Raw genomic sequence first — 57671 nt, forward strand, 5'->3', positions numbered from 1 at the left:
CACGGAACAGTCCCGAGTAGTCTGACTGCATCAGCGTGGTGTCGTAAATATAGATATCATCCTGATTGCGGTATGGAACATAGAGATACTGCATCCGTGGTTCGAGTGTCTGGGTGAAGCCTTCACTCCAATCCATTGGCCGATCAAATACCACTTTGCCATCAATTTTAAATTGCGGCATCACCCGGTTAATCGAGTCTTTTAAATCCGGAGCTGTCGCACCATTATTTTGGTTTGCATAATTACTGGCAAAACCATTTGGGATATCCTGCTGATAATGGGTTGCCAGTAATTTGGCTTCGGTATTCAGGCTACCCCAACCGTTGGACAGTGGTAGGTTAATCGCCGGTTCAATGTGGAAGCGGCTGGCTTCTGGGTTTTCTGGATTGACGCTGGTGAATTTGGCGGCTTGACCGTAAATATGCAGATCAAACGGGCCAATATCATTTTTATAGTAGTTCATATCCAACTGAGGTTGGGCACGGTAAGCATTATTATTACCGGCGTCAGTAAAGACTTGGAACTGTTTAGAGGCCAAGGTGGCATCCCAGTTTTGATCAGCATAGCCAACGCTGAATATTTGGGTTGCATAGCCGTCAGTGGTCGATCCGTATTGCGACGTTAAATCAGTAAAGTAATCTGGGTCACTAACACGGGTATAGTTGACGTTGAAACGCCAGACTTTATCCATCACACCGGAATGGCCCCAGTAGTACAACCAGCGGGTGGCATCTTTATCGGTACCATCGGTGCCGTGGTATAAGCGATCACTCGGTAGCCAGTCTAATGCCATGGTGCCGCTGCCCGGAGCCAGCAAGTAGCGGAACTCGTTTTGCCACTGTAACCCACGCCGTTCCATGTAGTGAGGCGTAATTGTAGCATCGAAGTTGGGCGCAATATTCCAGTAGTATGGCAGCATAAATTCGATGCCGTTATTACTGGTATATTTAGCATTAGGGATCAGGAAGCCTGAGCGGCGTTTATCACCAACCGGTAATTGCATATAAGGACTGTAGAACACCGGTACTTTGCCAATCTTAAAGCGGGCATTCCAGATTTCTGCTACTTCTTCTTCGCGGTCATGAATAACCTCAGAGCCCACGACACTCCAGCTATTATCACCTGGTAGACAGGAGGTAAACGTCCCATTTTCTAAAATGGTGTAACGGTTCTGACCTCGTAACTTCATTAAATCCGCATCACCACGCCCTTGACGGCCGACCATCTGATATTTGCCTTTATCCATATCAGTGTCTTTGGTATTCAAGTTTGACCAGCCTTTCGGGCCTTTCAGCTTGATTTGCGGATCGTCATAATTAACGTCGCCAGTGGCCGTGACAGTACGAACTGGGATAGCTTCACCGGGTTTTTGTACCTGCGTCAGTTCAACCTGATTCGCGGTCAGGGTGCTATTGCCTTGCTGGACAATGACATTGCCGGTGAACAAGGCATTATCGGGATAATTGGCTTCGGTTTTATCCGCATTAATACGGACCGGTAGCTGATTCGGATCACCGCTGACCAATGGCTGATCATAGGTGGGTACACCAAGCATACATTGCTCAGCGAGGCCGGCCAGCGATTGCTGGCTATATAGTGCCGTCCATATCAATGTGGCCAGCAGTGTTGGGAATCTTTTTTTCATACGCGGTTTTGGTGTTCCGTCATCGGGGGGCATCATGCCGGCAAACGGTCTGAGACTATATTACTCATCACAGTTGCGCTAGCGTTAAATCCGGCCGTTTGCACGTCTCGTTGTTAGGCGCTGAGCTGAATGCCGAGTATGATAATGCAAATTTTGACTGACGGCATGATGAATTGAGGAGTATATGCGGTATTGGGGAAAACTGCTCGGTCTGGTATTGGGCTTAATGTCTGGTGCTGGTTTCTGGGGTGTGGTACTGGGGTTGCTTGTCGGCCATATGGTAGACAGGGTGCGAAGCACGAAGCGCCGCGGCTATTTTGCCGATCAACAAACACGACAATTAATTTTTTTCCGCGCCACTTTTCAGGTCATGGGGCATTTAACCAAGGCCAAAGGGCGGGTTACGGAAGTTGATATTCAACTCGCCAGCCAGTTGATGGATCGAATGCAATTGCACGGTGAAGCTCGAACTGCCGCACAGCAAGCGTTTCGCGAAGGGAAAGAAAGTGATTTCCCGTTGCGTGAAAGATTGCAGGAATTACGTGGTGTCTGTTTTGGGCGTTTCGATTTAATTCGGATGTTTCTGGAAATTCAATTACAGGCCGCATTTGCTGATGGATCTTTGCATCCTAACGAGCGGCAAGTGTTATATGTCATTGCTGAAGAGTTAGGGATTTCGCGCGGTCAGTTCGATCAGTTCCTGAGCATGATTGAAGGCGGCCGTCAATTTGGTGGTCATGGCGGTTGGCAGGGCCAACAGGACGGATACTCTCATGGGGGCTATCAGCAAGCGTCGAATGGCCCGACATTGGAGGATGCCTGCAAAGTGCTCGGCGTTAATAGTACCGACGACAGCGTGACCATCAAGCGTGCTTATCGCAAGTTAATGGGTGAGCATCATCCAGATAAGTTGGTGGCAAAAGGTCTGCCACCTGAAATGATGGAGATGGCGAAGCAAAAAGCCCAAGAGATTCAAGCTGCGTATGATTTGATTAAGCGCGAGAAGGGATTCAAGTAGGTTTTTTTTTAAGAGTGGCCACCTCAGATCGGCGTTAATGCGCCGTTCTGAGGTAATTTCGGGCCAATATTCTTACGACAAAAATTAAAACTCTGCCTCACATGTAAAATGCATCGCCGTTCCAAACTCAGGGTGAGTAATACACAGCTCCTGAGCATGTAACTGCAAGCGGGATGCCATCGCTTTGGCCTCTGGATGGGCGTAGAAGCCATCACCAAGGATTGGGTGACCCATCGCCAGCATATGGACCCGTAATTGGTGTGAGCGCCCTGTGATGGGCGATAACTTCACTCGCGTGCTGCCATCAGTATCGCGTGACAGCACCAGATACTCAGTTTGTGCAGATTTACCGGTTTCATAACAGACTTTCTGCTTTGGCCGGTTTGGCCAGTCACAGATTAACGGCAGATCTATCAGCCCTTCATCTTCGGCCAGATGCCCCCAGACGCGGGCAATATAAGACTTTTTCGGTTCACGTTCGCGAAATTGGCGCTTCAGCTCGCGCTCAGCCGCTTTGGTCAGTGCCACGATAATTACGCCACTGGTGGCCATATCTAGCCGATGAACGGACTCTGCCGCCGGAAATTCAGCCTGAATACGAGTCATCACACTGTCTTTATTCTCCGGTGCGCGACCGGGCACAGAAAGTAGCCCACTAGGTTTATTGACCACCATGATGTGCTCATCCTGAAACAGGATGTGCAGCCAAGGGTCGCGTGGGGGATTATAGGGTTCCATTGGTGCTCCATTTATACCCTGCATCTTTCAAGTCGTAGGTGTGTTGGCAGCTCTCATTAACCCGAATAACTTGACTGTATAAGCTCATCAGGATTAATGCGCCTCATCCTTGAGGCTAGCATAATGCTATTCAAATCGGTTCCCAACCGATTTGTCGCTCCTTGGTCACCTGCCTGCATCTTGAGATCTATGGGGTATATTGCAGAAACAGATGATTACTCAGGGTTACTGATGTGTGACCACCACCAGGCGAATAGCATCTAAACGCCAGCCCGCTTGATTGAGGTTTTCCAGCACCATTTTACGGTTATGCTCCAGTGCTTCTATTTCGTCATCACGAATATTCGGGTTAACCGCTTTCAGGGCTTCCAAACGCGCCAGTTCGGTACTCAGCTTATCATCTGCTTCGTGCTTGGCCGATTCAATCAACAGTTGTGCCTGCTCTTCAACCAGTGCTTCTGCTTGTTGCAACATGGCGTGGACTTCTTGTTGCACTGCGTTGACCAGCTTACTGGAGGTATGACGGTTTACCGCATTCAACTGACGGTTAAAGGTTTCAAATTCAACCTGTGCCGCCAGATTGGTGCCATTTCTGTCCATCAGCATCCGCACTGGGGTGGGTGGCAAGAAGCGGGTTAATTGCAGGTGTTTTGGCGCTTGAGCTTCTACCACATAAACCAATTCAGCCAGCAGTGTTCCTACTGGTAATGCTTTGTTTTTCAATAAAGAAACCGCACAGCTTCCGGTATCGCCTGACAAGATCAAATCCAAACCATTACGGATGATCGGGTGCTCCCAACTCACAAACTGGGCATCTTCCCGCGATAACGCCTGTTCACGATCGAATGTCACGGTACAGCCGTCTTGCGGCAGCCCAGGGAAGTCCGGTACTAGCATATGATCAGAGGGGGTCAGTACGATCAGGTTGTCACTGCGGTCTTCTTGGTTAATCCCGACAATATCGAACAGGTTAAGCGCGAAACTGACCAAATTAACGTCATTATCTTGATCTGCAATGATCTGCGCCAGTTGTTGACCATGCTCGCCGCCGTTGGAATGCATCTCCAGTAGCCGATCACGACCTTGTTCCAGTTGCAGTTTCAGCTCTTCGTGCTGTAGACGGCAGGCGTGAATAAATTCATCTAACCCTTCTTGTTCACTTGGCGTTGCCAGATAGCCGATCAGTTCTTGATAGCCGCTGTCATAAATGGTGCGCCCGGTCGGACAGGTGTGCTCAAAAGCATCCAAACCTTCATGATACCAACGCACCAATATCGCCTGTGCGGTATGTTCAAGATAAGGCACCATAATCTGGATTTCGCGGTTTTGACCGATACGGTCCAGACGACCAATACGCTGTTCCAGCAGGTCCGGGTTAAACGGCAGGTCGAACATCACCAACTGGCAGGCAAACTGGAAATTACGGCCTTCTGAACCTATCTCAGAACACAGTAATACCTGAGCGCCATCTTCTTCAGAGGCAAAATAGGCCGCAGCACGGTCACGCTCTATCAGTGATAAACCTTCATGGAACACGGCGGCGCGAATAGCTTCACGTTCACGTAGCACTTGTTCAAGCTGTAAGGCAGTGGCTGCCTGGGCACAGATAACCAACACTTTCTCATTACGGTTAGCAATCAGATAGTTAAGTAACCACTCTACCCGTGGGTCAAAGTTCCACCAGGTGGCATTTTCGCCTTCAAACTCCTGATAGATTTGTTCCGGGTAAAGCATATCTTTGGCGCGCGCTTCCAACGTTTTTTTTGCACCCATGATGCCTGATACTTTAATCGCCGTCTGATATTGGGTTGGCAATGGCAGTTTGATTTGATGCAGGACGCGGTGCGGGAAGCCTTTCACCCCATTGCGGGTATTACGGAACAAGATCCGGCTGGTACCATGTCTGTCCATCAGCATTGTTACCAACTCTTGGCGAGCGGCTTCGCTATCTTCACTTTGGCTATTGGCCGCTTTCAGCAAGGGCTCAATATCCTGCTCATCAATGAGTTCGCCCAACAGATTCAGTTTATCGTCAGTTAAGCGCTCACCACCCAGCAGCAGCGTCACAGCATCTGCAATCGGACGATACTTCTGCTGTTCATTGACGAATTCTTCGTAATCGTGGAAGCGATCGGGATCCAGCAAACGCAGACGAGCAAAATGGCTCTGCTGGCCCAATTGCTCTGGTGTTGCGGTCAACAGCAGCACACCTGGGATATTCTCAGCCAATTGTTCAATGACTTGATATTCACGACTTGGGGCTTCTTCGCTCCAGGCCAGATGGTGCGCCTCATCCACCACCAACAGATCCCAAGACGCATCTGCCAGTTGTTCCAGCCGTTGTTTATTGCGGCGCACAAAATCCAGTGAACAGATAACCATCTGCTCGGTTTCAAACGGATTGGTGCTGTCAAGCAGGGCTTCGGAGTAGCGGCTGTCATCAAACAGTGAGAAGCGCAAATTGAAGCGGCGCAACATTTCCACCAACCACTGATGTTGCAGGCTTTCCGGCACTACAATCAGGATACGTTCAGCACGGCCTGACAACAGTTGTTGGTGAATGATCATCCCGGCTTCGATGGTTTTACCTAAACCCACTTCATCGGCCAGTAATACCCTTGGTGCATGGCGCTGACCCACTTCATAGGCGATATGTAATTGGTGTGGGATCAGGCTGGCACGGATACCGCGTAACCCACTCCATGGCAGACGGAACTGCTCACTTTGATATTTACGAGCGCGAAAACGCAGGGCAAAGCGATCCATACGATCGATCTGACCGGCAAATAGCCGATCCTGCGGTTTGCTAAACGTCAGTTTGCTATCGAGCAACACTTCACGCATTGAGACGCCGGTTTCCTCAGTGTCCAAACGGGTGCCGATATAAGTAATCAGCCCATTTTCATGAGTCACTTCTTCCACTTTTAGCTGCCAGCCTTCGTGGTTGGTGATGGTATCGCCCGGATTGAACATGACGCGGGTGATTGGCGAATCATTTCTAGCGTAAAGGCGGTTTTCACCGGTTGCGGGAAACAGTAAGGTAATCATGCGTACGTCGATGGCAACGACAGTACCCAATCCAAGTTCGCTTTCTGTGTCGCTGATCCAGCGTTGACCAAGTGTAAAAGGCATAAATTATCGGCTCGATTTTTTGTTGGACAGTTAAGGAAATGCTTTTTAAATTATCTGGTTATAAATAATTAGTGGCAGCCAAATATCATAAAACCACTGGCAATAGTCTACCCGCCGCACAGGCGATGCGGCCTGAGAGTCTGTCTGAAAATGTGGCATCTACAGGCAGCACCCAATAAGAAGGAGTATTACGGCTAGCGGTTATGTAAATGTGATTAATGCGAATTTTGGCAAGGGCGCTATGGTAATGGAAGCGGAGCGTTTCGTCACCTGTAAAATACCCGTCATACTTCAAGCTGCATGTGCGTTGGCGGCCGCAGTTTACCCCAGTCACTTACTGCTCTTGATCTTAAAATTAATAAGCTCTTGGGGACTCGCTCACTTGCTGCCTTCCTGCAACTCGAATTATCTAGGCTATAAGGTATCAGAATAGCCCCATCTGACCTGTTATTAACGTTGTGAAGTCATCGTGCATAAAAGGAAGTATAGCGTCTGCTACCGGTTGCAACTGTCGTGTCAGGTAGTGATCGTAGTCGATAGGGGATTGCCGAATCTCAAGGGGTTCGGGGCCAGCGGTGGTCATGACATAGCTTATCCAGCCCCCATTTTGATATTGCAGCGGGCGACCGAGTTTGCGGTTAAACTCATCCGCCAAGCGTGCCGCTCTAGCGTGTGGTGGCACATTACGCTGATAGTCATCCAGCCGTCGGCGTAGACGTTTGCGGTAAACTAGCTGTTCATCTAATTCGCCATTCAGGGTTCGCGCTACGTAATCCCGCAGATAATCCTGGTAGGGTTGCCGCTGAAAAATGCGTAGATACAATTCTCGCTGAAATTGCTGGGCCAGTGGTGTCCAATCAGTGCGCACGGTTTCCAGCCCTTTGTACACCATCTGATCACCCTCAGAGGTAGAAATCAACCCGGCATAGCGTTTTTTACTGCCTTGCTCGGCACCCCGGATGGTAGGCATCAGAAAACGCCGATAGTGAGTTTCAAATTCCAGTTCCAGGGCGCAGGGTAGATTAAAGGTTTGTTGTATATGATCTTTCCACCATAGATTGACCTGACGTACTAACTCTTTACCTATCTGTGATGCCTGCTCTTCACTGTGAGCCTTTTTCAGCCAGACGAAGGTTGAATCGGTATCACCATAAATCACCTGATAGCCCTGTGCTTCAATGAGTTCGCGGGTCTGGCGCATGATGTCATGGCCGCGCAAGGTGATCGATGAGGCCAGTCTGGGATCGAAAAAGCGGCAGCCGCTGGAACCCAATACGCCATAAAAGGCGTTCATAATGATCTTCAGTGCTTGTGATAACGGTTTGTTTTTCTGACGTTTAGCCGCTTCCCGGCCCTGCCAGATTTGGTTAACGATGACGGGCAAACAGTGTTTCTCGCGCGAGAACCAGGCACCGCGAAACCCCGGCACCGAGTGCTGTTCATCAGGCAGAGCCATACCTGCCACTAAACCGACCGGATCGATTAAAAAGGTGCGAATAATCGACGGATACAGGCTTTTATAGTCAAGTACCAATACCGAGTCATATAAGCCGGGTTGGGAGTCCATCACAAAACCACCGGGGCTGTGCTCTTCTGGTAACTCACCTAAATTGGGGGCGACGTAACCGATGCGGTGCATACGCGGCAGGTAAAGATGGGTAAACGCCGCCACGGAGCCACCGCTACGATCCGCTGCTAACCCCGTCACTGTGGCGCGTTCCAGCAGGAAGCTGAGCAGCTCGGTTTTGGCAAAAATCCGCGTCACTAGCTCGCAATCTTTCAGGTTATAGCGCGCCAGCGCCGGTTTGTCATGGGCGAAACGTTGATTGATTTCATCCATTCGCTGATAAGGGCTGTCACTGGCTTTGCCTTCGCCCAGCAGGGTTTGCGAAACAGATTCCAAACTAAATGACGGGAAATTCCAGGTGGCGGATTTTAGCGCCTCGATGCCGTCGATAATCAGCCGACCGGCTGCCGAGGCAAAAAAGTGCCCCTGTTTAAAGCCGTGTTCACGCCATTCCAGCAGGTTGCCACCACGGCCAAAGCGCAGTGGGATCTGATAGCGGTCAGCGTGTTTTTGTAGAACACGTAAGTCAAACTGCACCAGATTCCAGCCAATAATGGCATCGGGATCATGCACTGCCAGCCACTGGTTTAGTTTTTCCAACAACTGCGGGCGGCTGGCGACGTATTCCAGATTGAAATCCAGCGCCGCACTTTCAACCGTATCACCGTTAGGTGGCCCCAACATGTAAACCTGGCGCTGGCCGCAACCCTCCAGCCCAATACAGTACAGCTCGCCATGTTCGCTGGTTTCGATATCCAGCGACAGCAGTTTTAGTGTTGGACGATAATCCTCGGCCGGTTTCATTTGGGTGTTAAGCAGCGGGCCATGGTTATTGTCATCACCGCTGAACCACACCGGCGCGGTAATAAATCGTTCCATCAGAAACCGTTCTGGTGGGCGAATATCGCCTTCATAGACATTCACACCACTTTCGCGCAGCAGTTTTTCCAAACGAATTAATTGACGATGTTGACTGCAATACAGGCCCAGCACTGGGCGTTGGTGGAAGTCAGTCAGTTCAAGTGGGCGCAACTGCCAGCGGCGTTCATCACGCAGCACGGTTTCAGCCCGTTGCCGTTGTTCGGCCGGGATAAATGCCACTGAGGGTTGCGGCGGCAGCCTGACCTGCTGTGGCCCTTCATCGGTGGCTAACCAGAATTCAACTTCGGTGCCTGCCTGCGTGTCGCGCCAGTGGCGAGTGAGCAGGAAGCCCTGACGGTGTTGCGCCACGGTGCTAACCTTTATAGGTAATGTACAGGCTATTTTATTTGTCATTTTGAACTTGGGCAGTGCTCGATATCCTCACGTACTACGTGTACGCTCCGGTTTCTCCGCGCTGTCTGCATCCAAACTGACTGCAACAATAACGCCTGAGAGTTTATGCTATCTTAGTATGGTTATTTATACAGTGCTTGTCTATTTTAATGATGATTTCCATTCGCTCCATGTATACCCAAAGTCATTGGAGTTGCAGGTAGGCAGCAAGAGGTCTAATCCCGATGAGTCTATTCATTTTAAGGTCAACGGCCAGTAAGTGATTTGGGTGAGTAAGCGCAGCTAACAACCCTGCGGCTTCAAGGACGAAGGGGAAATTTGTTGATTGACTCATTTCACGACACACCGGACAATCCTCCGCCCTGAACCTTGGGTGTTACCAACGGACAACTTTATGGAAGCCTATTTATTACATTTATTGACGCAATCTCTGGCTTTCACGCTATTTATCGTCATGTTCGTCACTTTTCTCGAATCATTAGCGCTGGTGGGGATGTTACTTCCCGGCACGGTGATGATGACCAGTGTGGGGGCGTTGATTGGCAGCGGCGAAGTCGGTTTTTACTCGGCCTGGGCCGCTGCAACTGTCGGCTGCCTATTGGGGGATTGGATCTCGTATTTTATCGGTCGGCGCTTCAAAGAACCACTGCACCGTTGGTCCTTCCTGAAAAAGCATAAGTCGATGCTGGATAAAACCGAACACGCATTGCATAACCACAGTATGGCAACCGTCCTACTTGGGCGCTTTATCGGCCCGGCACGGCCGATTGTCCCGATGGTGGCTGGTATGTTAAACCTGCCACCGGCAAAATTTGCCTTGCCCAACGTGATTGGTTGCCTGACCTGGCCACCGCTCTACTTCTTCCCAGGCATACTGGCAGGTGTTGCTATTGATATCCCACCGAGCGCCAATAGCTATATGTTTAAGTGGTTGCTATTTGTGGTGGTGATGCTGATTTGGCTGGCACTGTGGCTATCATGGCGCTGGTGGCGGTTTGGCAAGCGTAGCCCGGACCGCCTGAGCCAATGGTTGCCACTGGCTCGCCTGCGCTGGGTAACGGTGCTGGCTATGGTGGCGGCGATTGCCAGCTTTGCCTGGCTGCATATGCAGCCCATTATGCCGATTTATCGTCATTTGTTGTGGAAGGTCCTCGCTGGGTAATCCCCTTGGGTATACAAGTTATTATGGTCGGGTAGTAATGCCCAACACACTGGCTTCGGGGGCGGTGCCGTTAACCAGCGCTTGTGTCGGGCCGTCGTAGTAAATACGGCCATCGACAATGAGCAATGTCCGATCGGCGATGCGGGCAGCATCATCCAAATTGTGTGACACCATCAGTAATGTCAGTTGCCGGTGGGTACAGACATGATCGACCAATTGCAGCATCTCATTGCGCAACGCAGGATCGAGCGCGGAAAATGGCTCATCCAGTAGCAGGATTGGCTGACTGCGCACTAAACAGCGTGCCAATGCTACCCGCTGACGTTGGCCGCCGGAAAGTTGTGCGGGTAACCTCTCAAGGCAATCTTCCAGTCCAACCTGCTGGGCAATCTGGCGTAACAGTAACTTTTGCTCATGGCTGAGTTTCAACCCCGGATGTAAACCCAACCCGATATTCTGTGTGACGGTCAAATGTGAGAACAGGTTGTTCTCCTGAAACAGCATCGATACTGGCCGCTCGGCGGGGGCTGTTGCCGTGTGATCCTGATTATTCAGTAGCATACGGCCACTGGCGGGGGCGAGAAAACCAGCAATCAGGCTTAACAGGGTACTTTTGCCAGCACCACTTGGGCCAAGAATCGCCACCCGCTCACCGGGCTGAATATGCAAATCGAAACGCATCGGTAAGTGGTCATACAAATAGGTGATTTTCTCAAGCTTTAACATGGCGGCTCGGCAGTCGTTCAATAAGAGTAAACAGCAAGAAACAGAGTAACAACAGCAGTAGGGCGGTAACTGCGCCGTCGTTGCTGCGATAAGAACCTATCTGCTGGTAAAGGTAAAACGGCAGCGTGCGGAAATGTTCATTGCCAAACAGTGCCACCACACCAAAATCACCAATCGATAGCACACAGGCAAAGGCAAGTGCTTGAGCCAGCGGGCGTTTTAGTGCCCTTAACTCAATCAGGCGCACACGGTGCCAGCCACGAATATCCAGTGATAAACACAGCGGCGTGTAGCGTTCAGCCAGATCCCGCATTGGGTTATCCAACACTTTTAGTGCGTAGGGCACAGCCATCAGTGCGTTGGTGAGGATCACCAGCCCGTAAGGGGATTGTGGCAAGCCAAAGGTATCGTTGAGCAATAAAAAGAAGCCGGTCGCCAGGACAATGCCCGGCATCGCCAGAATCACCATACCACTGACTTCCAGTGCCTGCCCACAGGCCATCCGTTGGCGCAGTTTCAGTTCACGGCTGCTCCACAACAACATCATCGTGAGTGTCACGCACAGCAACCCCGCCCCGATAGCGATAGTCAATGAGGTAAAGAAGGCTTGCCATAGCGCAGTTTGTTGTAGCACCGCCAGCATAGTTTGATTACTGCCATCAATCACTACCGCTAGCAATGGCGGCACCATCAATAGCAAAGCAGTACCAATTAACAGGGTGTCGCTGATGCGAGACCAATAGCTATCCTGCTGACTACGCCAGATTTGACCGTGAGTATTACCTACCGCCAATACTGTGTTTAACCGTAGGCTTAGCACCACTAAACCCAGACAGCAACCCAGTTGGATTAGCGCTAATAAGGCCGCACGCCCCAGATCGTAGTCATAACTGAGTGCCTGATAGATGGCCAACTCGATAGTGGTGGCTTGCGGCCCGCCACCCAGTGACAGCACGGTGGCAAAACTGGCAAAACAGAGCATAAAAATCAGCGCCGCGGTTGGCAGAATTTGGCGGCGCAGATAGGGCCATTCAACCCAGCGCAAGTGCTGCCAGCCATTCATCCCCAGTTGTGCGGCTAACTGGCGTTGTTCAACGGCGATGCTTTCCAGTGACTGCAATAGCAAGCGAGTCGCCAGTGGCATATTGAAGAAGATATGCGCCAGCAAAATGCCCTGTAAACCATAAGGTGAGAAGCGGTAATCAACCCCCAGCCAGCTAAACAGGGTCGCCAGCCAACCCTGACGGCCATAAACTGTCAGAATACCAAACAGCGCCACTAACACCGGTAGCACCAGTGTCATAGCGCATAAACGCAACATCAGTTGTCGGCCGGGAAAGCGGCGGCGATACAGGGCTCGCGCTAAGAAAATGGCAGGGATGACTGACAGCAGGGCGGATAAGAATGCCTGCCAAAAGGTAAAGCGGATCACATGCCACAAATAGCGGTCATGCCAGATACTGTGCCAGTCTGCCGCAGGCGCGTGACGCCAGATAGCGGTGAACGCCAGTAAGGCGACACCGACTATCAGTAAGGCAGCCAGTAGCCCTGGCCACAACCATGGAGGGATCAGTGGCTGACGGCGGATTGCCATGCCTGAATCCATTTGCCGCGATTATCTGCCACATCTTTAGCATCAAATTGCAACGCTTTTTGCGGCACGGTAAGGGTTTCAAACCCAGCCGGTAAATCCATTTTAATCACCGGATACATCCAATTACCGGTGGGAATATGGTTCTGGAATGCTGGCGTCACAATAAATTGCATAAAGCGCTGTGCCAGTTGCGGCTGTTTGCTCGAGGCAACCAAGCCTGCGACTTCGACTTGCAGATAGTGGCCTTCGCTAAAATTAGCCGCTGCATAGTTGCTTTTCTTCTCTTCAATCAGATGATAAGCCGGAGAAGTGGTATAGCTCAGCACCAAATCCCCTTCACCTTTCAGGAACAAGCCATAAGCTTCGCTCCAACCCTTGGTAACGGTGACGGTTTTTTTCGCCAGTTGCTGCCACGCCTGCGGCGCTTTATCACCATACACTTTCTGCATCCACAGCATCAGACCAAGACCCGGGGTACTGGTGCGCGGGTCTTGATAAATCACTTTCCACGGCTCTTTGCTATCAACTAATTCTTGCAAGCTCTTCGGCGGATTTTTCAGTTTATCTTTGTTATACACAAAGGCGAAATAGCCATAATCGTACGGGACGAAAGTCTTATTCTGCCACTTCTCCGGGAGAGTAAGGTTCGCGGTATCCACCTGACTTGGTGCGAATAATCCAGTTTGTTCTGCCGCCTGCACCAGATTATTATCCAATCCTAAAATCACGTCAGCCTGACTGTTTTTACCTTCCATCCGCAGGCGATTAAGTAATGAAACACCGTCTTCCAGCGCCACAAATTTAAGCTGGCAATCACACTCGGCTTCAAAGGCTTTTTTAATCGCAGGCCCTGGACCCCAGTCGGCGGCAAAGGAGTCATAGGTGTAAACCGTCAGTGTCGGTTTATCGGCGGCCACCGCAGCGGCAGATAGCAAAAACAAGCAGGGAATAATGCGTTTAAACACTTTGCACTCCTTAACAATAAAGGTGGCAAAGGTATCTGAGGCGGTAAATAACAGCGATATCATGATAATGCAGCGTTATTTTTCTCAAATCCCTCCGCCGGGGTTAGCCGGATCAGGTTCGACGGGTTTGCTCTCAGCGAAAAACTTGCTGCGGTTAGGTTGATCCGGTGTTGGGCAGTACTCGAAATCCTCACGTACTACTTGTACGCTCCGGTTTCTGCGTGCTGTCCGCCTCCGACTGAACCTACCTCGCGACGTTTTTGTTTCATTGTTAATGGAACGAACCAGCATGAATTCTGGACACGACCACAACAGTTTTTCCGCACCCCGTTGAGACGGTGCCATTGTAGAGACTAATCTGGGCGGATGAAAGCAGGTTAGCCCTCTGGTGGGGTAAACCAGGCCGATTTGAAATCAAACCAGCCGAGCGTGTTCATGCGCACCCCGCGCATACTGTGCTGCCCATATAATTCTAACCAATGATGGAACAGCGGGTGGAATTGATTCTGGCTAACCAACCGTTGGCTCCAATCCGCCATCGGCAGGGTATTATTTCGCCATAATTCAACATCCTGATGCAGTTTTTCATCCAAACAATGTTGTAGTAGCGGCAGTTCGTACAGGGTGGCAAACAGGGAGAACTCCAGTGGCAGATAGAAATTCGCGCTGCCAAGCCAGATATCACTGTGCGCATCGCCCTGATACCAACTGACATAATCCAGCACTTGTATCACCAGTGTGACGCCGTGTGCGGCCAACAATGTGGTTAATGTTTGGCTGATGGCGTCAAATTCGGAATGCTCGCTGTAAAATGTCAGCGTCAATTCGGTCAGCCCTGCGGGCTTTGGCTCAAGGGTGGTTAGCCGGTTGTGATGCCAGCGGGGCAGCATGCCGTAGGCCGGTGACCAGTAGCGTTGATAGAAAGGATCTGCATGGCTGAGCAGGGTGACCGGTGTTATCAACTCACACAACCAGCGGCGGATCTCTGGGTTACTGGTCTGAGGCGATCGCTGATCAAACAGTAAAAAATAGCAGCCTTCCTCCAGCCGACTTTCCAGCTCGTTTTTACTGGTATCGTCAGCCTGCAATTGCACACCGGAATAAACCAGCTCCTCAGACAACTCAGGTAGCACCCAGATATTGACCTCATCAATCAGTGCGCGGAAACCAAAATAGTTATCAAAAGCCTGTATCTTCAACTGATTATGGTGATTTCTAATCACCGAGTAGGGGCCGGTACCAATAGGATGGCGGCGGAAGTCGGGTTGATTCTCCCATTCTTGCGGCAAAATCATGGCGTGAACACTACCCAACAACCATGGCAACCAGTGATCCGGGCAACTTAGATGGATATCAATCACATAGGGCGTTGGTGAGCGCACGGCGGTGATATGAGAGAACAGGGGCTGCGGAATCAGCCGGGTCAGGCTGCTGATGACATCATCCATTTCCAGTTCACGCCCATGGTGAAAATGGATGGCAGGGCGCAAATAAAAACGCCAATGCAACGGGCTAATAGCTTGCCAGTGATGAGATAAATCCGGTTCCAGTTCCCCATTTTCCTCATTTATGCGTGTCAGGCCATTAAAAATCTGCCGCACCATATGCGTTTCGGAGCGGCGCAACGCGGTACCGGGCAGCAGGTTTTGTAGCGGGCGATAATAGAGCACCCGCAGGATGTGTTTTCCTTGGCGGAAACTGCGTCCCAACTGGGATAGCAGCATTTGGCGCACTGCTTTTTTATCCCCTACCAACTGCACTAACTGATCGATATGGTCCTGTTCCAGCAGCTCTTCGGCCCGCTGTTGTTGCAGTGCCAACCCGGAGTAGAGGAAGGCCAGTTGTGAGCGTTTACCGCGACCCGCTTCAGCCTGCCAGCTTAGCCAACCCTCTTGTTGCATGCTACCCAGCAAGGATCGTACATGGCGGCGTGAACAACTGAGCACGTCTGCCAGCTCCTGCAAGGTGGTTTCCGTCGGCTGGCCATTAAAACGTTGCCAGAGGCGAATAAACTGCTGTTGTAGACGTGAGGCAGACATAAAAGAGGAACTCCGCGGCAAATTTCATCAATTTTTCTTTCCCTATATTACGCAGATACTGATTGCCAATGAAAGCGGGTTATCGTGGCAATGCCGCCAACGGGAGGAATAAATGATTTTTAATTTACAGCGTTATTCCACCCATGACGGCCCCGGTATTCGCAGTGTGGTATTCATGAAAGGCTGTTCGCTGAGTTGCCGTTGGTGCCAAAACCCGGAAAGTCGATCACGTAAAGCGGAGGTGCTATTTGACTCGCGCCTGTGCTTATCAGGTTGTGAGTTGTGCCAACAGACCTGCCCACAGGCAATAGAGCGCATTGACGATTGCATTGTTATCACGCGCCAACGGCTGGAAGAGGATGACCTTCAGGCACTCACCGTGCGTTGCCCGAGTGGTGCACTGACGGTGTGTGGTAGCCCGATTGATATTGATACCACTATGGCAACACTGTTGCGCGATATGCCGTTTTATCGGCGCAGTGGCGGTGGTGTGACGCTATCCGGTGGTGAGCCATTTATGCAACCCGATGTAGCGGCTGAGTTATTGCAACGCTGTCATCTGCTTGGTATCCACACGGCGGTTGAGTCTTGTCTGCATACGCCGTGGCATTACATCGCGCCCTCTTTGCCGTGGCTGGATCTGATGCTGGCGGATTTAAAGCACACGGATGAAAACCGTTTTCGCCAGTGGACTGGAGGTTCGGCTAAACGGGTGATGGACAACTTTCGTCAGTTAGCGGCAGCGGGCACCAACATCACAGTACGGGTGCCGTTGATCCCAGATTTCAATGCAGATCGCCACTCTATACAAGGGATCGTCGATTTTGCGGCTGATGAGATAGGCGTTAAAGAGATTCACTTTTTGCCTTACCACACGTTGGGTATCAACAAATATTCGCTGCTGGGTGAAGAGTATCGGGCAGCAAGCACACCTTTGGACGCTCCTGAACTGCTTCACTTCGCGGAAAGCTATGCCCGTGATAAAGGCTTGACCGCAATTTTACGAGGATAATGCTATGACCACCCTTGATTTGGTAACGCTAAGCGAACGGACGAAACAGCATAAAAACGCACTGATCCACATTGTGAAGCCGCCGGTTTGTACCGAGCGAGCTCAGCATTATACCGAGGCTTATCAGCAGCATCAGGACAAACCTCTCCCCGTCAGGCGCGCGCTGGCGCTGGCGCATCACTTACAGCTTCGCACCGTCTGGATCAAAAATGATGAGCTGATTATCGGTAATCAGGCCAGCCAACTGCGCGCCGCGCCAATTTTCCCTGAATACACCGTGAGTTGGATTGAAAACGAAATTGATGAGCTGGCCGATCGCCCCGGTGCGGGTTTCTCGGTCAGTGCAGCAGATAAAGCGGTATTGCACCGTATCTGCCCGTGGTGGCGCGGCCAAACAGTGCAGGACCGCTGCTACGGCATGTTTACCGATGAGCAAAAAGCGTTATTGGCTACCGGCATTATAAAAGCCGAAGGTAATATGACCTCCGGCGATGCGCATTTGGCGGTTAACTTCCCGTTATTGCTGGAAAAAGGACTGGATGGTCTGCGCAGCAAAGTGGCAAGTCGCCGCGAACGGTTACAACTGACGGACTGGAGTGACCTGCATAAAGAGCAATTCCTTAAAGCCATTGATATTTCATTGGCGGCGCTGAGCGAACATATCGAACGTTATGCGGCGGTTGCGCGGCAAATGGCAGAAGAAGAGAGCCGTGATTGGCGGCGCATTGAGTTACAAACTATCGCCACAAACTGCGAACTGATTGCTCACCAACCGCCACAGACCTTCTGGCAAGCCTTGCAGTTGTGCTATTTCATCCAATTGATGCTGCAAATTGAATCTAACGGCCACTCGGTTTCCTTTGGCCGCCTCGACCAATACCTCTATCCGTGGTATCGCCGTGACGTGGAGCTGGAAAATACCCTCAGCCGCGAAAAAGCCATTGAGATGTTGCATAGCTGCTGGCTCAAGTTGCTGGAAGTGAACAAGATCCGTTCCGGTTCGCACTCCAAAGCCTCGGCGGGCAGCCCGTTGTATCAGAATGTCACTATTGGTGGGCAGAAGCTGGTGCAGGGTAAAGCGATTGATGCGGTTAACCCGCTCTCTTATGCGGTGTTGGAGTCTTGCGGCCGTTTACGTTCAACTCAGCCGAATCTCAGCGTGCGCTACCATGCCGGTATCAGTGATGATTTCCTCGATGCCTGTGTGCAAGTCATTCGCTGCGGCTTTGGTATGCCTGCGTTTAATAATGACGAAATTGTTATTCCTGAATTTATCAAATTGGGTGTAGAGCCACAGGATGCTTACGATTACGCTGCCATCGGTTGCATTGAAACTGCGGTGGGGGGGAAATGGGGCTATCGCTGTACTGGCATGAGTTTTATTAATTTTGCTCGCGTGATGCTAGCGGCGCTGGAGCAAGGTAAAGATGCGACCTCTGGGCAAGTATTCTTGCCGCAAGAGCAGGGGTTATCGAAGGGTAACTTCACTGATTTCTCACAAGTGATGGCGCAATGGGATCAGCAGATTCGTTACTACACGCGAAAATCCATCGAAATTGAGTGTGTGGTAGATACGGTGTTGGAAGAGAATGCCCACGATATTGTCTGTTCTGCACTGGTGGATGACTGTATTGAGCGCGGTAAAAGTATTAAGCAGGGCGGCGCGCGTTATGACTGGGTTTCCGGCTTGCAGGTGGGCATTGCCAATTTGGGTAATAGTCTGGCAGCGGTACGAAAACTGGTGTTTGAACAACAGCTTATCGGACAGCAGCAACTGGCAACGGCGTTAACAAATGACTTTGCTGGCCTGAACGGTGAGCAATTACGCCAACATCTGATTAATTCAGCACCGAAATACGGTAATGATGTTGATGATGTAGACCAACTGCTGGTGCGCGCTTATCAGACGTATATTGATGAGTTGAAGCAATATCACAATACCCGCTTTGGTCGCGGCCCGATAGGCGGTACCTATTACGCCGGGACGTCCTCTATCTCTGCTAACGTGCCGTTTGGTGCGGCAACGATGGCAACACCGGATGGCCGTAAAGCGCACAGCCCGCTGGCGGAGGGAGCAAGCCCTGCTTCTGGTACTGATCATCTGGGGCCAACTGCGGTGTTTAACTCCCTGTCAAAACTGCCGACAGCCTCTATTCTGGGCGGGGTGCTACTGAATCAAAAACTGAATCCGTCAACTTTGGATAACCCGCGTGATCGCGAAAAGCTGATGATGATGTTGCGTACCTTCTTCGAGGAGTATCTGGGCTGGCATGTGCAATACAACATTGTATCGCGTGAGATATTGCTCGATGCCAAGCAGCACCCAGACCGCTACCGTGATCTGGTGGTGCGGGTTGCCGGTTACTCGGCATTCTTTACCGCGCTATCGCCAGATGCACAAGACGATATCATCGCCCGAACAGAGCACACTTTGTGAGCTGTGGTAGATGATAATTGATGTTGATGTTTGTTAAATGAACCAAGTCTTGCCTTGCTGTGTACCAAAAATTTCTGAGTAATGGTGACTTTCACCAGCCAGTGGGCTTAACAACCTGCTGGCTTTTTTTATCCTGCCTCCTTGAGGCTACAGCGTTGTTAGCTGCGTTCACGCACCCGAATCACTTACTTGAGTAAGCTCATCGGGATTTGTTCGCTTGCTGCCTAGCTATAGCCCCAATGACTTTGGATAATATCCTGTCTCCTTGAGGCTGAAACACGGTCAGCCGTATCCATTATTCGGATGTGAAATTTATGCGGCTGATATACTTTTCTCTATATAAATCTACCCGCTTCTGTAGCATAGCGTTTAATTGTTATTTCTGGCGCTGGAGCCTGGAATGAAATCTGCTTTGATCTTTTCCCGCCGTATTAACCCGGTGTTTCTCGCTTTCTTCGTGGTGGCTTTTCTTTCCGGTATCGCCGGCGCGTTACAGGCACCGACATTAAGCTTGTTCTTAAGCACTGAAGTGAAAGTACGCCCACTGTGGGTGGGATTGTTTTATACCGTCAATGCCATTGCCGGGATTACCGTCAGCTTTGTACTGGCCAAACGATCAGATTTACGTGGTGACCGCCGCAAGCTAATTATGGTCTGCTACTTGATGGCGGTGGGGAACTGCCTGCTATTTGCTTTTAATCGTGACTATCTGACGCTAATCACTGCCGGTGTGCTGCTGGCAGCAGTAGCAAATACCGCCATGCCGCAGATTTTCGCCTTAGCGCGAGAATATGCCGATAGCTCGGCGCGGGAAGTGGTGATGTTTAGTTCGATTATGCGTGCGCAGCTTTCATTGGCTTGGGTTATCGGCCCGCCGCTGTCGTTTATGTTAGCGCTGAATTATGGCTTTACGCTGATGTTCAGTATCGCCGCCGGTATTTTTGTCCTCAGTGCGCTGGTGGTGTGGTTTATTTTGCCCTCGGTGCAGCGAGCAGAGCCAGTAGTAGATGCGCCAGCGGTGGTGCAGGGCAGTTTGTTTGCCGATAAAGACGTTTTGTTGCTGTTTATTGCTTCAATGTTGATGTGGACCTGCAACACCATGTACATCATTGATATGCCTCTGTATATCACAGCAAGCTTGGGATTGCCTGAGCGGTTGGCTGGTCTGTTGATGGGGACTGCTGCCGGGTTGGAAATCCCTATTATGCTGCTGGCGGGTTACTCGGTCAGGCGTTTTGGTAAGCGCAAAATTATGCTGTTTGCGGTGCTGGCGGGTGTGCTGTTTTATACCGGATTGGTGTTATTCAAATTCAAAACTGCACTGATGCTATTGCAGATTTTTAATGCCATTTTTATTGGTATTGTCGCCGGGATTGGCATGCTCTATTTTCAGGATTTAATGCCAGGCAGAGCCGGGGCAGCAACCACGCTGTTTACCAATAGCATTTCCACTGGGGTGATTCTGGCTGGGGTTCTGCAAGGGGTATTGACCGAAACCTGGGGCCATAATTCGGTATATGTGGTGGCGATGGGATTAGCTATTCTGGCGTTAATCATCTGTGCACGGGTGAGAGAGGCATAGCGCCCGGTAGGGCGCTAAGGGTAATGACTAACCTATTTGGCAGCAATATTCCCCCAGCCTGAAGTGAGCAGGGGGAGAGTGGCAGTCGCGCTTTATTCGACCGGTTTTAATCGCGCAACAAAGTGGCGCAGAACCGGGGGTTCGTAGGTAAAGGTTAAGCCTTTGATATCATGAGCGCGTGACTTGAGCGAGATCAGGGCATCAGCGATGTAATCCATATGGTCGTTGGTGTAGACCCGGCGCGGGATAGTCAGACGCAGCAGTTCCAGCGGTGACGGTTTTTGTTTACCCGTTTCTGGATCTCGTCCCAACAGTAGCGAGCCAATTTCCACACTGCGGATACCCGCCTCCAGATACAGTGCGTTATTTAAGGCTTGGGCTGGGAATTGCTCCGCCGGAATATGTGGCAGCAGAATCTTGGCATCGACAAATACCGCGTGGCCGCCGGTAGGATACTGAATTGGAATCCCGCCCGCCCGCAGGCGTTCACCCAAATATTCGACTTGTCCGATGCGGTACTTCAGGAAGTCCTCGTTCATCCCTTCTTCCAGCCCGATAGCCAGCGCTTCCATATCACGGCCGGCTAAACCGCCATAGGTGACAAACCCTTCCATTGGCACACAACGGATGCGAACATCGTCAAACAGGTGTTCATCGGTACGGAAACAACACAGCCCGCCAATATTCACCATGGGATCTTTTTTGGCAGACATGGTTAACATATCACCATATTGGTACATCTCCAGAATGATCTCTTTGACCGACTTATCTGCGTAACCCGGCTCTCTTTGTTTGATAAACCAGGCATTCTCACAGAAGCGAGCCGAGTCGATCACTACTGGAATATTGTGCTGCTGAGCGATGCGATACACTTCACGCATATTGCTCATGGAAATAGGTTGGCCGCCGGAGCTATTACAGGTCACGGTGGTAATAATAGAAATTACGTTTTCTGCACCATGTTCAGCGATGGTTGCCTTTAACTGATCTAAATCGAAATCCCCTTTCCAGTCATAATACGTAACGGTATCAAAGGCTTTCGGCGTGACTACGTTAATTGCCTTCGCGCCGTTCATCTCAACATGGGCGGCAGTGGTATCAAAGTGGAAGTTGGAAATAAAGACCGGTTTCTTGCCACCACCGGTTTTTTGTTTTTTCGCAATCAGGCAAGGGAATAATATTTGCTCCGCGCCACGCCCCTGATGGGTTGGGATAGTAAATGGATAGCCAATCAGTTTCTTCACTTGGTCACACAAGTGATAGTAGTTACGCGAACCGGCATAGGCCTCATCGCCCATCATTAATCCGGCCCATTGGCGGTCACTCATCGCACCGGTGCCAGAGTCGGTGAGCAAATCAATATAGACATCTTCACTCGGCAGTAAGAATGGGTTATAGCCTGCCTCGATTAATGCTTTCTCACGATCTTCCCGATTGGTCATCCGAATATTTTCAACCATTTTAATACGGAAGGGCTCTGGGATACGTTTCATGGCTTATGACTCCAAATACCCTTGGAACTTGAAGTCGCAGCTAACGTCTCTGCAACGCCAATCATTTTGGGTATTTTTATTATTAATATTTAAAATGCAGTCATATTTTGGCGAGTGAAAATAGCCATTCGCATTACCAATGACGGCAACAAAATAAAGAGATGAGTTTTTTCAGCCTAAGCTGAATAAGCAATGGGGGAGTTAACGCGGGAAATCGTTGGCGAGGCGGTAATCTATATTAAACCAGGCTCGGCTATCGCCGGAGATGCGTGCTTCGTAACGCAGTATAATGCGTATCATAAGGCGCCCTCTAGGTGTGGATGGTGAATAATAGCATACCTTGGTTGAAAAAATAAAAAGTGACCGCCAGCACAAAATATAATCAAATAAATCAATATCAGAATAATTAATATCTAGTTAAAATAATGACTTGAGAATATATCATGTAACATATTGATTGATATGGGATTTGTTTTTGTGAATAATGAAAAAAGGAAGGGTGCGTTTTAAAATGGGATTTTTATCTATTTTGAATTGTTGGGTCAGGGCTTACCTGACACCAACAATATACTCACAAAATGAACTTAAAATAAATTAACGTAAAAATGCCGGTTGCTGTTTTTCATATGCAGAAATATTACTTTCATGCTGCAACGTCAGGCCAATACTGTCCAAACCATTAATCATACAATGGCGGCGGAAGCTGTCTATTTCAAAAGAATAACTATTGCCACCGGCATTCACTGTTTGCTGTTCCAAATCAACAATAAACTCGATGCCTTCATTATCGTTAACCAATTGGAATAAGGTATCGATATCTGCTTCGCTTAAGGTCACTGGTAATAATTGGTTATTAAACGAGTTACCGTAAAATATATCAGCGAAACTAGGGGCAATAACCACTTTGAAACCGAAGTCGGTCAATGCCCACGGCGCGTGTTCTCGTGAGGAGCCACAACCGAAATTCTCACGCGCTAACAAAATGGTTGCACCCAGATAGCGGGGTTGGTTCAGCACAAATTCAGGGTTTGGCACTTTGCCTGCGTCGTCGAGAAAACGCCAATCGTTAAATAAGTGTTGGCCAAAGCCAGTGCGCGTCACTTTTTGTAAAAATTGTTTTGGGATAATCGCGTCGGTATCGACGTTTGCCGCATCCAACGGAGCAACCAAACCCGTGTGTTGAGTAAATTTAGCCATAATGGTGTCTCCGGTTAGTGGGTAGCGGCTTCTAAGTCGCGAACATCAGCAAAATGACCACTGACAGCGGCGGCGGCGGCCATTGCCGGGCTAACCAAATGTGTGCGGCCACCACGGCCCTGACGGCCTTCAAAGTTACGGTTGCTGGTGGAGGCACAACGCTCTCCGGGTTCCAGACGGTCGTTGTTCATCGCCAAACACATGGAACAACCAGGCAAACGCCACTCAAAACCGGCCTCGATAAAGATCTTATCCAAACCTTCCGCTTCTGCCTGCGCTTTTACCGGGCCTGAGCCGGGTACCACAATAGCTTGCACGCCAGTCGCGACTTTACGACCTTGCGCCACCGCTGCTGCGGCACGCAAATCTTCAATGCGTGAGTTAGTGCAGGAACCGATAAAGACTTTATCAATGGCTACCTCGGTCAACTTAATGCCGGGGCGCAAATCCATATATGCCAACGCTTTTTCCGCCGAGGCACGTTCAACGGGATCACTGAAGGACTCAGGCGCAGGAATCATGTCATTAACCGCAATAACCTGGCCCGGGTTGGTGCCCCAAGTGACTTGTGGCGCGATGTCGGCGGCATCCAGGGTGACGATAGTGTCAAATTTAGCATCAGCATCAGATTTCAAGCTGCGCCAGTAGGCCACGCCTTGTTCCCACTGCTCGCCAGTTGGGGCGAACTGACGACCTTTCAGGTAGTCGAAAGTGGTGTCATCCGGGGCGACTAAACCGGCTTTAGCACCCATCTCGATCGCCATATTACATAATGTCATCCGGCCTTCCATGCTCAGCGCTGCAATCGCGCTGCCACAGAACTCCACAACATGGCCGGTGCCGCCCGCGCTGCCGGTTTTGCCGATAATCGCCAAGACGATGTCTTTGGCGGTAATCCCTGCACCGACAGTACCGTTAACTTCGATTTTCATGGTTTTGGCACGGCCCTGTTTCAGGGTCTGGGTTGCCAGCACATGCTCAACTTCTGAAGTGCCGATACCGAAGGCCAATGAGCCGAATGCACCATGGGTTGCGGTATGTGAGTCACCACAGACGATAGTCATGCCCGGTAAAGTCATACCTTGTTCAGGGCCAATCACATGGACGATGCCTTGGAACGGATGATTCAGGTCATATAAAGAGACACCGAACTCAGCACAGTTCTTAATCAGTTCCTGCATCTGGATCCGCGCCATTTCGCCGCTGGCATTGATATCTTTGGTCTGGGTTGAAACGTTGTGGTCCATCGTGGCAAAGGTTTTACCCGGCTGACGCACCGGACGACCCATGGCGCGCAAACCATCAAAGGCTTGCGGCGAAGTAACTTCATGCACCAGATGGCGGTCGATGTACAACAATGGGGTTTCATTTGGCGCTTCGTAAACGATGTGCGCATCGTACAATTTTTGATATAAGGTCTTGTTTTGATATAACGTTTCGCCCATTTTACACCCCCTCCATCACGAATTTAGCGATAATATCGCCCATTTCGTTGGTACCGATGGCTTTACCTTCGCCTGCCAAATCAGCCGTGCGATAGCCTTGTTCCAATGCCTGATTGATCGCATGCTCAATAGCATCGGCGGCATTGTCTTTACCTAAACTGAAACGCAACAGCAGAGTTAATGACAAAATCTGGGCAATTGGGTTGGCGATATTTTTGCCCGCGATATCGGGTGCGGAGCCACCTGCGGGTTCGTATAAACCGAAACCTTGTTCGTTCAGGCTGGCCGACGGCAACATCCCCATTGAACCCGTTATCATGGCGCACTCATCAGACAAAATATCGCCAAACAAGTTAGAACACAGCAATACATCAAACTGGGCAGGGTCTTTGATCAACTGCATGGTGGCGTTATCGATATACATATGGGACAACGCAACATCTGGGTAATCGGCCGCAATGGCAGTTACCACTTCACGCCACAGAATAGAGCTTTGCAACACATTGGCTTTATCAATAGAAGTAACTTTGCCACGACGTTTACGCGCAGATTCAAAGGCAATACGGGCAATACGTTCAATCTCAAAGCGATGATAAACTTCGGTATCAAAAGCACGCTCGTGCTGGCCTTGGCCTTCACGGCCTTTGGGTTGGCCGAAGTAGATACCGCCGGTTAATTCACGCACACACAGAATATCAAAACCTTTGGCAGCAATATCGCTGCGCAATGGGCAGAAGTCTTCTAACCCTTGATACAACCGCGCCGGGCGCAAGTTGCTGAATAATTTGAAGTGCTTGCGCAAAGGCAACAACGCACCACGCTCGGGTTGTTCAGCCGGTGGCAAATGTTCCCATTTCGGGCCGCCTACCGAGCCAAACAAGATAGCATCAGCCTGCTCACATCCGCTGACTGTCGCTGCCGGTAACGGGCTGCCGTGACGGTCGATGGCTGCACCACCTACATCATAAACGCTAGTTGAAATCTTGATGCCGAAACGTTGACGCACCGCATCCAATACTTTATTTGCCTGAGCCATTACTTCAGGGCCAATACCGTCTCCGGGCAAAACGGCAATATGATAAGTCTTAGTCATGTTCACACCATTTCCTGATTATTTTGTTGCAAGCGCTGCTTCTCAATCTCTACCTGATGAGCGCGCCAGATGTTATTTAATACGTGAACCAACGCTTTAGCGGATGACTCGACAATATCTGTTGCCAGACCCACGCCGTGGAAGCGGCGACCCTTATGATCAACCACGATATCAACCTGACCCAATGCGTCTTTACCCTGACCGTTGGCAGACAGTTGATATTTCACCAGTTCAATTTCATAACCGGTAATGCGATTGATGGCCTGATACACCGCATCAACCGGGCCATTACCTGTGGCCGCTTCTGATTTAATGTCTTCGCCACAGACCAATTTCACGGATGCTGTTGCCATTACGCTGGAACCCGACTGCACGCTGAAATAGTCTAAACGGTAGTGTTCCGGCTCTTCCTGTTGTTTATTAATGAAGGCTAACGCTTCTAAATCGTAATCAAATACCTGGCCCTTTTTATCTGCCAGCTTCAGGAATGCGTCGTACAAAGAGTCCAAATTGTAATCTTTATCCTGATAACCCATCTCTTCCATACGGTGTTTGACCGCCGCGCGACCAGAACGGGAGGTCAGGTTCAACTGCACTTCTTTCAAGCCAATGGATTGTGGTGTCATGATTTCGTAGTTTTCACGATTTTTCAGCACGCCATCCTGATGAATACCGGATGAGTGAGCGAAAGCATTACTGCCGACAATGGCTTTGTTAGCGGGTATTGGCATGTTGCATAACTTACTGACCAACTGGCTGGTGCGGTAAATCTCTTGATGATTGATATTGGTATGCACGCCCAACATCTTTTCACGCACTTTGATAGCCATGATCACTTCTTCCAGTGAACAGTTACCGGCGCGTTCGCCCAAACCATTAATCGTGCCTTCTACCTGACGCGCACCGGCTTGTACTGCGGTGATGGAGTTGGCAACGGACATGCCCAAATCGTCATGGCAATGCACCGAGATAATGGCTTTATCAATATTTGGCACCCGCTCATACAAGTCGGTGATAATTCCGCCGAATTGATAAGGAGTGGTGTAACCGACAGTATCAGGGATATTGATGGTAGTCGCGCCGGCATTAATCGCAGCTTCTACGATGCGGCACAGGTTATCAATAGGGGTACGGCCAGCATCTTCACAAGAGAATTCAACATCATTGGTATAGTTGCGAGCGCGTTTCACCGAGTGCACTGCCATCGCCAACACATCATCAAATGAGCGCTTTAATTTGGATTCGATATGTAAGGTGGATGTCGCCAAGAACACATGAATACGGAAGGCTTCAGCAATACGTAAAGCTTCGGCGGCGACATCAATATCTTTGTCTACACAGCGAGCCAGAGCACACACGCGGCTGTTTTTGACTTGCTGAGCGATGGTGCGCACTGACTCAAAATCGCCAGGGGAGGAAACCGGGAAACCGACTTCCATTACATCGACACCCATTCTTTCCAGTGCAAGCGCGATTTGCAGCTTCTCTTTAACACTCAGGCTGGCTTGCAATGCTTGTTCACCGTCGCGCAATGTTGTATCGAAAATAATGACTTGTTGGCTCATGGGTTGTTCCTTGTCGTGTTTACATTTGCGCTTAGCGGGTAAAAAAAAACCCGCGCATTTGCGCGGGCTTGTTAATCTTGATGACTGAATCAGTTCTGATTTCCGTCCACCAACATACCGCGCAAGTGAGATGCGTTAAGTAGTAGGCTTAGTAGGCGGGTTGAGTAGAACATAATTTTTCAGTTTCTCATGGGTTAAAATAGTGCGTTGCCTAAATTGATACGTGAATTTTGTGGTCATGTCAACTTTTGTTTAAAATGGCCAGTTCAACTGGTTGCACGGGTTATCAATTCCTTATAACGACACAAAAAACCTAAAAATTAAAAATATAGGATTTTTAATCTAAAAATAGATGCTGATGATTTTGTTTTATTTGGCATAGTCTTAATAATATGGATTATTGTGCTTTTTTGATATTTGGATCATAAATTCTCTAGCTAGAGAGGTGAACATCAGTTTTGGGACGTTATATTTAAGTCTCCCAGAGATGGAATGAGGTAAGTAAGAGTAATCCATAATTATAAATTCACAATAAGCCTTATTATCTTTCTATTATATATTTGTTGAATATAAATATTCATCACTCTAATAAATGCTATTATTTATTGGCTTTAGATGTTATGAATATGGCGTGAATTCATACTTAAGTGTGGTTAGATCTAATCCACTATTTAATATATTCATACTAATAAATAAGAACTAATAAGTTTCAATTGATGAATTTATTATTTATTAATGGCATAGTTGTCAACTATCCCATTTTGTGATGTGATCATCTTGTTGATTTTATTACTGGTGCTTATAATTTAATGGTTTGATATTCCTGATGTAAATTACTGTATGAGCATATATAAGATACTTTATGTGAATATCTTGTTCACGCACTTATCTATGGGCGTTATTGACTGAAAGGTAGGGAGGGAATTAATACTTTTGCATTTATACAAGGATGAGACTCATTTTACCTGACAAGAGTAATGATGAGAACATTGGCATCGTTAATAGTAAGAGAATAAAGATATTTTGAGGTATGTAAAAGTATCAGCAGGATTCTTCTATTAATCATGTCATCTGCATAAAGATCAGTGGAGTTAAGCATGCTTGAACACAACTTAGTAGCCGACGACCAAGTAACTAAAAAAGAAGGTAGTGATGTTCACTTAAGAAGTGTCGATCTCAATTTATTAACGGTTTTTGATGCGGTGATGCAAATGCATAATGTAACACGTGCAGCCCAGTCACTGGGGATGTCCCAGCCTGCGGTGAGTAACGCAGTCGCTCGCTTGAAAGTGATGTTTAATGATGAGCTGTTTGTTCGTTATGGCCGTGGTATCCAGCCTACCGCCAGGGCTCGTCAATTGTTTGGCCCGGTTAGACAAGCTCTGCAATTAGTTCAAAATGAGTTACCCGGTGCGGGCTTTGAAGCCAAAAAGAGTGGGCGAATCTTTAATCTATCTATTTGTAGCCCGTTAGATATTAGATTGACGGCACAAATAATAGAAAGTGTTAAGCAATTAGCGCCTAATGTTCAACTCATTATCAAATCCTATTTGAATGATAATATTGAGCATCAGTTACGTTATCAAGAGACCGAGTTTGTGATAGGTTATACCAAGTTTGAGCGCCCAGACTTCCATTATTTATCAATATCTAATGATGAGTCCGTTTTGGCGGTCTCAAAAAATCACCCCCGTATTGATAATTCAATTACGCAAGAACAGCTCCTTTCAGAGTCACACGCGGTAGTGTCATTGGATAAAGTAGGTTCTTTCAGTGAGCATTATTATGAATCAGAGATAAGTGCTCAAACTATTGTATATGAAAGTACCGATATGAATAGTGTGCTTAATATTGTATCCCAAACTTGCTTTGTGGCGATTGCTCCTCGCTGGCTTGTTCAAACATACAGTGAAGCACTTAATCTGAAACTTATCTCTTTACCTTGGAAGGAAACATGCCGCCCATGTTATCTCACGTGGCACGAATCTACTGATAGAGATAAAGGCCATCAGTGGATGAAAGAGTTACTCAGCCAATTGGATACTCCTGAGTAATTACTTTTGTTAACCCCTGCTGCTGGAATCATATTATTTTCAGTGGCAGGTAAAGGTAACAACTAAATTAAAACATGTTTTGTTTCCAGCCATTGGTCAGTTCAATACAACGTTATTGCCGTGTTTACCCCTCACTCTTATGGTTCTAAACGCTCTCTTTTTCATCAAAGTCAATTTCAGCTCACACTTCTACTCTGAATTTTGTTTGCCATAGCCAATAGAGCAGGTAGACTGCGCGAAAAAAAGTGAACACATGTAAGCTGAATGCCAATTAGTGGTAAGTTACAGTACACTTTAATGAATAATCAATACCCAATAGATTTCAAGGTGTAGCAAGGCGGTAAATGAAAGGCTCCCAATGAACGGACTCCGTCATGTGATTTGGATGAGCACCCGCCATCACACAGTAGCAACTTGGAAGACAGCAAGTATATAGCGAGCGGCGATGTTATGACCCACACATTAGAGCAATACCACCTTGTGCGCCGTCTGCGCCAACAAATCAGCCACCGTGCTGACCAGATAGCTTTGCGTGAATGGTCACCCGAGGGTGAAAAACAACTAAGCTGGCAGCAGGTTGACACGCATGTCACCCGGATTTCAGCAGCTTTGTTATCCCTCGGGGTTGCCATTCAGGAGCGTATTGGGATTTTTGCCAACAACAGTATGACTTGGTCGTTGGCGGATTTAGCTATTTTACAGTTGCGTGGCGTCAGCGTCCCACTGTATGCCACCAATACCAGCACTCAGGCTGCTTATGTGCTCAATGATGCCGATGTGCGTATTTTATTTGTCGGTGGACAGACACAATTTGATGTTGCTGCAACACTAAAGCCGCTGTGCCCGCAACTTGCCCAAATTATTGTATTAAACCCCGCAGTCGATTTGCGCGGTTGTGAATATGCCCAACACTTAGCTGATTTTGAGCAACAACCTGATGCGGTCCAACAGCACCTACTCACTACGCGTATAGATAGTTGCGACTTAAATGATTTATTCACACTGATTTATACCTCGGGTACCACGGGTGAACCTAAAGGTGTGATGCTGGATTACCGTAATATGGCAGCCCAGCTTTATTTGCACGATCAGCGCTTAACCCTGACAGCAGAGGATGTCTCTCTTAGTTTCCTGCCGTTATCCCATGTGTTTGAGCGGGCGTGGAGCTTCTATGTAATGCATACCGGCGCGCAAAATGTCTATATCAGCGACACTGATTGGGTGCGCTCGGCAATGCAGGCAGTAAAGCCGACAGTGATGTGTGCCGTCCCTCGTTTTTACGAGAAGGTATTCAGTGCCATCAATGACAAAGTTGCTCTGGCAAAATGGCATCGCCGGCTATTGTTTCGCTGGGCGGTAGGTCGGGGTGAGCGCAAATTCCAAAGCCTGCAACGTGGGGAAACATTATCATTGTTATCCGAACAGATGTACCAGTTGGCGGATCGTCTGGTGTTGAGGAAATTGCGAGGGGTGTTGGGGGGTAGAGTGCGCTTTTTACCGGCCGCCGGTGCTCGGTTAGATGACAATATCATCCTGTTTTTCCAGTCCATCGGTATCAACATTAAGTACGGCTATGGCATGACCGAAACCTGTGCCACCGTCTCTTGTTGGGAAGAGCACGACTTCCGGTTCGGCTCTATCGGTAAGCCATTACCGGGGATTGATGTGCGTTTGGGCGCAGAGAATGAAATTCAGGTACGTGGCCCGATTGTGATGCGTGGTTACTTTAATAAACCGCAACAGACGGCAGAGTCGTTCACCGAAGATGGTTGGCTCAAAACGGGGGATGCCGGGGCGTTGGATGCTCAGGGTAATTTGTTTATCACCGAACGGCTGAAAGATTTGATGAAAACCTCCGGCGGCAAATACATTGCGCCGCAAATGATTGAGGGCACACTCGGTCAGGATCGTTTCATTGAGCAGGTCGCGATTATTGCCGATACGCGCAAATTTGTCTCAGCGCTGATTGTGCCCTGTTTTGAATCACTTGAAGAGTATGCCCGTTCGATAAACCTGAAATACCATGACCGGTTAGAGTTGTTACGCCATAGCCATATTGTCGGTTTGTTTGAACAAAGACTGAAAGATATGCAAAAAGAGTTGGCGATGTTCGAGCAGGTTAAGCGCTTTACGTTGTTACCACAGGCATTCACCATGGAAACCGGTGAACTGACACCGACGATGAAATTGCGTCGCAAAATCATTCTCCAGCGTTATCAGAATGAAATTGATTCGATGTACCGTGATTAATCGATAGTGTTATTACGTTGCTGTCTGTTGTTAACAGGCAGCCGCTGTTTTTCTGAACGTTCAGCACTTTCGCCACCTGGCTCGGTATCGCCCCCTGTTTTTCTTCCTCCGATGCATAAAAATTATCAGCCTAATTAAGTTCTATGATTGGTCATCTTGGCGGTGTTTAAACTAAGGTCACTCCTTAACAGGCAGTGTTTTATGTTTGGAATGTAAGCAAAAACAGAGCACGACCAACAGAATTGTCTTTAGCGCAGCGAATTGCCATTTGCCTGCCAGAAAATCTGACGTTATGTTAATAAGTTGGTTACGTTAAAAATAATAAATATAGGAATCAGGGCGTAGTGCCTTTCCTACAGGATCCCGTGGAAATGACTTCCCGTTATCCAATGAGCAAACAAAGCCTGGAGGCAAAACCCATGGAGATGTTGTCAGGAGCCGAGATGGTTGTCCGGTCGTTAATCGACCAGGGCGTGAAGCATGTATTCGGTTATCCCGGCGGGGCCGTACTTGATATCTACGATGCCCTGCATACGGTCGGCGGCATCGATCACGTGCTGGTACGCCATGAACAAGGCGCGGTTCACATGGCCGATGGTTATGCTCGGGCAACCGGTGAGGTTGGCGTGGTGCTAGTCACTTCCGGCCCTGGGGCGACCAATGCCATTACCGGTATTGCTACCGCGTATATGGATTCTGTACCGATGGTGGTGCTTTCCGGTCAGGTACCTAGCTCATTGATAGGTTACGATGCTTTTCAGGAATGTGACATGGTGGGGATCTCCCGCCCAGTGGTGAAACACAGTTTTCTGGTGAAGCGCACTGAAGATATTCCAATGGTACTGAAAAAAGCCTTCTATCTGGCATCGACTGGCCGCCCAGGTCCGGTCGTTATCGATTTGCCAAAAGATATCGTTGGCCCTGCGGTAAAAATGCCTTACGCCTACCCGGATCAGGTTAGCTTGCGCTCTTATAACCCCACGGTACAAGGCCATCGTGGGCAGATTAAACGCGCGCTGCAAACTATTCTGACGGCTAAAAAACCCATCATGTATGTCGGCGGTGGGGCGATTAATTCTGCCTGCCACGAAGAGCTGCTAGCTCTTGCTGAGCAACTGAATTTGCCGGTGACCAGCTCTTTGATGGGGCTGGGGAGCTTCCCGGGCACTCATCGCCAAAGCGTGGGTATGTTGGGGATGCACGGGACATTCGAAGCCAATATGGCGATGCACAATACGGATCTGATTTTTGCCGTTGGCGTGCGCTTTGATGACCGAACCACCAATAATCTGGCGAAATACTGTCCGAATGCCACTGTGGTACACATTGATATCGACCCGACTTCAATTTCGAAAACCGTAAATGCCGATATTCCGATTGTTGGTGATGCCAAACAAGTCTTAGTACAGATGCTGGAGCTGCTGTCTCAGATTGATTGCACACAAGATTGCGATAGTTTACGTGATTGGTGGCAATCCATCGAACAATGGCGTGCCCGTAATTGTCTGAGTTACAACAAAGACAGTGGAAAAATCAAGCCGCAGGCAGTGATCGAAACCCTACATCGCCTCACCAGCGGTGATGCTTATGTCACATCTGATGTCGGTCAACACCAGATGTTCGCCGCACTTTATTATCCGTTTGATAAACCACGCCGTTGGATTAACTCAGGAGGCCTTGGGACGATGGGCTTTGGACTGCCGGCAGCGCTTGGCGTTAAACTGGCGTTACCAGACGAAACGGTAGTTTGCGTTACCGGTGATGGTAGCATCCAGATGAATATTCAGGAGTTATCTACTGCACTGCAATATAACTTGCCAGTGCTCGTGCTGAACCTGAACAACCGCTATCTCGGCATGGTGAAACAGTGGCAGGATATGATCTACTCTGGCCGCCACTCACAGTCTTATATGGATTCGCTGCCTGACTTCGTCAAATTGGCTGAAGCCTATGGTCATATTGGTGTTTCCATCCGCACGCCGGATGAGTTGGAAAGCAAACTGGCTGATGCCCTGACACAATTATCCGAGACCAAGCGTTTGGTATTTGTAGATGTGACGGTTGATGAAACGGAGCATGTTTACCCGATGCAGATTCGTGGTGGTGGCATGGACGAAATGTGGCTTAGCAAAACGGAGAGGACATAATTATGCGCCGCCGGATTTTATCAGTTCTACTGGAAAACGAATCAGGTGCCCTCTCAAGAGTGGTGGGCCTGTTTTCTCAACGTGGTTATAACATTGAGAGTTTAACGGTTGCGCCGACCGACGATCCTACACTTTCCCGCATGACGATTCAGACTGTAGGTGATGCCAAAGTTCTGGAGCAGATAGAAAAACAGCTACATAAATTGGTGGATGTACTGCGCGTCAGTGAGCTGGTTTCTGGCTCGCATGTTGAACGTGAGATTATGCTGGTAAAGTTGCAGGCCAGTGGTTACGGGCGTGAGGAAGTGAAACGATGTGCGGAAATATTCCGTGGGCAAATTGTGGATGTTACCGCCACGCTCTACACCGTCCAACTGGCGGGCACCAGTGATAAACTGGATGCATTCCTCAATGCGGTGCGGGAAGTGGCAGAAATTGTTGAAGTTGCCCGCTCAGGCATTGTTGGTGTGTCACGCGGTGACAAGATTATGCGTTAATGAAACTTATTAACACTGACTAATCTCCAATAATCAGGCTCGGCAGGTGTGTCGGGCTTTTTTTTTCTTATTTTTTAACCGAGATAGCGTTATAGGGCGGTTAAAGCGGTTGCTCAATAGTGAGTTCTGCGGTTAGATCTACGTTGTGCTATATCCGTAGTTAAACTATGTCTATAAATCGTGTGTTTTAGCCTGTAACACTGCGGTTTATTGGCGTATTGAGAAATGCTGGGATATTTAGCTCTGGCAGACATCATGCCTTTCATCACTTTATTGGGTTTATAAGGGGTTAATGTGAAACTGGATGAAATCGCGCGTCTTGCGGGCGTTTCGCGTACAACGGCCAGTTATGTCATTAATGGCAAAGCGAAACAGTACCGAGTCAGCGATAAAACAGTAGACAAAGTTATGGCGGTTGTCAGGGAACATAACTATCACCCAAATGCTGTTGCGGCAGGATTGCGCGCGGGCAGAACCCGCTCCATCGGTTTGGTGATCCCGGATCTTGAGAATACCAGCTATACCCGCATTGCAAATTATCTGGAACGCCAGGCGCGCCAGCGCGGTTATCAACTGTTGATAGCCTGCTCGGAAGATCAACCAGATAACGAGATGCGTTGTATCGAACACCTGTTACAGCGTCAGGTTGATGCCATTATCGTTTCTACCGCATTGCCCCCTGAGCACCCTTTTTACCAGCGCTGGGCTAATGATCCATTGCCAATAATTGCATTGGATCGGGCGCTAGATCGGGAGCATTTCATTAGCGTCGTCGGCGCGGATCAAGAAGATGCACTGATGTTGGCACAAGAACTGCGTGCCTTCCCGGCGGAATCTGTATTGTATTTAGGCGCGCTGCCGGAACTGTCAGTCAGTTTCTTGCGTGAGATGGGATTCCGTGAGGCGTGGAAAGATGATCCACGTAAAGTCGATTACCTGTATGCCAATAGCTACGAGCGCGAAGCTGCCGGTGTGCTGTTTGCGCAGTGGCTTAAGACCCACCCAATGCCACAGGCGTTGTTTACCACCTCATTCCAGCTACTACAGGGCGTTATGGATGTTACCTTAAAGCAAAGTGGGCGTTTACCCAGTAATCTGGCGATTGCTACTTTTGGTGATAACGAGTTGCTGGACTTCCTTGAGTGCCCAGTACTGGCGGTGGCACAGCGTCATCGCGATGTTGCCGAGCGCGTACTGGAGCTGGTATTAGCCAGTCTGGATGAACCGCATAAACCGAAACCGGGTTTAACCCGTATTCGCCGCAATTTGTTCCGCCGTGGCAGTTTGAGCCGCAAGTAACCGAGTAATAAACATTTCGGTTAGGACGCTTAATACCCAATAGATTTTATGGTGCAGGAGGCGGCAGCGGCCTCAACGAGGTGAGGCCCATGGATGGGCCGAGTAGTGAGCACAGCCAACACACCTGCACCATGAAAGATGGCGGGTATTCAAATATAGCCCGCCACGCGGAACAATCGACGGCAATATTCCAGGAAATAGCCGTAAGCCACACCCATCGCCATTGAAACCAACGCGTTACTGGTAACCGCTGTAGTGATTTGCTCTAAATCAGCCCCGACCGACCACAAAATTATGGCATAAACTGGAGACTGGAAGCTGACATAGGCCAGTAAGTCTGCCAGATTCCTTGCCCAAAAATACTTGCCGGCATGATGACGCGCAAAGCGGATAAAAGCATCCCGATACACCCCATAAGGCCAGGCAATAAGGATATTGACCGGTATTGAAACCAGGCGAGAAGAAAGAGACTGCTGGAAGGTCATTCCCGAGATCACGATTTCAATTATCATGCCGATGACAAAACAATACACTACCAGTGCAAAAGTATCGGCTGCGGCACTACGCAGACGGGACCCAGTTGAAAACATTGTCATTAACTCCCTACTTGGGGGAAAAATCTGCCAAAACGCCAATTGATGAGATTATTGGCAGTGTTTATATATTGCTAATCATTTTAATGGCAGGTGATTGTATTGCTTTTTTGCTTTTAATGTAGTTTACAGTGCTATTGTTTGTAATATAACCAGCTCAAAATTTTTATTTTTAACATTTGGCTGATTTTTATACTTTGTACTGTGAGGAATTGAGCTTTTGGTGGTTTTTTAAATGGTAAGGTATCTTGTTTTACTTTAAAAACAGATAGTTGTGTTTCTCCGTTATCAGCAGAGGGGGGCCGGCAAAGGTCAGTCAAATTTAAAATAATGAGTGAGACAAAAACTAAATCATTCAATTTTGCTAATTTAAGATTTATCTGTCTGAAGGCATTCATATTTCAGTGATACTCGGAAATAGACACCAATAATTTATTTCAAAATAGATTAATCCCCGTCGGTTAATTGAAGTAAAATGTCGCGCCAGTAACACTTGTTGTTCTCAAGGTTATTATTGTGTTGCTGTGGGTTTTGCCGTCGATTACCGCTATTTTTCCTTAGGAGACGCCAGCGGCAGCGGGTTTTGTGCTCAGGCTGTTTATTTTTAGACCGTACAATTTTCATACTAAAAATGAGACATTCCTTGCAGAAGGAAATAATGAGACAATTAATCGACAATTAATTATTTATTTAAGTAGCTGGAATTACTGGCGGAAAAATAGCCCGTTTATCATGACGTTAATTTCTATTACAACCACTAAAATAGCCCCTTCTACGAGATATATCTCAAAAACGGCCCATAAATATTGTCAAAGCGCATCGGCTCTGGCTTGACAAGGTTTTCATACCATCCGTAAACTCTTTAATGTGGGGATTTGTGGGGTAAAGTGGCGAATTGGGTCATGAAGGGGTAACTCAGTCATGTTTCGTGGTGCAACGATGGTTAACCTCGACAGTAAAGGGCGGCTTGCCGTACCTACCCGTTATCGGGATTTACTGAATGAGGAATCGCAGGGCCAGATGGTCTGTACCATAGACCTTCACCAACCATGCCTGTTGCTTTATCCACTCCCTGAATGGGAAATCATTGAACAAAAATTATCCCGTCTGTCGAGCATGAATCCGGCTGAACGTCGGGTTCAGCGTTTGCTGTTAGGGCACGCCAGTGAATGTCAGATGGATGGTGCTGGGCGCTTACTGATCGCAGGAACACTGCGACAGCATGCCGGGCTGAATAAAGAAGTGATGCTGGTTGGGCAGTTCAACAAGTTTGAACTGTGGGATGAACAGACCTGGTATCAACAAGTCAAGGATGACATCGACGCAGAACAGTCCACTCAGGAACCATTGTCTGAGCGGCTACAGGACTTATCGCTATAAGCATGGTAGATAACAACAAAATTGTAGATAACAACTACAAGCATACAAGCGTATTGCTGGATGAGGCGGTAAATGGCCTGAACATCTGCGATAACGGCATCTATATTGACGGAACTTTTGGCCGTGGTGGCCATTCGCGTCTGATTCTGTCCCAGCTTGGGCCAGAAGGGCGTCTGATTGCAATTGACCGTGACCCACAAGCTATCGAAGCGGCAAAATCTATTACAGATCCGCGTTTCTCTATCGTACACGGTCCTTTTTCCGAGTTAGCACATTATGTGCGAGAGCTGGACTTAGTGGGCCGGATTGACGGTGTATTGCTGGATCTCGGGGTTTCATCACCACAGTTGGATGACCCTGAGCGTGGTTTCTCTTTCATGCGTGACGGGCCGTTGGATATGCGCATGGACCCCTCCCGTGGATTATCAGCTGCTGAATGGTTGATGAAAGCCAGCGCTGATGATATCGCGTGGGTGCTGAAAACCTTTGGTGAAGAGCGTTTTGCCAAGCGTCTGGCCAAAGCCATTGTTGAGCGCAACCTTACTCAACCGATGACTCGTACCAAAGAGCTGGCGGATTTGATTGCCAACGCCAGCCCATTTCGCGAAAAGCACAAACATCCTGCTACCCGTAGCTTCCAGGCTATTCGTATCTATATCAATAGTGAGTTGGAAGAGATTGAGCGCGCACTTGATGGCGCACTTGAAGTCCTGGCCCCTGCGGGCCGTTTGTCAGTAATTAGCTTCCACTCTCTTGAAGATCGTATTGTTAAAAACTTTATTCGTCATCACAGCCGTGGACCACAGGTGCCGGCGGGGTTGCCATTGACGGAAGCGCAGTTGCGCAGCATGGGTGGGCGCACATTGAAATCGGTTGGCAAGATGATGCCTCCAGATGCTGAAGTGGCTGAAAACCCACGGGCACGAAGCTCGGTATTGCGTTTTGCCGAGAGGATTAAAGAGTGATAGGCAGCGAACGCCACGGTTTAGTTGGGGTCATCGGCGGTGATTTAATCCGCAATGCGAAGATCCCGTTGATTTTACTGATCGCGGTGTTGGTATCTGCTGTTTTCGTGGTAACCACCGCCCACCGTACACGCTTGTTGACCGCAGAGCGTGAGCAGTTGGTGCTGGAGCGGGACGCGCTCGATATCGAGTGGCGTAACCTGATTCTGGAAGAGAATGCGTTGGGTGACCACAGTCGTGTGGAAAGTATCGCGACTGACAAATTGAAAATGCAACATGTTGATCCATCACAAGAAAATATTGTGGTTAAACAATAAATTTCTCCAATAAATAAAGGAATGAGTCGCCACCATGACGCCTAGCAGCCAAGGTAACGGATGAAAGCAACGCGCCCCGGGAAGTTAAAGCGCCAGGAAGAACAAGCCAGCTTTATTAGCTGGCGTTTTGCGTTGCTGTGCGGCTGTATTTTATTGGCATTGGTCGGTTTGATGTTACGTACTGCATACCTGCAAGTGATTAACCCTGACAGACTGGTGCGTGAGGGTGATATGCGCTCGTTACGGGTACAGGAAGTGCCGACAGCCCGTGGCATGATCAGTGACCGTTCAGGCCGCCCGTTGGCGGTTAGCGTGCCGGTTAATGCGGTTTGGGCAGATCCGAAAGAGCTGACCGAGCGCGGGGGTATTACGTTAGATACTCGCTGGAAAGCGCTATCGGATGCACTGGAAATCCCACTGGATCAATTGGCGGCCCGGATTAATGCTAACCCGAAGGGACGTTTCGTGTATCTGGCGCGTCAGGTTAATCCCGCGATTGGCGACTATATCCATAAACTGAAACTCCCCGGTATCTATTTGCGCCAGGAATCACGCCGTTACTATCCGGCAGGCCAAGTGATGGCACACATTATCGGTGTGACCAACATCGATAGCCAAGGTATCGAAGGGGTTGAGAAAAGCTTTGACCGTTGGCTTACCGGGCAACCGGGTGAACGTACGGTACGTAAAGACCGCTATGGCCGTGTCATTGAGGATATCTCTTCTGTCGATAGTCAGGCAGCACATAATCTGGTGTTGAGTGTTGATGAGCGTTTACAGGCGCTGGTGTATCGCGAATTGAACAATGCGGTGGCATTCAACAAAGCAGAATCAGGCACTGCGGTGCTGGTAGATGTGAGTACCGGCGAAGTATTAGCCATGGCGAATAGCCCGTCTTATAACCCGAATAACCTGACCGGAACGCCGAAAGATGCTATGCGTAACCGGGCGATAACCGATATTTTTGAACCCGGCTCCACAGTGAAGCCCATGGTAGTGATGACGGCATTGCAGCATGGCGTTGTGAAAGAAAACAGTGTGCTGAACACCTTGCCGTACTTTGTTAACGGTCACCAGATTAAAGACGTGGCCCGTTATGCAGAACTATCTGTGACCGGGATCTTGCAGAAGTCGAGTAACGTCGGCGTTTCTAAGCTGGCGTTAGCGATGCCATCCTCAGCGTTAGTAGATACTTACTCACGGTTTGGGTTTGGGAAAGCGACCAATTTGGGGTTGGTCGGAGAAAGCAGTGGCTTATATCCTAAAAAACAACGGTGGTCTGACATAGAGAGGGCCACCTTCTCTTTCGGCTACGGGCTAATGGTAACACCGTTACAACTAGCGCGAGTCTATGCAACCATCGGCAGCATGGGGATTTATCGCCCGCTGTCGATCACTAAAGTTGACCCGCCAGTGGCCGGTGAACGCGTTTTCCCAGAACCGTTGGTTCGTACCGTGGTTCATATGATGGAAAGCGTGGCATTACCTGGCGGCGGGGGCACCAAAGCCGCCATTAAAGGCTACCGTATTGCCATTAAAACCGGTACCGCCAAGAAAGTTGGCCCGGACGGTAAATATATGGACCGATACCTCGCTTACACCGCCGGCGTAGCGCCCGCGAGTAACCCTCGATTTGCTCTGGTTGTGGTCATCAATGACCCGCAGGCAGGGAAATATTACGGTGGTGCGGTTTCTGCACCGGTGTTCGGTGCCATCATGGGCGGCGTCCTGCGTACCATGAACATTGAGCCAGATGCGTTACCCACCGGTGATAAAAGCGAATTAGTGATTAATACAAAAGAGGGTTCAGGTGGCAGATCGTAACTTGCGCGACTTACTCGCTCCTTGGGGGCTAGACGTCCCGGAGCGGGCGCTACGGGAAATGACATTAGACAGCCGTGTTGCCGCTGCCGGGGATTTGTTTGTCGCCATTGTCGGCCACCAGACGGACGGGCGTCGCTATATCCCGCAAGCCATTGCACAAGGTGTTGCGGCAGTGGTCGCTGAAGCCGATGGTGTAGCGCCGGATGCCAGTGTGGTAGAGATGCACGGCATTCCTGTTATTTATTTGCGTAATTTGAATCAACATTTATCCAAGCTGGCGGGGCAATTCTACCATCAGCCGGGTACAGCATTACGTTTGGTCGGTGTGACGGGGACCAACGGCAAAACCACCACCACCCAACTACTGGCACAATGGAGTCAGGCACTGGGGGAAACCAGCGCGGTAATGGGTACAGTTGGCAATGGTCTGTTAGGGCAAGTGATTCCGACGGAAAATACCACCGGTTCAGCGGTTGATATTCAACATTTACTGCGCAATTTGGTTGAGCAAGGGGCTACTTTTGCGGCGATGGAAGTTTCTTCCCACGGTTTGATTCAAAACCGCGTAGCCGCATTGCCATTTGCTGCCGCCGTGTTCACTAACTTAAGCCGCGATCATCTGGATTATCACGGCAATATGGCGAGTTACGAGGCGGCAAAATGGTTGCTGTTCTCCACCCATCAATCCGAACACAAAATTATCAATGCTGATGACGAAGTCGGTCGCCGCTGGTTAGGGCAGTTGCCGCAAGCAGTCGCTGTCAGCATGGAAGACCAGGTTCCTACGGGCTGGAATGGCCCGTGGTTATCGGCGAGTAACGTTGATTATCACGATAACGGTGCCAGCATCAGTTTTGACTCAAGCTGGGGCGAAGGCCAATTAGAAAGCCGTCTGATGGGGGCGTTTAACGTCAGTAATCTGCTGGTGGCACTGTCAACCCTCCTTTCTCTGGGGTATCCGTTAGCACAATTATTAGCAACAGCACCAAGCCTGCAACCGGTGTGCGGGCGTATGGAAGTGTTTAACGCGCCCGGTAAGCCGACGGTGGTCGTGGATTATGCCCACACCCCGGATGCCTTGGAAAAGGCCCTGGCTGCGGCCCGCTTACACTGTAAAGGCCAGTTGTGGTGTGTGTTTGGTTGCGGTGGTGATCGTGACAAAGGTAAACGCCCACTTATGGGCGGTATCGCAGAACAACTGGCGGATCGGGTGGTCATCACCGACGATAACCCGCGCAGTGAAGAGCCGCAGGCTATCGTGGCGGATATTCTCAGTGGCTTGCTGGATGCCGGGCATGCATTGGCAATTCATGGCCGTGCTGAAGCGGTGACCAGTGCCATTATGCAAGCCAAAGAAGAAGATGTCGTGCTGGTGGCGGGTAAAGGACATGAAGATTACCAATTAGTGGGTAATCGCCGCCTGGATTATTCAGACAGAGTTACCGTCGCCCGTTTATTGGGGGTGATGGCATGATTAAGGTCTCACTGCATTTCCTGTCTACGCTGCTTAATGCTGAATATATTGGCAGTGAAAACGTCGACATCACCGAAGTGACCATTGATACCCGTAAGGTCACACCGGGGTGTTTGTTCGTGGCGCTGAAAGGCGAGCGTTTTGATGGGCATGATTTTGCAGAAGATGCTGTTGCCGCAGGTGCAGGCGCTTTGCTGGTAAGTAAACGCTTACTGGTGGGAGCCCCTCAGTTAGTGGTCAAAGACACTCGTCTGGCACTGGGGCAATTTGCTGCGTGGGTGCGTGAGCAAGTGCCTGCTCGGGTGGTGGCTTTAACCGGCTCATCCGGTAAAACCTCGGTAAAAGAAATGGTTGCCGCCATTTTGCGTCAATGCGGCAATGTGCTGTATACCGCCGGTAACTTCAATAACGATATTGGGGTGCCACTGACTTTACTGCGTTTGACGCCTGAACATGATTTTGCCGTGATTGAGTTGGGTGCTAATCATGTGGGCGAAATCGCCTACACCACGGATTTAAGCCGCCCTGAAAGTGCTTTGGTTAATAATTTAGCGGCCGCTCATCTGGAAGGTTTTGGTTCACTGGCAGGGGTGGCGAAGGCCAAAGGTGAAATTTTTGCCGGGTTGCCTGCTAACGGGACGGCAATTATTAATGCTGACAGCAATGACTGGCCGCATTGGCAGGAAATGCTGCACAACAAGCGCGTTTGGTATTTTTCACCTCGCGGCGCAGAAGATATCGATTTCTATGCCAGTGATGTGCGTATTACACCACAGGCGACACATTTTACCCTGCATTCGCCATTTGGCACTATAGCCATCGAATTACCACTGCCGGGGCGGCACAATATTGCTAACGCCTTGGCTGCAACGGCGTTAGCCATGTCGGTTGGCGCTGATTTAGCTGCCGTCCGCCAAGGGCTGGCACAATTACAAGCTGTACCGGGCCGTTTATTCCCGATTCAATTATCGGCAGGTAAATTGCTGCTCGATGACTCCTACAACGCCAACGTCGGTTCTATGACTGCCGCGGCCCAAGTGTTGGCAGATATGCCCGGCTACTGTGTGTTGGTGGTGGGGGATATGGCCGAATTGGGTGATACCGCTGTGGATTGTCATCGCCAGGTGGGTGAGGCGGCCAGACAGGCGGGAGTCGATAAAGTGCTGAGTGTTGGCACATTGAGTCAAACACTGAGTGATGCGAGCGGCAACGGCGAACATTTTCAGGATAAGAACACATTGGCAGCCCGTGTGAGTGAATTGCTGCTCGAACATCCGGTTATCACCGTTTTAATTAAAGGTTCACGTAGCGCCGCCATGGAAAATGTCGTGCGTGCGTTACAGGAGAATGCATCATGTTAGTTTGGTTGGCTGAATACTTAGTAAAATTTTACTCGGGCTTTAACGTCTTTTCCTATTTGACGTTCCGAGCCATTGTCAGTCTGTTGACGGCACTGTTTATTTCTTTGTGGATGGGGCCGCACCTGATTGCTTATTTGCAGAAATTGCAGATTGGTCAGGTAGTCCGTAACGATGGGCCAGAGTCACATTTCAGTAAACGCGGCACGCCAACCATGGGCGGCCTGATGATTTTGTTCTCTATCACCATTTCGGTGCTGATGTGGGCTTACCCTTCCAATCCATATGTCTGGTGTGTGCTATTCATTCTTGTGGGTTATGGCATCGTCGGTTTTATCGATGATTACCGCAAAGTGGTGCGTAAGAACACCAAAGGTTTGATCGCCCGCTGGAAGTATTTCTGGCAGTCAGTGATTGCACTGGCGGCAGCATTCGCCATGTACAGCATCGGTAAAGACACTGCGGCTACCGAGCTGGTGGTGCCATTTTTCAAAGACGTCATGCCGCAACTGGGTTTGATGTATATCTTGCTGGCTTACTTTGTGATTGTCGGTACCAGTAACGCGGTGAACCTGACTGACGGATTGGATGGTTTAGCTATCATGCCGACCGTGTTTGTCGCCGGTGGTTTTGCATTGGTTGCCTGGGCGACCGGTAACGTGAACTTCGCCGCATACCTGCACATTCCTTATCTGCGCCATGCCGGTGAACTGGTGATTGTCTGTACCGCGATTGTCGGTGCCGGGTTGGGCTTCTTATGGTTTAACACCTATCCGGCACAGGTCTTTATGGGTGATGTCGGCTCGTTGGCCTTGGGCGGTGCGTTAGGCACTATCGCGGTGTTACTGCGCCAAGAGTTCTTATTAGTGATTATGGGCGGAGTATTCGTGGTTGAAACGCTGTCGGTAATCCTACAGGTAGGTTCCTTTAAGTTGCGTGGGCAGCGTATTTTCCGCATGGCCCCGATTCATCATCACTACGAACTTAAAGGCTGGCCAGAACCACGGGTTATCGTGCGTTTCTGGATTATTTCGCTGATGCTGGTGCTGATTGGCCTAGCGACGCTGAAGGTAAGGTAATTATGGCTGATTATCAGGGTAAAAAAGTCGTCATTATCGGGCTGGGGCTAACCGGCCTTTCCTGCGTTGATTTCTTTATGGCGCGTGGTGTTACGCCGCGTGTGATGGATACCCGTATTAATCCGCCAGGCCTGGATAAATTGCCTGAAAGCGTTGAGCGCCATGTCGGCGACCTTAATCAACAGTGGTTATTAGATGCAGATTTGATTGTGGCCAGCCCAGGCATCGCGCTGGCACATCCTGCATTGAGTGACGCCGCCGAGGCCGGTGTCGAGATTGTCGGCGATATCGAGCTGTTCTGCCGTGAGAATCAGGCACCTGTAGTGGCGATTACCGGCTCTAACGGTAAAAGCACGGTGACCACGCTGGTGGGCGAGATGGCTAAAGCGGCGGGCTGGCAGGTAGGCGTCGGTGGCAATATTGGTGTTCCGGCACTGACGTTATTGAAACAAGAAAACCAACTGGTGGTACTAGAGCTGTCGAGCTTCCAGTTGGAAACTACCTCAAGCTTGCATGCCAGTGCGGCCACCATCTTGAACGTAACAGAAGATCATACCGACCGTTATCCGTTCGGTTTGCAGCAATATCGCGCAGCTAAACTGCGAGTTTATGAAAACGCTAAAGTCTGTGTTGTGAATGCCGATGACGCGCTTACCATGCCGGTGCGTGGCGCTGATAGCCGCTGTATTAGCTTTGGTGTGGATGTGGGTGACTACCATCTGAATAAGCAGCAGGGAGAAATCTGGCTGCGGGTTCGGGGTGAAAAAGTCTTGAATACCCGCGAAATGAAATTGACCGGTCGCCATAACTATACCAATGCGTTGGCAGCACTGGCGCTGGCTGATGCCGTAGGGATTCCCCGTTCGTCAAGTTTGAAAGCATTGACCACATTTACCGGCTTATCACACCGCTTCCAACTGGTGTTTGAGCACAACGGCGTGCGTTGGATTAATGACTCTAAAGCAACCAATGTGGGCAGTACGGAAGCGGCGTTGGATGGCATACAGGTTGAAGGCACCTTGCATCTATTGCTGGGAGGCGACGGTAAATCCGCTGATTTCTCTGGGTTGACGCGTTTTCTACAAGGCGACCATATCAAAATTTACTGCTTTGGCCGTGATGGTGAGCAACTGGCTGAACTGCGCCCTGAGGTCTCTCAGCTTACCGAGACGATGGAACAGGCCATGGTACTGCTGGCGCAGAGACTGGCTCCGGGGGATATGGTGTTGCTGTCTCCTGCTTGCGCCAGTTTGGACCAATTCCGCAGTTTTGAACAACGTGGTGATGAGTTTGCTCGCCTGGCAGAGGAGTTGGGCTGATGCGCATGCCGGGGCTGGGGCTGTTTAATACCGTAAAACATTTTGTGATGGGATCGCGCGAAAGCGACACCACCAGCATGGTGCTTTACGACAGAACCTTGCTGTGGCTGACATTCGGTTTGGCGATTATCGGTTTTGTGATGGTGACATCGGCATCAATGCCGATTGGTCAGCGTCTGGCTAGTGATCCCTTCTTATTTGCCAAACGTGATGCTCTCTATCTGGCACTGGCATTGGGTTTGTCGCTAGTGACATTACGTATCCCGATGGAGGTTTGGCAGCGCTATAGCAATATTATGTTGCTGATTTCGATAGTAATGTTGCTGGTAGTGTTGGTGGTGGGTAGCTCGGTAAACGGGGCATCACGCTGGATTTCATTGGGGCCGCTGCGTATTCAGCCAGCGGAATTATCCAAGCTGTCACTGTTTTGTTATCTGGCCAGCTATCTGGTGCGTAAGGTTGAAGAGGTTCGCAGTAATTTCTGGGGCTTCTGTAAACCGATGGGGGTCATGGTTATTCTGGCGGTGTTACTGCTGGCACAGCCTGATCTAGGCACGGTGGTGGTGCTGTTTATTACCACGCTGGCGATGCTGTTTCTGGCTGGCGCGAAAATGTGGCAGTTTTTGGCGATTATCGGCTCTGGTGTGTTTGCGGTTTGTCTGCTGATTGTTGCTGAACCCTACCGTATGCGCCGTGTGACATCCTTCTGGAATCCATGGGCGGATCCGTTCGGTAGTGGTTATCAGTTAACCCAGTCGCTGATGGCTTTTGGCCGTGGTGAATTCTGGGGGCAAGGCTTAGGTAACTCAGTGCAGAAACTGGAGTATTTACCGGAAGCACATACCGACTTTATTTTCTCGATTTTAGGCGAGGAACTGGGGTATTTCGGTGTGGTTCTGGCACTGTTAATGGTATTCTTCGTCGCTTTTCGTGCTATGTCCATCGGCCGTCGCGCGTTGGAGATAGATCAGCGATTTTCTGGCTTTTTGGCTTGCTCAATCGGCGTCTGGTTCAGTTTTCAGGCACTGGTTAACGTTGGGGCTGCTGCCGGAATGTTGCCGACTAAAGGGTTGACCTTACCACTGATCAGTTACGGTGGTTCGAGCTTGATTATTATGTCAACGGCAATTGTGCTGTTGCTACGCATTGATTTTGAAACACGCCTGGCAAAAGCCCAGGCGTTTGTAAGGAGTGCCCGATGAGTGGCAAGACCAAGCGTTTAATGGTGATGGCTGGTGGCACCGGGGGGCATGTCTTCCCCGGATTGGCCGTGGCACATCATCTGATGGCGCAAGGCTGGCAGGTGCGTTGGCTCGGCACCGCAGACCGAATGGAAGCGTCATTGGTACCCCAAAATGGCATTGAGATTGATTTCATCCAGATTTCTGGTCTACGCGGCAAGGGGCTAATGGCGCAACTGATGGCACCAGTGCGGATTTATCGTGCGGTGCGTCAGGCCAAGAAAATCATGCGTGACTACCAGCCGGACGTGGTGCTAGGCATGGGCGGTTATGTTTCCGGTCCCGGTGGTTTGGCGGCATGGCTGTGCGGTATTCCAGTGGTGTTGCATGAGCAAAATGGCATTGCCGGTTTGACTAATCGCTGGCTAGCCAGAATTGCCAAAAAGGTGTTACAGGCCTTCCCCGGCGCATTCCCAAATGCTGATGTGGTGGGTAATCCGGTTCGTACCGATGTTCTTGCGCTGCCATTGCCGGCGCAACGTTTGGTCGGCCGTGAAGGCCCGGTTCGTGTATTGGTTATCGGTGGTAGCCAAGGCGCGCGGGTGCTAAATCAGACAATGCCGCAGGTTGCCGCACAGTTGGGTGAGAAAGTCACGCTGTGGCATCAGGTAGGTAAAGGCGCATTGCCAGAGGTATTACAGGCATACCAGCAAGTCGGGCAGGGCGATGATAAGCATAAAATTACTGAGTTTATCGACGATATGGCAGCCGCTTATAGTTGGGCCGATGTGGTGGTGTGCCGTTCAGGTGCGCTGACGGTCAGTGAAATTGCCGCCGCAGGTTTACCGGCGATTTTTGTGCCGTTTCAGCATAAAGACCGGCAGCAATATTGGAATGCACTGCCGCTGGAAAAGGCCGGTGCGGCCAAGATTATCGAGCAGCCGCAATTTAGCGCCGAGGCGGTCAGCAGCTTATTGGAACAGTGGGATCGAGCAACCTTACTGACTATGGCTGAACAGGCAAGATCCGTGGCTATCCCGGACGCTACTGAGCGCGTAGCTGCTGAAGTGGTCGCGGCCAGTAAGTAATAGTAAAAATAGATAATGAACAGCAGGTAGTTAGGTTAATGCGGGCTGTGAATATGCAACAGACAAAAAAGTGAAGAGAAACGTGAATACACAACAACTGGCGAAACTACGAACTATCGTGCCCGAGATGCGTCGCGTCCGGCACATTCACTTTGTTGGCATCGGTGGTGCCGGCATGGGTGGTATCGCTGAAGTGTTGGCTAACGAAGGTTATCAGATTAGCGGTTCAGATTTGGCACCTAACCCGGTCACTCAGCATTTGGCCTCTTTGGGCGCACAAATCTATTTCCATCACCGTCCTGAAAACGTTCTGGACGCCAGTGTGGTCGTGGTTTCAACTGCAATCTCTGCGGATAATCCAGAGATAGTTGCGGCTCGCGAGGCGCGTATTCCGGTGATCCGCCGTGCAGAAATGCTGGCAGAGTTGATGCGTTTCCGTCATGGCATTGCGGTTGCAGGCACTCACGGCAAAACCACCACCACGGCGATGGTTTCCAGTATCTATGCTGAAGCCGGTCTGGATCCAACCTTTGTTAACGGCGGGTTGGTGAAAGCGGCAGGGACCCATGCTCGTCTTGGGTCCAGCCGTTACCTGATAGCAGAAGCCGATGAAAGTGATGCGTCATTTTTGCATCTGCAACCGATGGTGGCGATTGTCACCAATATCGAAGCCGACCATATGGATACTTATCAGGGCGACTTTGAGAACTTAAAACAGACGTTTATTAACTTTTTGCATAACTTGCCATTCTATGGCCGTGCGGTGATGTGTATTGACGATCCCGTGGTGCGCGAGTTGCTACCGCGAGTAGGCCGCCACATTACCACCTACGGTTTCAGTGATGATGCCGATGTGCAGATCGCCAGCTACCGGCAGGAAGGCCCACAGGGGCACTTCACGCTCAAACGCTTGGATAAGCCATTGATGACGGTGACCTTGAATGCACCGGGTCGTCATAACGCGCTCAATGCAGCGGCGGCGGTGGCTGTGGCGACAGAAGAAGGTATTGAAGACGAAGATATTCTGCGCGCGTTGGCAGGGTTCCAGGGGACTGGTCGCCGCTTTGATTTCCTCGGCAACTTCCCGCTGGCACCGGTCAATGGCAAAGAAGGCAGTGCGATGCTGGTTGATGACTACGGCCATCATCCAACTGAAGTGGATGCCACTATTAAAGCTGCGCGCGCGGGTTGGCCGGATAAGCGCATCGTGATGGTTTTCCAGCCGCACCGTTATACCCGTACCCGTGACCTGTACGACGACTTCGCCAATGTGTTATCGCAGGTTGATGTGCTACTGATGTTGGATGTGTACGCTGCCGGTGAACCGCCGATCCCTGGGGCTGATAGCCGCTCGTTGTGCCGCACCATCCGTAATCGTGGCAAGTTAGACCCAATTTTGGTTTCAGACAGTGAAACCGTGCCTGAAATTTTGGCGCAAGTGCTGAACGGCGATGACCTGATTCTGATTCAGGGCGCAGGTAACATTGGTAAAATTGCCCGTAAATTGGCTGAGCTTAAATTGCAGCCACAGATAAAAGATGAGGAACATCATGGCTGAGAAAGTCGCGGTACTGCTGGGTGGTACCTCCGCTGAACGTGAAGTGTCATTGCTATCAGGTCAGGCGGTATTAGCGGGCTTGAGAGAAGCAGGTATCGATGCCCATGGGATTGATACCCGAGACTTCCCAGTGACTCAGCTTAAAGAACAGGGCTTCGATAAGGTCTTTATCGCTTTACATGGCCGTGGTGGTGAAGATGGCACCTTGCAAGGGGTACTGGAATTCCTGCAACTGCCTTATACCGGCAGTGGCGTGATGGCGTCAGCCCTGACGATGGACAAATTACGCACCAAATTGGTGTGGCAGGCTTCAGGTCTGCCGATTTCGCCTTATGTCGCGTTGAATCATCAACAGTTTGAAACACTTTCGTCAGAGGAATTAGCGGCGGGTGTCGCTAAGCTTGGCCTGCCATTAATTGTTAAGCCAAGCCACGAAGGCTCCAGTGTTGGCATGAGTAAGGTTGATCACGTCGATCAATTGCAGAGTGCCTTGGTTGAAGCTTTCCGTCACGACAGTGATGTGCTGATAGAGCAATGGTTGAGTGGCCCGGAATACACCGTCGCGATCCTCGGTGATGATGTTTTACCATCAATCCGTATTCAGGCCCCCGGCGTGTTCTATGATTATGAAGCCAAGTATCTGTCTGACGAAACACAATATTTTTGCCCAAGCGGTTTGAGCAATGAGTTGGAGCAACAATTGGCGACGCTGGCATTGCAGGCTTATCAGGCGCTGGGTTGCAGCGGTTGGGGCCGGGTAGATGTCATGCAAGACAGTGACGGCAGTTTTTACCTGCTTGAAGTGAACACTTCACCGGGTATGACTAGCCACAGTTTAGTGCCGATGGCAGCCCGCCAGTCAGGGTTGAGTTTCTCCCAACTGGTCGCTCGAATTTTGATGTTGGCTGACTGATATGTCGCAAGCTGCCCTGAATGCGCGTGAACGTGCGGCTGAAAACAGCGTGGCCCGACGCAGTAACGGAGGCCAACTAGCAGGTCTGATTTTCCTGCTAATGGTTCTGGGTACCATGCTCTGGGGTGGGTGGGTCGTAGTGGGGTGGATGAAAGATGCCAGCCGACTGCCACTGTCAAAACTGGTGGTGACCGGTGAGCGCCATTACACCACCAATGATGATATTCGCCAGGCAATTCTGGCATTAGGCGCACCGGGTACCTTTATGACGCAGGATGTGAACATCATCCAGCAGCAGATTGAAAGGTTGCCTTGGATTCAGCAGGCCAGTGTGCGTAAACAGTGGCCGGATGAGCTGAAAATCCATCTGGTGGAGTATGTGCCTTTTGCTCGCTGGAATGATTTGCATATGGTTGATGAGCAAGGGCGGTCATTTAGTGTGCCGTCCGAGCGGGTCGGCACACAGAAATTGCCATTACTGTATGGTCCGGAAGGCAGTGAACAGGATGTCCTGGAAGGCTACCGGGCAATAAATAAGGTGTTAGCGGCCAATAAATATCAGCTAAAGATGGTGGCGATGAGCGCCAGGCATTCTTGGCAGTTGGCCTTAGATAATGATGTTCGGCTGGAGCTGGGACGGGATGACCGGATGGGGCGTTTGCAACGTTTCATCGAGTTATATCCGATGTTGCAACAGCAGCCAGATAAACGAGTCAGTTATGTTGATTTGCGATATGAGACAGGGGCTGCAATAGGTTGGGCTCCGGTATTTATCGGCAGTCAGGGTGGTGAGCCACCAATAAATGGCCAGCAGAACAGTAATCCGCAACAGAATCAGGCACAGGCAAAACAACAATGATCAAGTCGACGGACAGAAAACTGGTAGTAGGTCTTGAGATCGGCACGGCAAAGGTCTCCGCATTGGTAGGGGAAGTTCTGCCCGATGGCATGGTCAATATTATTGGGGTCGGCAGTTGCCCATCCCGTGGCATGGATAAGGGTGGGGTTAATGATCTTGAATCGGTAGTGAAATGCGTGCAGCGCGCTATCGATCAGGCTGAGTTAATGGCGGATTGCCAAATTTCATCTGTTTATTTGGCGTTATCGGGTAAACATATCAGTTGCCAGAATGAAATAGGGATGGTTCCTATTTCAGAAGAAGAAGTAACTCAGGAAGATGTAGAGAACGTAGTGCATACCGCGAAGTCGGTGCGTGTGCGTGATGAGCATCGTATCCTGCACGTTATTCCACAGGAATATGCCATCGATTATCAGGAAGGCATCAAAAATCCTGTTGGTCTGTCTGGCGTGCGGATGCAGGCTAAAGTGCACCTGATTACCTGCCATAACGATATGGCGAAGAATATTGTTAAAGCGGTGGAACGTTGTGGTCTGAAAGTGGACCAACTGATTTTCGCCGGTTTGGCAGCAAGTTATGCAGTATTGACTGAAGATGAGCGTGAGCTGGGGGTCTGTGTCGTTGACATCGGCGGTGGCACCATGGATATGGCGGTTTATACCGGTGGCGCTTTACGGCACACCAAAGTTATCCCTTACGCCGGGAACGTGGTCACCAGCGACATAGCTTATGCTTTTGGTACGCCGCCTACAGATGCGGAAGCGATTAAAGTTCGGCACGGCTGTGCGCTCGGGTCGATAGTCAGCAAGGACGAAAGTGTAGAAGTGCCAAGTGTTGGCGGACGCCCTCCCCGTAGTCTGCAAAGACAGACACTCGCTGAGGTTATAGAACCACGCTACACCGAGTTGCTGAATTTAGTTAATGACGAGATTTTACAATTGCAGGAGCAGTTGCGTCAGCAAGGCGTGAAGCATCATCTGGCAGCCGGTATCGTGCTGACTGGCGGTGCTGCACAAATTGATGGGCTGGCTGAATGCGCACAACGGGTGTTCCATGCCCAGGTTCGTATCGGTCAACCGCTCAATATCACCGGGCTGACGGATTATGCACAGGAACCTTATTACTCCACTGCTGTTGGGTTATTGCATTACGGTAAAGAATCTCATCTCAGTGGTGAGTCAGAAGTAGAAAAACGTGCCTCAGTGGGCAATTGGTTTAAACGTATCAATAGCTGGCTGAGAAAAGAGTTTTAATGTTTCAACAAAGAGATCATGCTGAACATATTTTTTGATCTCGAAGCGACAGGCACAAAACGGAGAGAAACTATGTTTGAACCTATGGAACTAACCAATGACGCGGTGATTAAAGTCATCGGCGTCGGTGGTGGCGGTGGTAATGCCGTCGAACACATGGTGCGCGAGCGCATCGAAGGTGTTGAATTCTTCGCCGTTAATACAGACGCTCAGGCGCTACGTAAGACGGCTGTTGGCCAAACCATCCAAATTGGTAGCGGTATTACCAAAGGGTTGGGTGCTGGCGCGAACCCAGAAGTGGGTCGTAATTCAGCCGAAGAAGACCGTGAAGCTCTGCGTGCAGCTCTTGAAGGCGCGGACATGGTCTTTATCGCCGCAGGTATGGGTGGTGGTACCGGTACTGGTGCTGCTCCTGTTGTTGCCGAAGTGGCAAAAGAACTGGGTATTCTGACAGTCGCCGTGGTTACCAAGCCTTTCAACTTCGAAGGCAAGAAACGCATGGCATTTGCTGAGCAGGGTATTGCTGAGTTGTCCAAGCATGTGGACTCACTGATCACTATCCCGAATGACAAATTATTGAAAGTTCTGGGGCGTGGCATCTCTTTACTGGATGCATTCGGTGCAGCGAACGACGTATTAAAAGGTGCTGTTCAGGGGATCGCCGAATTGATTACCCGCCCAGGCCTGATGAACGTTGACTTTGCCGACGTGCGCACAGTGATGTCCGAAATGGGTTATGCCATGATGGGCTCCGGTGTGGCTTGTGGTGAAGATCGTGCAGAAGAAGCAGCAGAAATGGCTATCTCCAGCCCGTTGTTGGAAGATATCGACCTGTCTGGTGCTCGTGGTGTGTTGGTTAACATCACTGCTGGTTTCGATTTACGTTTGGATGAGTTCGAAACTGTGGGTAATACTATCCGTGCATTCGCGTCCGACAATGCCACCGTTGTTATCGGTACATCGTTAGACCCGGAAATGAACGACGAACTGCGCGTAACTGTTGTTGCGACCGGTATCGGCATGGATAAACGCCCAGAAATTACGCTGGTTACCAACAAGCAGACTCAGCCTGTGATGGACCATCGTTACCAGCAGCATGGCATGTCACCTTTACCTCAGGAAGTTAAACCTGCGGCTAAAGTGGTCAATGACCCGACTGCTCAAACCAATAAAGAGCCCGATTATTTGGATATCCCGGCATTTTTGCGTAAGCAAGCCGATTAATTTTCGAATATTTGGAATCTCCGCTCTTTGTGCTAAACTGTCCCACCGATCTTGTTATAAGCTTGGTCGGTAGGATGGATAACATTGCGAGATAAAACGATGATCAAACAAAGGACTTTAAAACGTATTGTTCAGGCGACTGGCGTCGGTTTGCACACCGGTAAGAAAGTCACGCTGACAATGCGACCCGCGCCGGCTAATACCGGGGTCATCTATCGTCGCACTGACTTGAATCCACCGGTTGATTTTCCGGCAGATGCAAAATCCGTGCGTGATACCATGCTCTGTACTTGCCTGGTCAATGAGCATGACGTGCGTATTTCTACTGTTGAGCATCTCAACGCTGCTTTGGCAGGGTTAGGGATTGATAACATTATTATTGAAGTTAACGCTCCCGAAGTGCCGATTATGGACGGTAGTGCCAGTCCATTCGTGTACTTGCTGCTGGATGCCGGTATCGAAGAGTTAAACTCTGCGAAGAAATTCCTGCGTCTGAAAGAGACTGTGCGGGTTGAAGACGGTGATAAATGGGCTGAATTGTCTCCATTCAATGGATTCCGTTTAGATTTTACCATTGATTTTAATCACCCGGCGATTGACTCAAGTACTCAGCGTTACCGTCTGGATTTCTCGGCCGATTCATTCGTCCGTCAAATTAGTCGTGCGCGTACTTTTGGTTTCATGCGTGATATCGAATATTTACAGTCCCGTGGTTTGTGCCTGGGCGGTAGTTTCGATTGTGCCATTGTGGTAGATGATTACCGCGTGCTTAATGAAGATGGCTTACGCTTTGAAGATGAGTTTGTTCGTCACAAAATGCTGGACGCGATTGGCGACCTGTTTATGTGTGGCCACAATATTATTGGCGCATTTACTGCGTTCAAATCGGGTCACGCCTTAAATAACAAGTTGTTGCAGGCTGTTTTAGCGAAGCAAGAAGCTTGGGAATTTGTGACGTTCCAAGACGAAGCCGAAATGCCACTGGCATTTAAAGCTCCGTCTACAGTATTAGCTTACTAAGTACTTTTGTACCCAAACTCATTGGCATTACAGCCAGCTAACATCGCTGTAAGTTCAAGTGTGAAGGGAAAAGCTACTTATCACTTTTGGTTGCGTTGGCACTCTCTCCGGCCAACGCAGCCAATCGTTCCAATATTATCCTAAGTTTCTCAGGGCTACGGCTCGCTAATCCTCTTAATTCCTTAGCACTTTCCAGACTTAAATGACGTAATGGCGGCGATTTTTCAGGATCTTGCGCCGATTTTGCCACATCTTGCGTAATGTTATGGCCCTTGGCCATTAACGACGGATTAATCCTGATGTCGATTGAAGACAATGATGGTAGAATTTGTGCTCGTAGTGCAGAGAGCAGAGCGGGTTGTTCATAACGTAAGCGCATTAACCAGCTAGCGTTCGCAGTCTCTAGCACTAAAACACTCTGTCGATAGTTAGCGACACGGCACCACGGCTGCATTTGTGAAGGGAGCAATCCTTTTACCGCACGGTTAAGTTTTAACAGTGCAGTAGCGCGTTGTTGTACGTTATGTAGCGGTCCGTTTTCTGCTGCAATGGCATCATCGAACAGAACATCTAATAATTGTGGGCGGTTTTCACGCATTGACAAGGCTCCGGCGGATTTTAAACTTGTGATCGGTATTCTAAATCGTTGGCGACAATTTGGTAGACGTTATTTCTGGCCGCATCTCTTGTTAGGGATGGTAGCGGCGAGTCTTGGCGTGCCATCAAACCTGTCTGGCGTTCCAGATCAAACTGCAATACCGAATACATCATCAAGCCAAAGCCGTCAGAATTACGGTGTGACAAACTTTAACAGTTTGGCATTGTTGCATGATATGCATCGCCGTCCTTCATTCAGCGTAGACTACTGGCAACAGCATGCACTGCGCACGGTTATTCGTCACCTCTCATTTGCGTTGGCACCTCAGGTCGCTTATGCGCGGGTGCAAGAAGTTACAGCAGTCGAGCAAGCTCAGCCATCACAAATTCAGCAGCTTGCACTGTTGGATACCCTCAATGCGCTGTTGACACATGAGTTTAAGCCACCGGCTATCATTCGTTACACCGAGCAAGTTAAGCGGCCTGTTCTTTCGTTACACAAACCTGGACTCTGGCTTGCACAAGTGCAAGGCATCCGTGCCGGGCCTCCTATCCTATACCTTAAATAATTCGAGTTGCAGGAAGGCGGCAAGCGAGAGACAAATAGGTCCGGAACCGATTTGAACAGCATTTATGCTAGCCCGTAGGGTGAACCTCATTAATCTCGATGAGCTTACATAAGTAAGTGATTCGGGTGATTGAATGTAGCCAACGCACATGCAGCTTGAAGTATGACGGGTATAAGCTAATTATTCTCTTGGTTTACCTCAATTTTATACAACCTTTGGCCGCCGGTTTGGTGGTCTTGTAAGAGATATTAAGAATCATGCTAATCAAATTATTAACCAAAGTCTTTGGCAGCCGTAACGATCGTACTCTGCGCCGTATGCGCAAAGTGGTTGATCAAATCAGCCGTATGGAACCAGAAATTGAAAAACTGACCGATGCTGAGTTGCGTGCCAAAACAGATGAATTCCGCGAGCGTCTGGCAAAAGGCGCGGTGCTGGAAACCTTGATCCCTGAAGCTTTTGCGGTTGTTCGTGAATCAAGTAAACGCGTGTTTGGTATGCGTCACTTCGACGTGCAGTTGCTCGGCGGTATGGTATTGAATGAGCGTTGCATCGCAGAAATGCGTACCGGTGAAGGTAAAACGCTGACTGCAACGCTGCCAGCTTACCTGAATGCGTTGAGTGGCCGTGGTGTTCACGTGGTTACCGTCAATGACTATTTGGCTCAACGTGACGCCGAAAATAACCGCCCATTGTTCGAGTTCCTCGGTCTAAGCGTCGGTATCAACTTGCCGAATATGACAGCACCAGCCAAGCGTGCCGCTTATGCTGCTGACATCACTTATGGTACTAACAACGAATACGGTTTTGACTATCTGCGCGATAACATGGCTTTCAGCCCGGAAGAGCGTGTGCAGCGTAAATTGCACTATGCGCTGGTGGATGAGGTTGACTCCATCTTGATCGATGAGGCCCGTACCCCGCTGATTATCTCTGGTCCGGCGGAAGACAGTTCCGAGATGTATATTCGGGTTAACAAACTTATTCCAAAACTGATTCGTCAGGAAAAAGAAGACTCGGACACCTTCCAGGGTGAAGGCCACTTCTCGGTCGATGAAAAATCACGTCAGGTTCACTTAACTGAACGTGGCCTGATTCTGATTGAACAAATGTTAGTGGAAGCGGGCATCATGGAAGAAGGCGAGTCGCTGTACTCTCCAACCAACAT

The 57671-nt window shown here is 49.6% G+C and carries 45 protein-coding genes (2 of these 45 cut by a window edge); 28 read left to right on the forward strand and 17 right to left on the reverse strand.

Features of this window, described 5'->3' with window-relative positions; translation table 11 throughout:
• A protein-coding gene (gene lptD / locus Q2T72_RS03655; RefSeq protein WP_372568659.1) for an LPS assembly protein LptD crosses the window boundary here: on the reverse strand, positions 1-1645 show its 5' portion. The gene continues 719 nt to the left of window position 1, outside the view; the window shows 1645 of its 2364 coding nt (coding positions 1-1645); it begins with the start codon at positions 1643-1645; the stop codon falls past the left edge of the window.
• 184 nt (positions 1646-1829) lie between these two features.
• Here lptD and djlA point away from each other — a divergent pair, with 184 nt between their 5' ends.
• Complete coding sequence (gene djlA / locus Q2T72_RS03660) at positions 1830-2663, forward strand: co-chaperone DjlA (protein ID WP_372568660.1); 834 nt, start codon at positions 1830-1832, stop codon at positions 2661-2663.
• Between the two features lie 84 nt (positions 2664-2747).
• Here the strand turns inward: djlA and rluA are convergent, their stop codons facing one another.
• From rluA to Q2T72_RS03675, 3 genes are all read right to left on the reverse strand, one after another.
• The gene (gene rluA, locus Q2T72_RS03665) at positions 2748-3401 is read right to left on the reverse strand and encodes a bifunctional tRNA pseudouridine(32) synthase/23S rRNA pseudouridine(746) synthase RluA (protein ID WP_372568661.1); all 654 of its coding nucleotides are present in this window, start codon (positions 3399-3401) and stop codon (positions 2748-2750) included.
• A 225-nt stretch (positions 3402-3626) separates the two neighbouring features.
• The gene (gene rapA, locus Q2T72_RS03670; protein ID WP_372557986.1) at positions 3627-6533 is read right to left on the reverse strand and encodes an RNA polymerase-associated protein RapA; all 2907 of its coding nucleotides are present in this window, start codon (positions 6531-6533) and stop codon (positions 3627-3629) included.
• Between the two features lie 424 nt (positions 6534-6957).
• On the reverse strand, positions 6958-9330 hold the full coding sequence (locus tag Q2T72_RS03675; protein ID WP_372568662.1) for a DNA polymerase II: 2373 nt from the start codon (positions 9328-9330) through the stop codon (positions 6958-6960).
• Positions 9331-9769: 439 nt separating this feature from the next.
• Here Q2T72_RS03675 and Q2T72_RS03680 point away from each other — a divergent pair, with 439 nt between their 5' ends.
• Positions 9770-10537 carry a DedA family protein gene (locus Q2T72_RS03680; protein ID WP_083160572.1) on the forward strand — a complete coding sequence of 256 codons (768 nt, stop codon included), beginning with the start codon at positions 9770-9772 and terminating at the stop codon, positions 10535-10537.
• Between the two features lie 21 nt (positions 10538-10558).
• Here Q2T72_RS03680 and thiQ read toward each other — a convergent pair whose 3' ends face one another.
• The 4 genes from thiQ to sgrR all read right to left on the reverse strand — a co-directional run bounded on the left by thiQ (position 10559) and on the right by sgrR (position 15861).
• Positions 10559-11263, reverse strand: coding sequence for a thiamine ABC transporter ATP-binding protein ThiQ (gene thiQ / locus Q2T72_RS03685; RefSeq protein ID WP_372568663.1), 705 nt, complete (start codon positions 11261-11263; stop codon positions 10559-10561).
• Positions 11250-12857 (reverse strand): thiamine/thiamine pyrophosphate ABC transporter permease ThiP, encoded by a 1608-nt coding sequence (gene thiP, locus Q2T72_RS03690; RefSeq protein ID WP_372568664.1) that lies wholly within the window; start codon positions 12855-12857, stop codon positions 11250-11252. The genes thiQ and thiP overlap by 14 nt, the downstream gene beginning before the upstream one ends.
• Entirely contained in the window at positions 12833-13822 is a 990-nt protein-coding gene (gene thiB / locus Q2T72_RS03695; protein ID WP_083163876.1) for a thiamine ABC transporter substrate binding subunit, read from the reverse strand. Before thiB ends, thiP begins: the two co-directional genes overlap by 25 nt.
• A 377-nt stretch (positions 13823-14199) precedes the next feature.
• Positions 14200-15861: an HTH-type transcriptional regulator SgrR gene (gene sgrR / locus Q2T72_RS03700; protein WP_372568665.1), complete on the reverse strand. Its 1662-nt coding sequence runs from the start codon at positions 15859-15861 to the stop codon at positions 14200-14202.
• Positions 15862-15973: 112 nt separating this feature from the next.
• Here sgrR and Q2T72_RS03705 point away from each other — a divergent pair, with 112 nt between their 5' ends.
• From Q2T72_RS03705 to Q2T72_RS03715, 3 genes are all read left to right on the forward strand, one after another.
• On the forward strand, positions 15974-16873 hold the full coding sequence (locus Q2T72_RS03705; RefSeq protein ID WP_083160564.1) for a glycyl-radical enzyme activating protein: 900 nt from the start codon (positions 15974-15976) through the stop codon (positions 16871-16873).
• A 4-nt stretch (positions 16874-16877) separates the two neighbouring features.
• On the forward strand, positions 16878-19310 hold the full coding sequence (locus Q2T72_RS03710) for a formate C-acetyltransferase/glycerol dehydratase family glycyl radical enzyme (protein WP_372568666.1): 2433 nt from the start codon (positions 16878-16880) through the stop codon (positions 19308-19310).
• Positions 19311-19710: 400 nt separating this feature from the next.
• Positions 19711-20892, forward strand: coding sequence for a sugar efflux transporter (locus Q2T72_RS03715; protein WP_372568667.1), 1182 nt, complete (start codon positions 19711-19713; stop codon positions 20890-20892).
• A 92-nt stretch (positions 20893-20984) separates the two neighbouring features.
• Here the strand turns inward: Q2T72_RS03715 and tnaA are convergent, their stop codons facing one another.
• The 6 genes from tnaA to leuA all read right to left on the reverse strand — a co-directional run bounded on the left by tnaA (position 20985) and on the right by leuA (position 27685).
• On the reverse strand, positions 20985-22385 hold the full coding sequence (gene tnaA, locus Q2T72_RS03720) for a tryptophanase (RefSeq protein WP_372568668.1): 1401 nt from the start codon (positions 22383-22385) through the stop codon (positions 20985-20987).
• A gap of 201 nt (positions 22386-22586) precedes the next feature.
• A complete protein-coding gene (gene tnaC, locus Q2T72_RS03725; protein ID WP_083160556.1) occupies positions 22587-22685 on the reverse strand; it encodes a tryptophanase leader peptide in 99 nt (32 codons plus the stop codon).
• Positions 22686-22979: 294 nt separating this feature from the next.
• Positions 22980-23582 (reverse strand): 3-isopropylmalate dehydratase small subunit, encoded by a 603-nt coding sequence (gene leuD / locus Q2T72_RS03730; protein ID WP_083160554.1) that lies wholly within the window; start codon positions 23580-23582, stop codon positions 22980-22982.
• Between the two features lie 14 nt (positions 23583-23596).
• On the reverse strand, positions 23597-25027 hold the full coding sequence (gene leuC / locus Q2T72_RS03735) for a 3-isopropylmalate dehydratase large subunit (RefSeq protein WP_372568669.1): 1431 nt from the start codon (positions 25025-25027) through the stop codon (positions 23597-23599).
• A 1-nt stretch (position 25028) separates the two neighbouring features.
• Entirely contained in the window at positions 25029-26120 is a 1092-nt protein-coding gene (gene leuB, locus Q2T72_RS03740; RefSeq protein ID WP_372568670.1) for a 3-isopropylmalate dehydrogenase, read from the reverse strand.
• 2 nt (positions 26121-26122) lie between these two features.
• The gene (gene leuA, locus Q2T72_RS03745; RefSeq protein WP_372557997.1) at positions 26123-27685 is read right to left on the reverse strand and encodes a 2-isopropylmalate synthase; all 1563 of its coding nucleotides are present in this window, start codon (positions 27683-27685) and stop codon (positions 26123-26125) included.
• A 1097-nt stretch (positions 27686-28782) separates the two neighbouring features.
• Here leuA and leuO point away from each other — a divergent pair.
• The 5 genes from leuO to cra all read left to right on the forward strand — a co-directional run bounded on the left by leuO (position 28783) and on the right by cra (position 35932).
• Entirely contained in the window at positions 28783-29739 is a 957-nt protein-coding gene (leuO, locus tag Q2T72_RS03750) for a transcriptional regulator LeuO (RefSeq protein WP_083160545.1), read from the forward strand.
• 450 nt (positions 29740-30189) lie between these two features.
• A complete protein-coding gene (locus Q2T72_RS03755) occupies positions 30190-31989 on the forward strand; it encodes a long-chain fatty acid--CoA ligase (RefSeq protein WP_372568671.1) in 1800 nt (599 codons plus the stop codon).
• Positions 31990-32408: 419 nt separating this feature from the next.
• Positions 32409-34136 carry an acetolactate synthase 3 large subunit gene (ilvI, locus tag Q2T72_RS03760; RefSeq protein ID WP_083163874.1) on the forward strand — a complete coding sequence of 576 codons (1728 nt, stop codon included), beginning with the start codon at positions 32409-32411 and terminating at the stop codon, positions 34134-34136.
• A 2-nt stretch (positions 34137-34138) separates the two neighbouring features.
• Positions 34139-34633, forward strand: coding sequence for an acetolactate synthase small subunit (gene ilvN / locus Q2T72_RS03765; RefSeq protein ID WP_004388986.1), 495 nt, complete (start codon positions 34139-34141; stop codon positions 34631-34633).
• Positions 34634-34927: 294 nt separating this feature from the next.
• Positions 34928-35932 carry a catabolite repressor/activator gene (cra, locus tag Q2T72_RS03770; RefSeq protein WP_005181395.1) on the forward strand — a complete coding sequence of 335 codons (1005 nt, stop codon included), beginning with the start codon at positions 34928-34930 and terminating at the stop codon, positions 35930-35932.
• A 149-nt stretch (positions 35933-36081) separates the two neighbouring features.
• On the opposite strand, the gene Q2T72_RS03775 is transcribed toward cra, so the two are convergent.
• Positions 36082-36522: an L-alanine exporter AlaE gene (locus Q2T72_RS03775; protein WP_193784727.1), complete on the reverse strand. Its 441-nt coding sequence runs from the start codon at positions 36520-36522 to the stop codon at positions 36082-36084.
• Positions 36523-36659: 137 nt separating this feature from the next.
• A complete protein-coding gene (locus Q2T72_RS03780; RefSeq protein WP_083160539.1) occupies positions 36660-36923 on the reverse strand; it encodes a hypothetical protein in 264 nt (87 codons plus the stop codon).
• Between the two features lie 523 nt (positions 36924-37446).
• Between Q2T72_RS03780 and mraZ the strand changes: the two genes are divergently transcribed.
• From mraZ to lpxC, 16 genes are all read left to right on the forward strand, one after another.
• Positions 37447-37905 carry a division/cell wall cluster transcriptional repressor MraZ gene (gene mraZ, locus Q2T72_RS03785; RefSeq protein ID WP_004875568.1) on the forward strand — a complete coding sequence of 153 codons (459 nt, stop codon included), beginning with the start codon at positions 37447-37449 and terminating at the stop codon, positions 37903-37905.
• 2 nt (positions 37906-37907) lie between these two features.
• Positions 37908-38870: a 16S rRNA (cytosine(1402)-N(4))-methyltransferase RsmH gene (rsmH, locus tag Q2T72_RS03790; protein ID WP_372568672.1), complete on the forward strand. Its 963-nt coding sequence runs from the start codon at positions 37908-37910 to the stop codon at positions 38868-38870.
• Positions 38867-39187 (forward strand): cell division protein FtsL, encoded by a 321-nt coding sequence (ftsL, locus tag Q2T72_RS03795; protein ID WP_083160535.1) that lies wholly within the window; start codon positions 38867-38869, stop codon positions 39185-39187. The genes rsmH and ftsL overlap by 4 nt, the downstream gene beginning before the upstream one ends.
• Positions 39188-39247: 60 nt before the next feature.
• On the forward strand, positions 39248-41011 hold the full coding sequence (locus tag Q2T72_RS03800; protein ID WP_083160533.1) for a peptidoglycan glycosyltransferase FtsI: 1764 nt from the start codon (positions 39248-39250) through the stop codon (positions 41009-41011).
• Positions 40998-42485 carry a UDP-N-acetylmuramoyl-L-alanyl-D-glutamate--2,6-diaminopimelate ligase gene (gene murE, locus Q2T72_RS03805; RefSeq protein WP_372568673.1) on the forward strand — a complete coding sequence of 496 codons (1488 nt, stop codon included), beginning with the start codon at positions 40998-41000 and terminating at the stop codon, positions 42483-42485. Before Q2T72_RS03800 ends, murE begins: the two co-directional genes overlap by 14 nt.
• Complete coding sequence (gene murF / locus Q2T72_RS03810) at positions 42482-43846, forward strand: UDP-N-acetylmuramoyl-tripeptide--D-alanyl-D-alanine ligase (RefSeq protein WP_372568674.1); 1365 nt, start codon at positions 42482-42484, stop codon at positions 43844-43846. Before murE ends, murF begins: the two co-directional genes overlap by 4 nt.
• Entirely contained in the window at positions 43840-44922 is a 1083-nt protein-coding gene (gene mraY / locus Q2T72_RS03815) for a phospho-N-acetylmuramoyl-pentapeptide-transferase (protein WP_032905459.1), read from the forward strand. The genes murF and mraY overlap by 7 nt, the downstream gene beginning before the upstream one ends.
• 2 nt (positions 44923-44924) lie before the next feature.
• The gene (gene murD / locus Q2T72_RS03820; protein WP_372568675.1) at positions 44925-46241 is read left to right on the forward strand and encodes a UDP-N-acetylmuramoyl-L-alanine--D-glutamate ligase; all 1317 of its coding nucleotides are present in this window, start codon (positions 44925-44927) and stop codon (positions 46239-46241) included.
• The gene (ftsW, locus tag Q2T72_RS03825; protein WP_083160525.1) at positions 46241-47443 is read left to right on the forward strand and encodes a cell division protein FtsW; all 1203 of its coding nucleotides are present in this window, start codon (positions 46241-46243) and stop codon (positions 47441-47443) included. Before murD ends, ftsW begins: the two co-directional genes overlap by 1 nt.
• Positions 47440-48510 carry an undecaprenyldiphospho-muramoylpentapeptide beta-N-acetylglucosaminyltransferase gene (gene murG, locus Q2T72_RS03830; RefSeq protein WP_083160523.1) on the forward strand — a complete coding sequence of 357 codons (1071 nt, stop codon included), beginning with the start codon at positions 47440-47442 and terminating at the stop codon, positions 48508-48510. The genes ftsW and murG overlap by 4 nt, the downstream gene beginning before the upstream one ends.
• Positions 48511-48592: 82 nt before the next feature.
• Positions 48593-50068, forward strand: coding sequence for a UDP-N-acetylmuramate--L-alanine ligase (murC, locus tag Q2T72_RS03835; RefSeq protein ID WP_083160521.1), 1476 nt, complete (start codon positions 48593-48595; stop codon positions 50066-50068).
• Positions 50061-50981: a D-alanine--D-alanine ligase gene (locus tag Q2T72_RS03840; protein WP_083160519.1), complete on the forward strand. Its 921-nt coding sequence runs from the start codon at positions 50061-50063 to the stop codon at positions 50979-50981. The genes murC and Q2T72_RS03840 overlap by 8 nt, the downstream gene beginning before the upstream one ends.
• A 1-nt stretch (position 50982) precedes the next feature.
• Positions 50983-51840 carry a cell division protein FtsQ gene (gene ftsQ, locus Q2T72_RS03845; RefSeq protein ID WP_083160517.1) on the forward strand — a complete coding sequence of 286 codons (858 nt, stop codon included), beginning with the start codon at positions 50983-50985 and terminating at the stop codon, positions 51838-51840.
• Positions 51837-53093 carry a cell division protein FtsA gene (gene ftsA / locus Q2T72_RS03850; RefSeq protein ID WP_002210431.1) on the forward strand — a complete coding sequence of 419 codons (1257 nt, stop codon included), beginning with the start codon at positions 51837-51839 and terminating at the stop codon, positions 53091-53093. Before ftsQ ends, ftsA begins: the two co-directional genes overlap by 4 nt.
• 72 nt (positions 53094-53165) lie before the next feature.
• Complete coding sequence (gene ftsZ / locus Q2T72_RS03855; RefSeq protein ID WP_004389003.1) at positions 53166-54317, forward strand: cell division protein FtsZ; 1152 nt, start codon at positions 53166-53168, stop codon at positions 54315-54317.
• 99 nt (positions 54318-54416) lie between these two features.
• A complete protein-coding gene (gene lpxC / locus Q2T72_RS03860) occupies positions 54417-55337 on the forward strand; it encodes a UDP-3-O-acyl-N-acetylglucosamine deacetylase (RefSeq protein ID WP_005181431.1) in 921 nt (306 codons plus the stop codon).
• Between the two features lie 73 nt (positions 55338-55410).
• Here the strand turns inward: lpxC and Q2T72_RS03865 are convergent, their stop codons facing one another.
• Positions 55411-55935 (reverse strand): DUF721 domain-containing protein, encoded by a 525-nt coding sequence (locus Q2T72_RS03865; RefSeq protein ID WP_193784725.1) that lies wholly within the window; start codon positions 55933-55935, stop codon positions 55411-55413.
• 28 nt (positions 55936-55963) lie between these two features.
• Between Q2T72_RS03865 and secM the strand changes: the two genes are divergently transcribed.
• A complete protein-coding gene (secM, locus tag Q2T72_RS03870) occupies positions 55964-56503 on the forward strand; it encodes a secA translation cis-regulator SecM (RefSeq protein WP_083160513.1) in 540 nt (179 codons plus the stop codon).
• Positions 56504-56760: 257 nt separating this feature from the next.
• Positions 56761-57671, forward strand: partial view of a preprotein translocase subunit SecA gene (secA, locus tag Q2T72_RS03875; RefSeq protein ID WP_083160511.1) — the 5' portion only. 1804 nt of this gene lie beyond the right edge of the window; 911 of the gene's 2715 nt are visible here — the first part of the coding sequence; its start codon is at positions 56761-56763; its stop codon lies off the right edge, out of view.

This window comes from Yersinia sp. 2466 StPb PI, assembly GCF_041538325.1.
In the GTDB taxonomy this organism is placed as follows: Bacteria; Pseudomonadota; Gammaproteobacteria; order Enterobacterales; family Enterobacteriaceae; genus Yersinia; species Yersinia enterocolitica_E.

Bases quoted from the DNA above. Each gene is read 5' to 3' on its own strand.
- murF (WP_372568674.1), top strand. From the start codon at position 42,482: ATGATTAAGGTCTCACTGCATTTCCTGTCTACGCTGCTTAATGCTGAA.
- Q2T72_RS03755 (WP_372568671.1), top strand. From the start codon at position 30,190: ATGACCCACACATTAGAGCAATACCACCTTGTGCGCCGTCTGCGCCAA.
- Q2T72_RS03780 (WP_083160539.1), bottom strand. From the start codon at position 36,923: ATGAATGCCTTCAGACAGATAAATCTTAAATTAGCAAAATTGAATGAT.
- lpxC (WP_005181431.1), top strand. From the start codon at position 54,417: ATGATCAAACAAAGGACTTTAAAACGTATTGTTCAGGCGACTGGCGTC.
- leuO (WP_083160545.1), top strand. From the start codon at position 28,783: ATGCTTGAACACAACTTAGTAGCCGACGACCAAGTAACTAAAAAAGAA.
- sgrR (WP_372568665.1), bottom strand. From the start codon at position 15,861: ATGTCTGCCTCACGTCTACAACAGCAGTTTATTCGCCTCTGGCAACGT.
- rsmH (WP_372568672.1), top strand. From the start codon at position 37,908: ATGGTAGATAACAACAAAATTGTAGATAACAACTACAAGCATACAAGC.
- leuD (WP_083160554.1), bottom strand. From the start codon at position 23,582: ATGGCTAAATTTACTCAACACACGGGTTTGGTTGCTCCGTTGGATGCG.
- Q2T72_RS03775 (WP_193784727.1), bottom strand. From the start codon at position 36,522: ATGTTTTCAACTGGGTCCCGTCTGCGTAGTGCCGCAGCCGATACTTTT.
- Q2T72_RS03680 (WP_083160572.1), top strand. From the start codon at position 9,770: ATGGAAGCCTATTTATTACATTTATTGACGCAATCTCTGGCTTTCACG.
- ftsW (WP_083160525.1), top strand. From the start codon at position 46,241: ATGCGCATGCCGGGGCTGGGGCTGTTTAATACCGTAAAACATTTTGTG.
- Q2T72_RS03715 (WP_372568667.1), top strand. From the start codon at position 19,711: ATGAAATCTGCTTTGATCTTTTCCCGCCGTATTAACCCGGTGTTTCTC.
- Q2T72_RS03705 (WP_083160564.1), top strand. From the start codon at position 15,974: ATGATTTTTAATTTACAGCGTTATTCCACCCATGACGGCCCCGGTATT.
- tnaA (WP_372568668.1), bottom strand. From the start codon at position 22,385: ATGAAACGTATCCCAGAGCCCTTCCGTATTAAAATGGTTGAAAATATT.
- ftsQ (WP_083160517.1), top strand. From the start codon at position 50,983: ATGTCGCAAGCTGCCCTGAATGCGCGTGAACGTGCGGCTGAAAACAGC.
- thiP (WP_372568664.1), bottom strand. From the start codon at position 12,857: ATGGCAATCCGCCGTCAGCCACTGATCCCTCCATGGTTGTGGCCAGGG.
- djlA (WP_372568660.1), top strand. From the start codon at position 1,830: ATGCGGTATTGGGGAAAACTGCTCGGTCTGGTATTGGGCTTAATGTCT.
- rapA (WP_372557986.1), bottom strand. From the start codon at position 6,533: ATGCCTTTTACACTTGGTCAACGCTGGATCAGCGACACAGAAAGCGAA.
- rluA (WP_372568661.1), bottom strand. From the start codon at position 3,401: ATGGAACCCTATAATCCCCCACGCGACCCTTGGCTGCACATCCTGTTT.
- leuA (WP_372557997.1), bottom strand. From the start codon at position 27,685: ATGAGCCAACAAGTCATTATTTTCGATACAACATTGCGCGACGGTGAA.
- Q2T72_RS03710 (WP_372568666.1), top strand. From the start codon at position 16,878: ATGACCACCCTTGATTTGGTAACGCTAAGCGAACGGACGAAACAGCAT.
- ilvN (WP_004388986.1), top strand. From the start codon at position 34,139: ATGCGCCGCCGGATTTTATCAGTTCTACTGGAAAACGAATCAGGTGCC.
- murD (WP_372568675.1), top strand. From the start codon at position 44,925: ATGGCTGATTATCAGGGTAAAAAAGTCGTCATTATCGGGCTGGGGCTA.
- tnaC (WP_083160556.1), bottom strand. From the start codon at position 22,685: ATGATACGCATTATACTGCGTTACGAAGCACGCATCTCCGGCGATAGC.
- mraY (WP_032905459.1), top strand. From the start codon at position 43,840: ATGTTAGTTTGGTTGGCTGAATACTTAGTAAAATTTTACTCGGGCTTT.
- Q2T72_RS03800 (WP_083160533.1), top strand. From the start codon at position 39,248: ATGAAAGCAACGCGCCCCGGGAAGTTAAAGCGCCAGGAAGAACAAGCC.
- ilvI (WP_083163874.1), top strand. From the start codon at position 32,409: ATGGAGATGTTGTCAGGAGCCGAGATGGTTGTCCGGTCGTTAATCGAC.
- leuB (WP_372568670.1), bottom strand. From the start codon at position 26,120: ATGACTAAGACTTATCATATTGCCGTTTTGCCCGGAGACGGTATTGGC.
- mraZ (WP_004875568.1), top strand. From the start codon at position 37,447: ATGTTTCGTGGTGCAACGATGGTTAACCTCGACAGTAAAGGGCGGCTT.
- Q2T72_RS03840 (WP_083160519.1), top strand. From the start codon at position 50,061: ATGGCTGAGAAAGTCGCGGTACTGCTGGGTGGTACCTCCGCTGAACGT.
- thiQ (WP_372568663.1), bottom strand. From the start codon at position 11,263: ATGTTAAAGCTTGAGAAAATCACCTATTTGTATGACCACTTACCGATG.
- murG (WP_083160523.1), top strand. From the start codon at position 47,440: ATGAGTGGCAAGACCAAGCGTTTAATGGTGATGGCTGGTGGCACCGGG.
- ftsZ (WP_004389003.1), top strand. From the start codon at position 53,166: ATGTTTGAACCTATGGAACTAACCAATGACGCGGTGATTAAAGTCATC.
- Q2T72_RS03865 (WP_193784725.1), bottom strand. From the start codon at position 55,935: ATGCGTGAAAACCGCCCACAATTATTAGATGTTCTGTTCGATGATGCC.
- ftsA (WP_002210431.1), top strand. From the start codon at position 51,837: ATGATCAAGTCGACGGACAGAAAACTGGTAGTAGGTCTTGAGATCGGC.
- leuC (WP_372568669.1), bottom strand. From the start codon at position 25,027: ATGGGCGAAACGTTATATCAAAACAAGACCTTATATCAAAAATTGTAC.